At 64.1% G+C, this 57,097-nt stretch carries 52 protein-coding genes and 1 tRNA gene (1 of these 53 cut by a window edge); 31 read left to right on the top strand and 22 right to left on the bottom strand.

Going from position 1 to position 57,097, the window contains the following annotated elements:
* From AC1DIX_RS03145 to AC1DIX_RS03170, 6 genes are all read right to left on the bottom strand, one after another.
* The coding region (locus AC1DIX_RS03145; protein ID WP_477321972.1) for a DUF885 domain-containing protein at positions 1–1,866 on the bottom strand (1,866 nt) is incomplete at its 3' end.
* A gap of 74 nt (positions 1,867–1,940) precedes the next feature.
* Positions 1,941–2,780, bottom strand: coding sequence for a peptide chain release factor N(5)-glutamine methyltransferase (prmC, locus tag AC1DIX_RS03150; protein ID WP_477321974.1), 840 nt, complete (start codon positions 2,778–2,780; stop codon positions 1,941–1,943).
* 13 nt (positions 2,781–2,793) lie between these two features.
* Positions 2,794–3,264 carry a disulfide bond formation protein B gene (locus AC1DIX_RS03155; RefSeq protein WP_477321976.1) on the bottom strand — a complete coding sequence of 157 codons (471 nt, stop codon included), beginning with the start codon at positions 3,262–3,264 and terminating at the stop codon, positions 2,794–2,796.
* Positions 3,265–3,409: 145 nt separating this feature from the next.
* Positions 3,410–4,486, bottom strand: a complete 1,077-nt coding sequence (gene prfA / locus AC1DIX_RS03160; RefSeq protein WP_442123851.1) for a peptide chain release factor 1 — start codon at positions 4,484–4,486, stop codon at positions 3,410–3,412.
* A 96-nt stretch (positions 4,487–4,582) separates the two neighbouring features.
* Positions 4,583–5,869, bottom strand: coding sequence for a glutamyl-tRNA reductase (hemA, locus tag AC1DIX_RS03165; protein WP_477321979.1), 1,287 nt, complete (start codon positions 5,867–5,869; stop codon positions 4,583–4,585).
* Between the two features lie 66 nt (positions 5,870–5,935).
* A complete protein-coding gene (locus AC1DIX_RS03170; RefSeq protein WP_442123849.1) occupies positions 5,936–6,625 on the bottom strand; it encodes a response regulator transcription factor in 690 nt (229 codons plus the stop codon).
* Between the two features lie 214 nt (positions 6,626–6,839).
* Between AC1DIX_RS03170 and AC1DIX_RS03175 the strand changes: the two genes are divergently transcribed.
* Positions 6,840–7,385, top strand: a complete 546-nt coding sequence (locus AC1DIX_RS03175; RefSeq protein WP_477321981.1) for a hypothetical protein — start codon at positions 6,840–6,842, stop codon at positions 7,383–7,385.
* A gap of 28 nt (positions 7,386–7,413) precedes the next feature.
* Here AC1DIX_RS03175 and minE read toward each other — a convergent pair whose 3' ends face one another.
* Genes minE through minC form a run of 3 tightly spaced genes read right to left on the bottom strand, consistent with a single transcriptional unit; the run spans position 7,414 to position 9,299 of the window.
* Positions 7,414–7,665: a cell division topological specificity factor MinE gene (minE, locus tag AC1DIX_RS03180; RefSeq protein ID WP_230025312.1), complete on the bottom strand. Its 252-nt coding sequence runs from the start codon at positions 7,663–7,665 to the stop codon at positions 7,414–7,416.
* Between the two features lies 1 nt (position 7,666).
* Positions 7,667–8,482 carry a septum site-determining protein MinD gene (gene minD / locus AC1DIX_RS03185; protein WP_442123847.1) on the bottom strand — a complete coding sequence of 272 codons (816 nt, stop codon included), beginning with the start codon at positions 8,480–8,482 and terminating at the stop codon, positions 7,667–7,669.
* A gap of 43 nt (positions 8,483–8,525) precedes the next feature.
* A complete protein-coding gene (gene minC, locus AC1DIX_RS03190; protein ID WP_477321983.1) occupies positions 8,526–9,299 on the bottom strand; it encodes a septum site-determining protein MinC in 774 nt (257 codons plus the stop codon).
* Between the two features lie 270 nt (positions 9,300–9,569).
* On the opposite strand from minC, the gene AC1DIX_RS03195 reads away from it, so the two are divergent.
* The 9 genes from AC1DIX_RS03195 to AC1DIX_RS03235 all read left to right on the top strand — a co-directional run bounded on the left by AC1DIX_RS03195 (position 9,570) and on the right by AC1DIX_RS03235 (position 18,232).
* Positions 9,570–10,745, top strand: a complete 1,176-nt coding sequence (locus tag AC1DIX_RS03195) for an acetyl-CoA C-acetyltransferase (protein ID WP_442123845.1) — start codon at positions 9,570–9,572, stop codon at positions 10,743–10,745.
* A gap of 63 nt (positions 10,746–10,808) precedes the next feature.
* The gene (phbB, locus tag AC1DIX_RS03200) at positions 10,809–11,549 is read left to right on the top strand and encodes an acetoacetyl-CoA reductase (protein ID WP_477321986.1); all 741 of its coding nucleotides are present in this window, start codon (positions 10,809–10,811) and stop codon (positions 11,547–11,549) included.
* A gap of 71 nt (positions 11,550–11,620) precedes the next feature.
* On the top strand, positions 11,621–12,346 hold the full coding sequence (locus tag AC1DIX_RS03205; RefSeq protein WP_477253723.1) for an AAA family ATPase: 726 nt from the start codon (positions 11,621–11,623) through the stop codon (positions 12,344–12,346).
* Positions 12,347–12,423: 77 nt separating this feature from the next.
* Positions 12,424–12,816, top strand: coding sequence for a DUF2750 domain-containing protein (locus AC1DIX_RS03210; RefSeq protein ID WP_442123842.1), 393 nt, complete (start codon positions 12,424–12,426; stop codon positions 12,814–12,816).
* Positions 12,813–14,117: an amino acid deaminase gene (locus AC1DIX_RS03215; protein WP_477321988.1), complete on the top strand. Its 1,305-nt coding sequence runs from the start codon at positions 12,813–12,815 to the stop codon at positions 14,115–14,117. The genes AC1DIX_RS03210 and AC1DIX_RS03215 overlap by 4 nt, the downstream gene beginning before the upstream one ends.
* 60 nt (positions 14,118–14,177) lie before the next feature.
* Positions 14,178–15,146 carry a prolyl aminopeptidase gene (pip, locus tag AC1DIX_RS03220; protein ID WP_442123840.1) on the top strand — a complete coding sequence of 323 codons (969 nt, stop codon included), beginning with the start codon at positions 14,178–14,180 and terminating at the stop codon, positions 15,144–15,146.
* Positions 15,147–15,158: 12 nt separating this feature from the next.
* Positions 15,159–15,608 carry a DUF2721 domain-containing protein gene (locus tag AC1DIX_RS03225; RefSeq protein WP_442123839.1) on the top strand — a complete coding sequence of 150 codons (450 nt, stop codon included), beginning with the start codon at positions 15,159–15,161 and terminating at the stop codon, positions 15,606–15,608.
* A gap of 12 nt (positions 15,609–15,620) precedes the next feature.
* Positions 15,621–16,076 (top strand): hypothetical protein, encoded by a 456-nt coding sequence (locus AC1DIX_RS03230; protein ID WP_442123838.1) that lies wholly within the window; start codon positions 15,621–15,623, stop codon positions 16,074–16,076.
* A gap of 110 nt (positions 16,077–16,186) precedes the next feature.
* Entirely contained in the window at positions 16,187–18,232 is a 2,046-nt protein-coding gene (locus AC1DIX_RS03235) for a 2,4-dienoyl-CoA reductase FMN-binding domain-containing protein (protein ID WP_477321991.1), read from the top strand.
* 71 nt (positions 18,233–18,303) lie between these two features.
* On the opposite strand, the gene AC1DIX_RS03240 is transcribed toward AC1DIX_RS03235, so the two are convergent.
* Positions 18,304–18,753 carry a hypothetical protein gene (locus AC1DIX_RS03240; RefSeq protein ID WP_477321993.1) on the bottom strand — a complete coding sequence of 150 codons (450 nt, stop codon included), beginning with the start codon at positions 18,751–18,753 and terminating at the stop codon, positions 18,304–18,306.
* Between AC1DIX_RS03240 and AC1DIX_RS03245 the strand changes: the two genes are divergently transcribed.
* Genes AC1DIX_RS03245 through AC1DIX_RS03295 form a run of 11 tightly spaced genes read left to right on the top strand, consistent with a single transcriptional unit; the run spans position 18,746 to position 28,294 of the window.
* Positions 18,746–19,744 carry a GHMP family kinase ATP-binding protein gene (locus AC1DIX_RS03245; RefSeq protein ID WP_442123835.1) on the top strand — a complete coding sequence of 333 codons (999 nt, stop codon included), beginning with the start codon at positions 18,746–18,748 and terminating at the stop codon, positions 19,742–19,744. The genes AC1DIX_RS03240 and AC1DIX_RS03245 overlap by 8 nt on opposite strands.
* Positions 19,744–20,748, top strand: a complete 1,005-nt coding sequence (locus AC1DIX_RS03250) for a GDP-L-fucose synthase family protein (protein WP_477321995.1) — start codon at positions 19,744–19,746, stop codon at positions 20,746–20,748. The genes AC1DIX_RS03245 and AC1DIX_RS03250 overlap by 1 nt, the downstream gene beginning before the upstream one ends.
* A 33-nt stretch (positions 20,749–20,781) precedes the next feature.
* The gene (locus tag AC1DIX_RS03255; protein WP_442123833.1) at positions 20,782–21,384 is read left to right on the top strand and encodes a thiamine pyrophosphate-dependent enzyme; all 603 of its coding nucleotides are present in this window, start codon (positions 20,782–20,784) and stop codon (positions 21,382–21,384) included.
* Between the two features lie 9 nt (positions 21,385–21,393).
* Entirely contained in the window at positions 21,394–21,930 is a 537-nt protein-coding gene (locus tag AC1DIX_RS03260; RefSeq protein WP_442123832.1) for a hypothetical protein, read from the top strand.
* Between the two features lie 34 nt (positions 21,931–21,964).
* A complete protein-coding gene (locus AC1DIX_RS03265) occupies positions 21,965–23,134 on the top strand; it encodes a DegT/DnrJ/EryC1/StrS family aminotransferase (RefSeq protein ID WP_442123831.1) in 1,170 nt (389 codons plus the stop codon).
* 2 nt (positions 23,135–23,136) lie between these two features.
* Positions 23,137–23,877: a sugar phosphate nucleotidyltransferase gene (locus tag AC1DIX_RS03270; protein WP_477321997.1), complete on the top strand. Its 741-nt coding sequence runs from the start codon at positions 23,137–23,139 to the stop codon at positions 23,875–23,877.
* Positions 23,874–24,461 (top strand): D-sedoheptulose-7-phosphate isomerase, encoded by a 588-nt coding sequence (locus AC1DIX_RS03275; RefSeq protein ID WP_477321999.1) that lies wholly within the window; start codon positions 23,874–23,876, stop codon positions 24,459–24,461. The genes AC1DIX_RS03270 and AC1DIX_RS03275 overlap by 4 nt, the downstream gene beginning before the upstream one ends.
* Before the next feature lie 22 nt (positions 24,462–24,483).
* On the top strand, positions 24,484–25,422 hold the full coding sequence (locus AC1DIX_RS03280) for an NAD-dependent epimerase/dehydratase family protein (protein WP_442123828.1): 939 nt from the start codon (positions 24,484–24,486) through the stop codon (positions 25,420–25,422).
* The gene (gene gmhB, locus AC1DIX_RS03285; protein WP_442123827.1) at positions 25,415–26,017 is read left to right on the top strand and encodes a D-glycero-beta-D-manno-heptose 1,7-bisphosphate 7-phosphatase; all 603 of its coding nucleotides are present in this window, start codon (positions 25,415–25,417) and stop codon (positions 26,015–26,017) included. Before AC1DIX_RS03280 ends, gmhB begins: the two co-directional genes overlap by 8 nt.
* Positions 26,014–27,171: a glycosyltransferase gene (locus tag AC1DIX_RS03290; protein WP_477322001.1), complete on the top strand. Its 1,158-nt coding sequence runs from the start codon at positions 26,014–26,016 to the stop codon at positions 27,169–27,171. The genes gmhB and AC1DIX_RS03290 overlap by 4 nt, the downstream gene beginning before the upstream one ends.
* Positions 27,172–27,217: 46 nt before the next feature.
* Positions 27,218–28,294, top strand: coding sequence for a methyltransferase domain-containing protein (locus tag AC1DIX_RS03295; RefSeq protein ID WP_477322003.1), 1,077 nt, complete (start codon positions 27,218–27,220; stop codon positions 28,292–28,294).
* 72 nt (positions 28,295–28,366) lie between these two features.
* On the opposite strand, the gene AC1DIX_RS03300 is transcribed toward AC1DIX_RS03295, so the two are convergent.
* From AC1DIX_RS03300 to AC1DIX_RS03310, 3 genes are all read right to left on the bottom strand, one after another.
* Complete coding sequence (locus AC1DIX_RS03300; RefSeq protein WP_442123824.1) at positions 28,367–28,813, bottom strand: hypothetical protein; 447 nt, start codon at positions 28,811–28,813, stop codon at positions 28,367–28,369.
* A gap of 166 nt (positions 28,814–28,979) precedes the next feature.
* Complete coding sequence (locus tag AC1DIX_RS03305; RefSeq protein WP_477322005.1) at positions 28,980–30,101, bottom strand: beta-ketoacyl-ACP synthase III; 1,122 nt, start codon at positions 30,099–30,101, stop codon at positions 28,980–28,982.
* Positions 30,102–30,207: 106 nt separating this feature from the next.
* The gene (locus tag AC1DIX_RS03310) at positions 30,208–31,641 is read right to left on the bottom strand and encodes a S41 family peptidase (protein WP_477322007.1); all 1,434 of its coding nucleotides are present in this window, start codon (positions 31,639–31,641) and stop codon (positions 30,208–30,210) included.
* A gap of 144 nt (positions 31,642–31,785) precedes the next feature.
* On the opposite strand from AC1DIX_RS03310, the gene AC1DIX_RS03315 reads away from it, so the two are divergent.
* The 6 genes from AC1DIX_RS03315 to AC1DIX_RS03340 all read left to right on the top strand — a co-directional run bounded on the left by AC1DIX_RS03315 (position 31,786) and on the right by AC1DIX_RS03340 (position 42,560).
* A complete protein-coding gene (locus AC1DIX_RS03315; RefSeq protein ID WP_477322009.1) occupies positions 31,786–32,850 on the top strand; it encodes a bifunctional UDP-4-keto-pentose/UDP-xylose synthase in 1,065 nt (354 codons plus the stop codon).
* 252 nt (positions 32,851–33,102) lie between these two features.
* Entirely contained in the window at positions 33,103–33,696 is a 594-nt protein-coding gene (locus tag AC1DIX_RS03320) for a hypothetical protein (protein WP_477322011.1), read from the top strand.
* A 148-nt stretch (positions 33,697–33,844) separates the two neighbouring features.
* Entirely contained in the window at positions 33,845–36,115 is a 2,271-nt protein-coding gene (locus AC1DIX_RS03325; RefSeq protein ID WP_477322013.1) for a TonB-dependent receptor plug domain-containing protein, read from the top strand.
* Between the two features lie 96 nt (positions 36,116–36,211).
* Positions 36,212–38,260, top strand: coding sequence for a M13 family metallopeptidase (locus AC1DIX_RS03330; protein ID WP_477322015.1), 2,049 nt, complete (start codon positions 36,212–36,214; stop codon positions 38,258–38,260).
* A gap of 91 nt (positions 38,261–38,351) precedes the next feature.
* Positions 38,352–40,424 (top strand): M13 family metallopeptidase, encoded by a 2,073-nt coding sequence (locus tag AC1DIX_RS03335; protein WP_442122889.1) that lies wholly within the window; start codon positions 38,352–38,354, stop codon positions 40,422–40,424.
* A 75-nt stretch (positions 40,425–40,499) separates the two neighbouring features.
* Positions 40,500–42,560: a M13 family metallopeptidase gene (locus tag AC1DIX_RS03340; RefSeq protein WP_477322017.1), complete on the top strand. Its 2,061-nt coding sequence runs from the start codon at positions 40,500–40,502 to the stop codon at positions 42,558–42,560.
* A 91-nt stretch (positions 42,561–42,651) separates the two neighbouring features.
* On the opposite strand, the gene AC1DIX_RS03345 is transcribed toward AC1DIX_RS03340, so the two are convergent.
* Positions 42,652–43,836: a right-handed parallel beta-helix repeat-containing protein gene (locus AC1DIX_RS03345; RefSeq protein WP_442122891.1), complete on the bottom strand. Its 1,185-nt coding sequence runs from the start codon at positions 43,834–43,836 to the stop codon at positions 42,652–42,654.
* A gap of 317 nt (positions 43,837–44,153) precedes the next feature.
* Positions 44,154–45,065: a c-type cytochrome gene (locus AC1DIX_RS03350; RefSeq protein ID WP_477322019.1), complete on the bottom strand. Its 912-nt coding sequence runs from the start codon at positions 45,063–45,065 to the stop codon at positions 44,154–44,156.
* Between the two features lie 197 nt (positions 45,066–45,262).
* On the opposite strand from AC1DIX_RS03350, the gene AC1DIX_RS03355 reads away from it, so the two are divergent.
* A tRNA-Arg gene (locus AC1DIX_RS03355) sits at positions 45,263–45,338 on the top strand.
* Positions 45,339–45,361: 23 nt separating this feature from the next.
* Here AC1DIX_RS03355 and AC1DIX_RS03360 read toward each other — a convergent pair.
* From AC1DIX_RS03360 to AC1DIX_RS03375, 4 genes are all read right to left on the bottom strand, one after another.
* Positions 45,362–46,429, bottom strand: a complete 1,068-nt coding sequence (locus AC1DIX_RS03360; protein ID WP_442122893.1) for an acyltransferase family protein — start codon at positions 46,427–46,429, stop codon at positions 45,362–45,364.
* On the bottom strand, positions 46,426–47,778 hold the full coding sequence (locus AC1DIX_RS03365) for a putative O-glycosylation ligase, exosortase A system-associated (RefSeq protein WP_477322021.1): 1,353 nt from the start codon (positions 47,776–47,778) through the stop codon (positions 46,426–46,428). The genes AC1DIX_RS03360 and AC1DIX_RS03365 overlap by 4 nt, the downstream gene beginning before the upstream one ends.
* Positions 47,779–47,846: 68 nt before the next feature.
* On the bottom strand, positions 47,847–47,990 hold the full coding sequence (locus tag AC1DIX_RS03370) for a hypothetical protein (RefSeq protein ID WP_442122895.1): 144 nt from the start codon (positions 47,988–47,990) through the stop codon (positions 47,847–47,849).
* 156 nt (positions 47,991–48,146) lie between these two features.
* Positions 48,147–50,285, bottom strand: a complete 2,139-nt coding sequence (locus AC1DIX_RS03375; RefSeq protein ID WP_477322023.1) for an RIFT barrel domain-containing protein — start codon at positions 50,283–50,285, stop codon at positions 48,147–48,149.
* A gap of 420 nt (positions 50,286–50,705) precedes the next feature.
* Between AC1DIX_RS03375 and AC1DIX_RS03380 the strand changes: the two genes are divergently transcribed.
* The 3 genes from AC1DIX_RS03380 (at position 50,706) to AC1DIX_RS03390 (ending at position 54,430) form a co-directional block, all read left to right on the top strand.
* Positions 50,706–52,160: a right-handed parallel beta-helix repeat-containing protein gene (locus AC1DIX_RS03380; RefSeq protein WP_477322025.1), complete on the top strand. Its 1,455-nt coding sequence runs from the start codon at positions 50,706–50,708 to the stop codon at positions 52,158–52,160.
* Positions 52,161–52,332: 172 nt separating this feature from the next.
* The gene (locus AC1DIX_RS03385) at positions 52,333–53,517 is read left to right on the top strand and encodes a hypothetical protein (RefSeq protein ID WP_442122898.1); all 1,185 of its coding nucleotides are present in this window, start codon (positions 52,333–52,335) and stop codon (positions 53,515–53,517) included.
* Positions 53,510–54,430, top strand: a complete 921-nt coding sequence (locus tag AC1DIX_RS03390; protein WP_477322028.1) for an AAC(3) family N-acetyltransferase — start codon at positions 53,510–53,512, stop codon at positions 54,428–54,430. The genes AC1DIX_RS03385 and AC1DIX_RS03390 overlap by 8 nt, the downstream gene beginning before the upstream one ends.
* A 21-nt stretch (positions 54,431–54,451) precedes the next feature.
* Here the strand turns inward: AC1DIX_RS03390 and AC1DIX_RS03395 are convergent, their stop codons facing one another.
* The 3 genes from AC1DIX_RS03395 to AC1DIX_RS03405 all read right to left on the bottom strand — a co-directional run.
* Complete coding sequence (locus AC1DIX_RS03395) at positions 54,452–55,774, bottom strand: glycosyltransferase (protein WP_442122900.1); 1,323 nt, start codon at positions 55,772–55,774, stop codon at positions 54,452–54,454.
* A gap of 86 nt (positions 55,775–55,860) precedes the next feature.
* Complete coding sequence (locus AC1DIX_RS03400; protein WP_477322030.1) at positions 55,861–56,844, bottom strand: polysaccharide deacetylase family protein; 984 nt, start codon at positions 56,842–56,844, stop codon at positions 55,861–55,863.
* 37 nt (positions 56,845–56,881) lie between these two features.
* A protein-coding gene (locus tag AC1DIX_RS03405; protein WP_442122902.1) for a glycosyltransferase family 4 protein crosses the window boundary here: on the bottom strand, positions 56,882–57,097 show its end. The gene runs 963 nt beyond the window's last position; the window shows 216 of its 1,179 coding nt (coding positions 964–1,179); its start codon lies beyond the right edge, outside the window; it ends in the stop codon at positions 56,882–56,884.

Here is a 57,097-nt window from a genome sequence, read left to right on the forward strand (position 1 = left end):
GGGTGCGGCCGAGGGTGCTCCCGGCGCGGCCGGCGCCGGCGCGGCTTGCTGCGGCGCCGGGCGCTGGGCGGCGATCCAGCGCCTGAGCTGGCGCTCCAGCACGCCCAGCGGCAGGGCGCCGTTTTCCAGCACCGCGTCGTGGAAGGCACGCAGGTCGAAGCGCTCGCCGAGCGCGGTCTGGGCCTCCAGCCGCAGCGAGGCGATGCGCAGCTGGCCGAGCTTGTAGCCCAGCGCTTCGCCCGGATGGGCGATGTAGCGGTCGACCTCGACTTCGTTGTCCGAGGGCGGATTGGCGGTGTTGGCGTTCAGGTAGTCGAGCGCCTGCTGGCGGCTCCAGCCCATCGCGTGGATGCCGGTATCGGCCACCAGGCGGGCGGCGCGTAGCAGCTCGTCGGCCAGGTAGCCGAAGCGCGAGAAAGGATCGCGCAGCAGGCCCAGTTCCGGTCCCAGGCTTTCCGCGTACTGCGCCCAGCCTTCGCCATAGCCCCCATACCAGCCGTAGCGCCTGAAGGCCGGCAGCTCGCTGTTGTTCTGGGCGCGCGCCACCTGCAGGTGGTGGCCGGGTACGGCTTCGTGCAGGGTGAGGGTCTCGATCTCCCACATCGGCCGCGTGTTCAGGCGCGAAGTGTTCACCACCAGCGCCGCCATCCGGTCCGGGCTGCCGGCTTCGTAATAGGCCGCGCCCTGGGTCTCGGCGCCCAGCGCCTGCACCGGCTTGACCGCCAGTTCGTCGGACGGGATCGCATTGAACAGCTGCGGCATGCGGCTGTAGGCGCGCGCGATGGTGCGCCGGTAGCGGTTCAGCAGCGCATCGGTGTCGCTGAAGAACAGGCGCGGATCGTTGCGCGCGAAAGCGATGAACTGGTTCAGGTTGCCACGAAAGCCGGTGCGCGGCACCAGCGCCGCGATCTCGGTGCGGATGCGCGCCACTTCCTTCACGCCCAGCGCGTGGATCTCGGCCGGGGTCAGGTCGGTGGTGGTGGCGCTCTTGACCAGGAAGACGTACCAGGCCGCGCCGCCGGGCAGGCTGGAGGCGGAAATCGTCGCCCGCGCGGCCGGCAGGTAGACGTTGCGCACGAAGTCCTCGAGCTGCTGCAGGCTGGGCGCCAGGGCGGCGACGGCGGCCTGGCCGTCGAGCGCCAGTTTTTCGCGCGCTTCCTGGGGGATGGTGGCCGGCAGGCGGCGGAAGGGTTCGGACAGGGCGCCGTCGCCCAGGTGTTCGCGCAGCGCGCGCAGCTGGGCCGGCAGGCCGGCCATCACGACTTTCGGCGCGGTCCAGCCGGTGCGCATCCCTTCGCGCATCTGTTCGATGATGCCTTCGATGTGGCGCGGCACGGCGTTCAGGCGCGCGATGTAGTTGCGGTAGTCGTCTTCGCTCACGAACGGCATCTGCGCGGCCAGTTGCGGCAGGCGGATGTGGATGCCGTCGCGTGTCGTGATCGGCTGCGGGTCGAAGGTGACGAAGCCGGCCCGGGCCAGCCGCCTTTCCTGGTCGGCGGCGAACAGGTCGAGCGACAGCAGGTCCTGGCCGTTCAGCTGGCCGCGGTCGAGCTGGCGCGCCAGCTCCAGCATGCGCAGCTCGTGCGCCAGCACCTTGGCGTTGCCGGCCAGCGAGGTATCGCTCAGCTGGGCGTCATAGCGGTGGTCGCCGACCGAGGTGGCGAATTCCGGCTGGTTCTTCAGCCGCCATTGCCAGTCGCGCTCGAACAGGGCGCGCGCCTGTTCCTTGGGCGTCTGCTCCTTGGGATTGTCGGCCGCCAGCGCGCGCGGCGGCGCCAGCAGGACCGTGGCGGCCAGCAGGGTTGCAGCGAACAGGGGAAAGGTCAGCCGGGCCGCGAACAGCCGGGGCGCGGGCAGTCGAGGCATCGCAAGCTCCGGGAAGTGGGCCGGCCATTGTAACAAACGGGGCCGGCGGGCCGCGCCGGGCTGGGTTCGGGGGCTCAGCCGGGCCGCCGGCCGCCGGTGACGCGCTCGATGCCGGCCAGGTCGCGCCAGCTCTGCACCTCGCGGTAGCCGCCGGCGTCCAGCAGGGCGCGCACGCTCGCCGCCTGGTCGTAGCCGTGTTCCATCAGCAGCCAGCCGCCCGCAACCAGGTGGGCCGGGCTGCCCTCGATGATGGTGCGCAGGGCCGACAGGCCGTCCGCGTGGTCGGTCAGGGCGCCGGCGGGTTCGAAGCGCAGGTCGCCCTGGGACAGGTGTTCGTCGCCGGCCGCGATATACGGCGGATTCGAGGCGATCAGCTCGAAGCTTTCGCCGGCATCGAGGGCGCCGAACCAGTCGCTGTGCAGGAAGCGCACGCCGGTCCGCTTATTTACCGCATTATTTGCCGCATTGCGGCGCGCCACGGCCAGCGCCGCTTCGCTGACGTCCAGCGCGGTCACCGCGGCATCCGGACGGGCGTGGGCGACGGAGACGGCGATCGCGCCGCTGCCGGTGCCCATGTCGAGCAGGCGTCCCCGCTGCGGCAGGCGCTCGATGGCGAGTTCCACGATCAGTTCCGTGTCCGGCCGCGGGATCAGCACCGCCTCGCTGACCTCGAAGTCGAGGCCGAAGAATTCGCGCTTGCCGACGATGTAGGCGATCGGCTCGCCGGCCAGGCGGCGCCGCAGCAACTCCTGCAGGCGCGCGGCCTCGTCTTCGCCGAGGGGCTGGTCGCCGCGGGTGATCAGCTGCACGCGGCTCAAGCCGGTCGCGTGGCACAGCAGGATGCGGTTTTCCAGCGGATCGAGCGGCAGCGCGGCCTGCAGGGCGCCGATGGGGGTGCCGGGCTGGATAATCATGCTGCGATGAGCATCAGCGTGCGCGGCGCACCAGCACCCAGACCAGCGCCAGGGTCAGGATCGCGAACCAGACGGCCGACCACTGAGGCACGTTCAGGCCCAGCACCGTGTCCTGGGCCGCTTCGCACAGGCCGTCGGCGCGGAACAGCCAGGGCAGCAGGGTGGCGGTCGGAATCTTGTTCAGCACCGTCTCCATCGGGTCGATCCCGCAGGAGAAGCCGGGGTGCGCCAGCACGTACAGGTGCTTGCCCACCACGCCCAGGCCGCCCAGCGCGCACAGCAGGGCCAACGTACCCAGGGCCTTGATCTTGTTGGCGAAGGCGCCGATCAGGCTGAAGACCGCGATGCCCAGGAACAGGTAGCGCTGGATCACGCACAGCGGGCAGGGCAGCATGTCCTTCGCGTGCTGAAGATAAAGGGCGGCGCCGACCAGCGCGATACTGACGGCGGCGATCAGGAGCAGGGCGTTGCGGGACGTGGGCATAGGGTCTTCCTGTGATGACGAATCTTGCGATTTTCGCATGAACCGACTTAATCGGGCCTGAACCAAAATTCGGGGTCAAAATTCGGGGTCAGAGCACTTTTTTGAGAAATTGCCCAAAAAAGTGCTCTGACCCCGAATTAAGGCATCAATCGCCGAGGGCGGCCAGCAGTTCGGCCTGGTGTTCGGCTTGCAGGGCGCCGACGAGTTCCGTCAGGTCGCCGTCCATGATCATGTCCAGCTTGTACAGGGTCAGGTTGATGCGGTGGTCGGTCAGGCGGCCTTGCGGGAAGTTGTAGGTGCGGATGCGTTCGCTGCGGTCGCCCGAGCCGATCAGGCTTTTACGGGTTGCCGCTTCCTTGCTCTGCTGCTCGCGCAGCTGCACGTCCTTGATGCGCGCCGCCAGCACCTTCATCGCCTGTGCCTTGTTCTTGTGCTGGCTGCGGTCGTCCTGGCACTCGACCACGATCCCGGTCGGCAGGTGGGTGAGGCGCACCGCGGAGTCGGTCTTGTTGATGTGCTGGCCGCCGGCGCCCGAGGCGCGGTAGGTGTCGATGCGCAGGTCGGCCGGGTTGATCTGCACGTCCTCGACCTCGTCCGCCTCCGGCATCACGGCGACGGTGCAGGCCGAGGTGTGGATGCGGCCCTGGGTCTCGGTGGCCGGCACGCGCTGCACGCGGTGGCCGCCGGACTCGAATTTCAGCTTCGAATACACGCCGTTGCCGATGATGCGCACGATGACTTCACGGTAGCCGCCCAGGTCCGACGGCGATTCCGACACCACCTCGACCTGCCAGCGCTTGCGTTCGGCGTAGCGGGTGTACATGCGCAGCAGGTCGCCGGCGAACAGCGCCGACTCGTCGCCGCCGGTGCCGGCGCGGATCTCGAGGAAGATGTTGCGCTCGTCGTTCTCGTCCTTCGGCAGCAGCATCTTCTGCAGTTCCAGGTCCAGCTCGGCCAGGCGATTCCTGGCGGCCTCGATCTCGTCCTGGGCGAACTCTTTCATGTCCGGATCCGCCAGCATCTCCTGGGCCGCGACGATGTCGCCCTGGGCCGTCTGGTACTGGTGGTAGACGGCTACCAGCGGGCCGAGTTCGGCGTGCTCGCGGCTCATCTTGCGGAAGCTGTCCATGTTCGCGGTGGCGGCCTCAAGCGCCAGCAGTTCGTCCAGTTCGACAAGGCGGTTGGCCAGTTGGTCCAGCTTGAACAGCATGGATGGTTTCATAACGTTTTAACCAGATAGGGATGAGGGAGATGCCGGAGGGCGGCAGCATACACGAACACGGCCGGAAAAAAGCCGTGCCCGGAGGGAAGCGGGCCGCTAACGGCGGCCGCGGAACAGCTGGGGCAGCAGGGCGGCCAGGCGCGCGCGTTCGTCGCCCTGGGCACGGTGCAGGGCCTGTTGCGGGCCGTGCAGGAATTTGGCGGTGAGGCCCTTCGACAGCGCGTCCAGCACGGCGTCGATGTCCTCGCCCTTGGCCAGCAGCTTGCGGGCGCGTTCGAGTTCGGCCAGGCGCAGGCTTTCGCTGGATTCGTGCAGGTCGCGGATCACCGGCACCACGGCGCGGTCGCCGATCCAGTGCATGAAGGATTGCACGCGGGTCTCGATGATGGCTTCGGCCTGGGCCACCGCCGCCTGGCGGTGTTCGACGCCGGTGCGCACCACGTCGGCGAGGTCGTCGACGGTGTACAGGAACACGTCGTCGAGCTTGCCGACTTCGGGCTCGATGTCGCGCGGGACCGCCAGGTCGACCATGAACATCGGACGGTGGCGGCGCGCCTTGATCGCGCGTTCCACCAGGCCCTTGCCGATCAGCGGCAGGGTCGAGGCCGTCGAGGAGATCACGATGTCGAATTGCGGCAGCAGTTCGGGCAGGTCGGCCAGGCGGATCGCGCGGCCGGAAAAGCGGGATGCCAGGCTTTCGCCGCGCTCCAGGGTGCGGTTGGCGATCGTGATCGATTTCGGGTTGTGGGCCGCGAAGTGGGTGGCGCACAGCTCGATCATCTCGCCGGCGCCGATGAACAGCACGTTCTGGCTGCTGACCGAATCGAAAATGCGTTCCGACAGGCGCACCGCGGCGGCGGCCATCGACACGCTGTGGGCGCCGATCTCGGTGGTGCTGCGCACTTCCTTGGCCACCGCGAAGCTGCGCTGGAACAGCTGGTGCAGATAGGTGCCCAGGCCGCCGGCTTCGTCGGCGACGCGCACCGCGTCCTTCATCTGGCCCAGGATCTGGGCCTCTCCCAGCACCATCGAATCCAGGCCGGAAGCGACGCGGAAGGCGTGGCGCACGGCGTCATGCTGGGGCAGCATGTACAGGTGCGGACGCAGTTCGGAAAAATTCAGGCGGTGGTAGTCGGCCAGGAAATGGGCGGAGGCGTCGAGCGGCTCCGGCGCAGCGCTGGCGGCATACATCTCGGTGCGGTTGCAGGTCGAGAGCAGGGCCGCTTCGTGTTCGCCGTGGCTGCTCGGTTGCGGATCCAGACGGGCAAACCAGTTGCGCGCCGCCGACACCGCATCGCCCAGATGCTCGGGCGCCAACGCCAGTTGCTCGCGCAGCGAGACCGGTGCGGTGGTGTGATTCAGGCCGACGGCGAGCAGTTGCATGGGTGGTCAAAAAATGGGCAGCGCGCTCATTATACCCCGATGGCGTCAGGGTTTCACGGCAGTGCTTCAGGCGCCCAATTTCTCCAGCCGATAGCCGTAGCTGTACACCGGCACCAGGCGGAAACCGTTCTCCGGACGCAGGCGCAGCTTGTTGCGTACACGCGAAACGTGGGTGTCCATGGTGCGCGAAGGCACGGCGGTTTCGCGCACCCAGATCGACTCGTGGATGTAGGCGCGCGACAGCGGACGGCCGAGGTTGCGGAAGAACAGCAGCGCCAGGTTGAATTCCTTGTGCGTGACGTCGATCTGTTCGCCGCCCATGGTCAGGCGGCCCGGACGGGTTTCGAAGGTATAGGGGCCGAACTGCAGCTGTTCGGCGCCGTTCTGCGACGGATACGCACGGCGCAGCAGGGCCTGCACCCGCGCCACCAGCTCGCCGCGGCGCAGCGGCTTGACCAGGTAGTCGTCGGCGCCGGCGGTGACGCCGGACACGATGTCGTCTTCGGAAGCGCTGCCGGCCAGGAACATGGTCGGGGTGTTCGGCGCCATTTTTTCCTTGGCGCGGCGCAGCAGTTCCGCGCCCGGTACGTCGTTCACCTGCCAGTCGAGGATCAGCAGGTCGGTGCTGTCCTTGCGCAGCTGCCCCAGCAACTCCTTGCCGCTATCGAAGGGCTGGCATTGATGTCCAGCACCTGTGAGGACCTGGCAGATCAGTTCCGCCTGGGAAGTATCGTTATCCAGTACTGCAATTCTCATGATGAAGCGGTCTCGGCGGGGGTGGGACTATGTGCAATATTACTGTAGGAACACTCCTACAACTTATTTCCGAATATAACAGACTTTTTAAAACTAAATCTACACATGCTTCAGATAAATTTACATTTTCGTTGGGGAATAACGTCACGGCCGTAACAGTGGGCCAAGGCGCAGGCGGCTACACTGTGCTTACGAAAGCAAACCGGGGAACGCGATGTTCAAAAAGATCTTCACGAAAAATTCACAAAGCAGCAGCGCGGTAAGCTTGCTGCCGCTGAGCGGCGACGACCTTGGGCGCGTGCGCGAGCGCTGCCGGGCCCTGGTGCGCAAGCGCGCGGCGATCTCCGCCGGCATCTCGGCGGTGCCGATCCCGGGCGTGGACATGGTGTCGGACCTGGCCAGCTTCGCGTCCATGGTCGAGGACATCAACAAGGACTTCGGCCTGACGCCGCAGCAGATCGAGGCGCTGCAGCCGCACATGCGGGTCGCGGCCTACCAGGCGATGGCGGCGCTGGGCGGCACGCTGGTGGGCAAGATCGTCACCAGGGAGCTGGTGCTGAAGCTGTTACGGAAGTCGGGTGCCAAGCTGGCGGCCAAGTCGGCCGCCAGGATCGTGYCGCTGGCGGGGCAGCTGGCCTCCGCGGCGATCGGCTTCGCGCTGTTCCGGCAGATGGGTTACCAGCACGTGGAAGCCTGCGCCAGGGTGGCGCAGGAGGTGGGGAAAGCCGTATTGGACCAGGAGCAGCCGGCCCAGGGCTGAACCCCGCGGCCGCCCCTTGCCGGGATGCTCAGGCGTCCGGCAGGACGACGTTGACGTCGAGGACTTCGAGGTTGCCCTGGCGGTCCAGCGAGATCTTGATGTCGTCCGCGTTGACCTTGGTGTACTTCGAGATCACTTCGATCAGTTCGCGGTGCAGGGCCGGCAGGAAGTCCGGGCCGCCGCGGCCGCCGCGCTCGCGGGCGATGATGATCTGCAGCCTTTCCTTGGCCGCGCCGGCACTTTTCTGCTTCTGGGGAAACAGGAATGAAAGCAGAGGCATATCACTTTGCTCCAAACAGACGCTGCAGGAAGCCCGGCTTGTCGTAGTTGGTGAAGCGCAGCGGGATTTCCTCGCCGAGGAAGCGTCCGACCACGTCCTGGTAGGCCTGGGCCACGTCGGTTTCCTTGAAATGGATGGCCGGGTTGCCCTGGTTCGAGGCATGCAGCACCGCTTCCGATTCCGGAATGATGCCGATCATCGGGATGCGCAGGATCTCCTGTACGTCCTCGTAGGACAGCATTTCATCGTTTTCCACGCGGCGCGGCGAATAGCGGGTGATCAAGAGGTGTTCCTTGACCGGTTCGCCGCCGCTCTGGGCGCGGCGCGACTTGGCCTGCAGGATGCCGAGGATGCGGTCGGAGTCGCGCACCGACGACACTTCCGGATTGGTGACGATGACCGCTTCGTCGGCGAAGGTCAGGGCCATCAGCGCGCCGTGCTCGATGCCGGCCGGCGAGTCGCAGACGATGAATTCGAAGTCCATCTTGACCAGGTCGTTCAGCACGCGCTCGACGCCGTCTTCGGTCAGGGCGTCCTTGTCGCGGGTCTGGGACGCCGGCAGGATGAACAGGTTTTCGCAGTGCTTGTCCTTGATCAGCGCCTGGGTCAGCGTCGCTTCCTTGTTCACGACGTTGATCAGGTCGTACACCACGCGGCGTTCGCAGCCCATGATCAGGTCGAGGTTACGCAGGCCGACGTCGAAGTCGATGACGGCGGTCTTGTGGCCGCGCAGCGCCAGGCCGGTCGCAAAGCTCGCGCTCGAAGTGGTCTTGCCCACGCCGCCCTTACCGGACGTTACAACGATAATTCTTGCCATGAAAAATATCAGTCCTATTCAGTATCTGGTCAGTGCTGGAAGCTCAGGCGCGAGTCGCCGAGCCCAGCGATGATATATCGATCCGGTCGCCAACCAAACGGATTTGTGCCGGCTGGCGCGACAGTTCGCTTGGAAAACCTTCGTCGAAAGTGCGGTAAACGCCGGCGATCGACACCAGTTCCGGCTGCATCGACAGGCCGAAGATGCGCGCATCGGCATTGCCCGAGGCGCCGGCCAGGGCGCGGCCGTGCAGCGGCGCATACACGTGGATGCTGCCGTCGGCGATGATTTCGGCGCCGTTGTTCACGACCGCGGTGACGATCAGGTCGGTACCGCGCGCATAGATGCGCTGGCCGGCGCGCACCGGGGTGTCGACGACCATGGCCTGGACCGGCGCCGCCGGGGCCGGCGCTGGGGCCGGCGCGGCGGGCGCCGGCGCGGCCGGGCTTTCCTCGGGTGCGGCGGGGGCGCGCGCCTCGCTTGCCTTGAGACCGCTGGAACCGTCGTCCAGGAACAGGCCGTGGCTGCGGATCGCTTCGTGCAGCGCGGCCGGCGCGCCGCGTACCGCGACCGCGTTCAGGCGGTAATGCTTCAGCAGCGCCACCAGCGCCGGCCAGTCGACCTGGGCGGCATCGTCGGCGATGCCGGCGACGTCGATGACGGCAAATTCATCTTCGAAAAAGTCCGACACCCCACCGGTCATCTGCTTGAGTGCGGCATCGATCGCGATCGGATCGGCCGAATGCAGAATGGTCGAAATGGCCACGACTGTGGAAATCTTTATTTCGATAGGCAGGGAACTCGGGCTCTTGGACATAAATCGTTCTGGTTGGCACTAGCCCGAGCATTCTACTGTGAAATTTCCTTGAAAGGTAAAGGGTTTAGGATGGATCGTTATTAGCAGCAATAGGTATTTCCATAGATAAAAAACTGAACAATAAAAGATGCTCTGCAATACCACAATTCAGTGAGACGTCATCTCTTCGTCATAAATAAACTGATAAGATTGATTTTGCTTAAACTCGCTATTAGGTAGAAATCTAAAATTGTTGGCTTTCAGCTAAACGTCCACTCAAGGGAGCAAGTTATGGAAGACGTCGTCATCGTGGCCGCAGGCCGCACCGCCATCGGTAAATTCGGCGGTACTCTCTCGAAGATCCCTGCCACCGAACTGGGCGCGCAGGTGATCAAGCAGTTGATGGCCAGGACCGGGATCGATCCGGCCTCGGTCAGCGAAGTCATCATGGGTCAGGTTCTGACCGCCGGCGTCGGCCAGAACCCGGCGCGCCAGGCCACCATCAAGGCCGGCCTGCCGGACAGCGTCCCGGCCTCGACCCTGAACGTGGTCTGCGGCAGCGGCTTGCGCGCGGTCCACCTGGCGGCCCAGGCCATCAAGTGCGGCGACGCCGAGATCGTCATCGCCGGCGGCCAGGAAAACATGAGCGCCTCGCCGCACGTGCTGAACGGTTCGCGCGAAGGCTTCCGCATGGGCGACGTCAAGATGACCGACACCATGATCGTCGACGGCCTGTGGGACGCCTACAACCAGTACCACATGGGCGTGACCGCCGAGAACGTCGCCCGTAAATTCGAGATCTCGCGCGCCGAGCAGGACGAATTCGCGCTGCAGTCGCAGAACAAGGCCGAAGCCGCCATGAAGGCCGGCAAGTTCAAGGACGAGATCATCCCGGTCGAGATCGCTTCCAAGAAGGGCAGCACGGTCTTCGATACCGACGAGTATCCGAAGCATGGCGCCACCCTGGAAGGCCTGGCCAGCCTGCGCCCGGCCTTCAACAAGGAAGGTTCCGTCACCGCCGGCAATGCCTCCGGCCTGAACGACGGCGCCGCCGCCGTGATCCTGATGTCGGCCTCCAAGGCGAAAGAGCTGGGCCTGACCCCGATCGCCCGCATCAAGGCCTACTCGCTGTCGGGCCTGGACCCGACCATCATGGGCATGGGCCCGGTGCCTGCCGCGCGCGCCTGCCTGGAAAAGGCCGGCTGGACCCACGAAGACGTCGACCTGATGGAGATCAACGAAGCCTTCGCCGCCCAGGCCGTCGCCGTCAACAAGCAGATGGGCTGGGATACCTCGAAGATCAACGTCAACGGCGGCGCGATCGCGCTGGGCCACCCGATCGGCGCCTCGGGCGCCCGCGTGCTGGTGACCCTGTTGCACGAAATGGTACGCCGCGATGCCAAGAAAGGGCTGGCCAGCCTGTGCATCGGTGGCGGCATGGGCGTGGCGCTGGCGGTCGAGCGCTGAGCAGGGCGGCAAAGCAGGGAATAACAAGCGGTTCCGACAGGTTCGTAAAACTAGGAGAAAACAATGGCTAGAGTGGCATTAGTGACCGGCGGCATGGGTGGCTTGGGCGAAGCAATCTGCATCAAACTGGCCGCACTCGGTTATACGGTCGTGACCACGTACTCCCCCGGCAGCAAGAAAGCCGAAGGCTGGCTTGCAGCCATGCGCGAACAGGGCCACAACTTCAAGGCCTATGAATGCGACGTGGCCGACTACGATTCGGCCCAGGCCTGCGTGAACAAGGTGGGCCAGGAAATCGGTCCGGTCGATGTGCTGGTCAACAATGCCGGCATTACCCGCGACATGACCTTCAAGAAGATGGACAAGGTCAACTGGGATGCGGTGATCAAGACCAACCTGGATTCCGTGTTCAACATGACCAAGCCGGTGGCCGACGGCATGGTCGAGCGCGGCTGGGGCCGGATCATTAACATCTCGTCCGTCAATGGCTCAAAAGGCGCGTTCGGGCAGACCAACTACTCGGCGGCCAAGGCCGGCATCCATGGCTTCACCAAGGCCCTGGCGCTGGAAGTGGCGAGAAAAGGCGTGACCGTGAACACCATCTCGCCGGGCTATATCGGCACCAAGATGGTGATGGACATCCCGTCCGAGGTGCTGGAATCGAAGATCCTGCCGCAGATCCCGATGGGCCGCCTGGGCAAGCCGGAAGAAGTGGCCGGCCTGGTCGCCTTCCTGGCCTCGGACGATGCCGCCTTCGTGACCGGCGCCAACATCGCCATCAACGGCGGCCAGCACATGCAGTAAGCTGCGCCTCGTCGCGTGTAAAACACCGCCTGCGGGCGGTGTTTTGTTATCCACGTTACCGGAAGGCCAACATGTCTATTGCCGCCAAGCCCTATCTGCGTTCGGTGAGCATCGATCCCGCCGTCGAGATCGATCCCGAGCGCTATCCCTTCTCGATTCCCGCCGTGCGCGAACTCGGCGTACTGGAGCCGCATCCCGACGTCACCTTCTTCGTCGGCGAGAACGGCGCCGGCAAGTCGACCGTGCTGGAAGCGATCGCGGTGGGACTGGGCTTGCCGGCCGAGGGCGGCACGCGCAACGTGCACCGCGAGCAGCAGGCGGTGTCGCCGCTGCACCGCCACCTGCGCATCGCCAAGGGCTTCCGGCAGCCGCGTTTTTCCTATTTCCTGCGCGCCGAAAGCCTGTTCAATGTGTTTACTTACCTGGACAGCCTCGGTCCTTCCCCGAACGGCGAGCCGTCGCTGCACCTGAATTCCCACGGCGAAGCCTTCATGCGCGTGCTGCAGGGTTTCAGCGGCGACGGCCTCTACCTGCTGGACGAACCGGAAGCCGCGCTGTCGCCGAACCGCCAGCTGGCCGCGCTGGCCGTCATCGACAAGCTGGTGAAGCAGGGCGCCCAGTTCCTCATCGCCACCCATTCACCCATCCTGCTGGCCTATCCGCGCGCCAGGATCCTGCTGTTCGACGAGTGCGGCATCAGCCACGTCGACTACGAAGACACCGAGCACTACGCGGTCACGCGCGATTTCCTGAACCACTATCCGCGCCGCCTGCAGCAGCTGCTGGAAGAGGACTGAGAAACTGCGGGACCGGGCGCCATGCCGGCGCCCGCTATCGTATCCTCGACCCATCGACCACACGAGAGGCGGCAAGCATGGCAATCGATACCAGGCAGGTGCAGGAAACGGTGATGCTGTCCGGTCCGCAGCGTTACGAATACTTCATCAGGCGCGTAGCGCAGACCGGCACCGTATGGAGCCTGTACCGCAACGGCTGGGCGCTGGCGAAGAAGGAAGACGGCAACCTGGTGTTTCCGCTGTGGCCGGACCGCGAATTTGCGACAATATGCGCCGATTACGAATGGACCGGCTACGAACCGCAGTCCTTCTCGCTGGACGAACTGGTCGACGAGCTGCTGCCCCAGCTCGAGCAGGACGGCATCGCCACCGGCGTCTTCTATACGCCGGGCGCGCGCGACGTCATGCCGAGCGCCGGCCTGCTGCTGCGCGACCTGGACGATGAATTGAAAGCTCAGAGGAATCCATGAATGCCTTGCCCCACGGCGGCCTTGCGCTGTCCAGTCTTGAAGAACAGATCCTGCAACCCGGCGTGAAAGGCTTGCCGATCACGGCGCCGCTGCGCCAGGGCGCGATTCGAACGCAGGGGTGGAATGTGCTGCACGGCGACACCAGCTTCCCGGTCGCGGTGCTGAAGACCTCGGCGCTTCGGCACAACCTGGACTGGATGCGCGCCTTCTGCGAGCGCTACAAGGTGCAGCTGGCGCCGCACGGCAAGACCACCATGAGCCCGCAGCTGTTCGGCGCCCAGCTGGCCAACGGCGCCTGGGGCATCACGCTCGCCAATGCCGTGCAGGTGCAGGTGGCTTACCGTTTCGGCGTGCGGCGCGTGCTGGTGGCGAACCAGCTGGTGGCGCGCAGCGACGTGCGCGCCGTACTCCAGCTCATGCATGGCGATCCGGACTTCGAATGCTTCGTGCTGGCCGATTCGCTGGCCGGGGTGGCGCGGCTGGCCGAAGAAGTCGATGCCCATCCGCTGGCGCGGCCGCTGCCGGTGCTGGTCGAACTCGGCCTGTCCGGCAAACGTGCCGGCTGCCGCACGCTGGACGAGGCGATGACGGTGGCGCGCGCCATCGAACATGCGCCGGGCCTGCTGCTGGCCGGCTTCGAAGGCTATGAAGGCTTGCTGGACGAGCCGGAAGCAGTTGAGGCCTTCGTCGGCAAGCTCTGTGCGCTGGTGCTGGAAGCCGACGACGAAGGCCTGTTCGGCGCCCCGGAAATCCTGGTCACGGCCGGCGGATCCGGCTTCTTCGACCTGGTCGCGCGCGGCTTCCAGGGCTTGCACGGCCTGTCGCGGCCCCTGCGGCCGGTGCTGCGCAGCGGCTGTTACCTGACCAGCGACCACGGCATGTACCAGGTCCAGCTGCAAAAGCTCGACCGGCGCGAAGGCGTGGCGCCCGGCGAGGGGCTGCGGCCGGCGCTGGAGATCTGGAGCGTGGTGCAGTCGCGTCCCGAGCCCGGCCTGGCCATCCTCACCATGGGCAAGCGCGACGCCTCGCACGACGCCGGCCTGCCGGTGCCCTTGTGGACCCATCGGCCTGGACCGGGCACGCCGCGCGGGCTGCCGGCCGGCTGCGAGATCGTCAAGATGAACGACCAGCACGCCTACCTGCGCCTGCCGGAGAACGACCCGATCAGGGAGGCGCTGACGGTGGGCGACCTGGTCGGCTGCGGGATCTCGCATCCGTGCACGACCTTCGACCGCTGGCCGCTGCTGCTGGCCGTGGACGACGATTACGCGGTGCGCGGGGCCCTGAACACCTTCTTCTGACCGTTGATACGGCCGGGCGGTGCGCTACAATCGGTTGTCGCTTCATAAATCCAGATGCCCATGCCCGCCATTCCGCCGTCGCTGTTCCCGCCCATCCTGCCCAACCGCCACGGCATGCTGGCCGTCGACGACCTCCATACGATCTACTGGGAGGAGGTGGGCAACCCGAACGGGATCCCGGTGATCTTCCTGCACGGCGGTCCCGGCGCCGGCCTGTCGCCGCAGCACCGGCGCTTCTTCGACCCGTCCGCCTACCGCGTGATCCTGTTCGACCAGCGCGGCGCCGGCAAGTCGACCCCGCTGGGCGAATGGCGCAACAACACGACCCAGCTGCTGATCGAGGACATCGAACGCCTGCGCGAACTGTTCGGCATCGAGCGCTGGCTGGTGTTCGGCGGCTCCTGGGGCTCGACCCTGGCGCTGGCCTACGGACAGGCGCACCCCGAGCGCTGCCTCGGCTTCGTGCTGCGCGGTATCTTCCTGTGCACGCCGGCCGAGATCGAGTTCTTCCTGTACGGCGTGCAGTGGTTCTATCCCGAGCTGTACGACGAATTCGTCGCCCCGATCCCGGTCGAGGAACGCGGCGACCTGCTGAAGGCCTATACCCGCCGCCTGCTGTGCGACGATCCCCAGCAGTACTGGCCGGCCGCGCGCGCCTGGAGCCGTTTCGAGGGCCGCCGCGTGTTCCTGCTGCCGCAGGAAGAAGAGACCTCGTCCGACACCCTCGACCTCGGCGTCGGCCGCCTCGAATCGCACTACATGGCGAACGGCGCCTTCCTGGAGGACGACCAGCTGATCCGCGACCTTGGCCGGATCGCCCACCTGCCGGCCGTGATCGTGCAGGGCCGCTACGACGTGATCTGCCCGCCGCTGTCGGCCTACCGCCTGCACCAGGCATGGCCCGGCTCGCGCCTACGCATGATCGCGGACGCCGGCCACGGCGCGCTGGAGCACGGCATCGCGCGCGCCCTGGTCGCCGCCACCGAGCAGTTCAAGCGCCACGGCCGCTTCGAACGCGATGGATCCTGAGGCCTGCGACGAATGAATATCCAGACCCAAGACATCGGCCACGTCATCCAGCTTGCCATCGCGCCCGTGTTCCTGCTCACCGGCGTGGCCACCAAGCTGACCGTGCTGATGAACCGCCTGGCGCGCATCATCGACCGCGCCCGCGTGCTCAAGGAGGAGCTGCGCAAGGCGCCCAGTGCCGAGTGCCATGAAGAGCTCGATGTGCTGTATGCGCGCTGGAAACTGATCAACTACGCGCTGACCGCCAGCACCGCCTGCGGATTGCTGATCTGCGTGATCATCTCTTTCCTGTTCCTGGACGATACGGCCAACCTGCCGCTCGACCGCTACATCGCCGGCATGTTCGTGCTGGCGATGGTGGCCCTGATCGCCAGTTTCATTTTCCTGCTGCGCGAGGTGTTCCTGTCCTTCCGCTACATGCGCATGCACCTGCACGACACCGCGCCGCAGCCTCCACGATAGAAAGCTTCATTCATGCACGACTACCAACGTCCCCCCACCCTGCATCGCTACGGCATGCGCACCGAGCTGGAGCAGGCGCTCAGCGCCGGCCAGTTCCGCCTGCTGCCGGCGAACGGTTTCCTGACCCTGTCCTTTTCCCAGGTCTGGGACAAGCAGTTGTTCGATATACTCGGCCCGGCCGACGCCTGCCTGGTGATCCACAACACCGAGGAATTCGGCGAGCGCCTGCACCGCGCGGTCCAGCGCACGCTGCCCAACTGGGCCGGCATCGACGGCCCGGTCGAATACGGCGTGCGCTCGCGCCTGGGCCTGGCCTTCAGCAAGTCCCCGGCCGAGGCCATCGAGAAGGAATGGCAGTTCGCCTGGCGCTCGATGTCGCCGCAGGCCAGCCTGAATCCGGTGACGGTGCGGATCGGCAGCATCGAGCAGTTCGCGGAGTTGCGTTCGCCGGAGAGTTATCCCGTCTGAGCTGCTTGTTTAGAAGCACTTTAGAAACACGGGTCTAGGAAAAGCCGGTGTAATGAGCACCGTCATTCCCGCGAAGGCGGGGACGACGGTTAACTTAATCGACCGGCCGAATGAACTCACCCATCCCCATCACCACCTACCCCCATCTCCTCGCCCCCCTCGATCTCGGCTTCACCACGCTGAAGAACCGCGTCATCATGGGCTCGATGCACACCGGGCTCGAAGACCGCTTCTACCACTACGGCAAGCTGGCGGCCTTCTACCGCGAGCGGGCGCGTGGCGGGGTCGGGCTGATCGTCACCGGCGGCATCTCGCCGAACCGCCAGGGCTGGCTGCTGCCTTTCGGCGGCACCCTCAACTTCCTGGGCGACGTGCCGAACCACCGCCGCGTCACCCGCGCCGTGCACGAGGAGGGCGGCAAGATCCTGCTGCAGATCCTGCACGCGGGCCGCTACGGCTACCAGCCGCTGGTGGTGTCGGCCTCGCCGCAGAAGTCGCCGATCTCGCCGTTCCGCCCGCGCGCGCTGACGGAAAGCGGGATCGAATCGACGATCAGGGCGTATGTCCGCTGCGCCAAGCTGGCCAGGCAGGCCGGCTACGACGGCGTCGAAGTGATGGGCAGCGAGGGTTATCTGCTGAACCAGTTCCTGTGCGCGCGCACCAACCGCCGCCAGGACCGCTGGGGCGGGCCGATCGGGAACCGCATGCGATTACCGGTCGAGGTGGTGCGCCGCATCCGCGAAGCCGTCGGCCGCGATTTCATCATCATGTACCGGCACTCGGTGCTCGACCTGGTCGAGGGCGGCAATACCTGGGAGGAGATCGTGGCGGTGGCCAAGGCCCTCGAGCAGGCCGGCGCGACCATCCTGAATACCGGCTACGGCTGGCACGAGGCGCGCATTCCCACCATCGTCACCTCGGTGCCGCGCGCGGCCTTCGCCGAGGTGGCGGGGCGCCTGCGCAAGGAGGTCGGCATTCCGGTGGTGGCATCGAACCGCATCAACATGCCGCTCGATGCCGAGAACGTGCTGGCGCGCGGCGACGCCGACCTGGTGTCGATGGCGCGTCCCTTCCTGGCCGATCCGGATTGGGTCAACAAGGCGGAGTCCGGGCGCAGCGACGAGATCAATACCTGCATCGCCTGCAACCAGGCCTGCCTCGACCACACCTTCTCGAACAAGCGCGCCACCTGCCTGGTGAATCCGCGCGCCTGCCATGAGACCGAACTGGTGTACCGCCCGGCCGCCCGCAAGCGCCGCATCGCCGTGGTCGGCGCCGGACCGGCCGGGCTGTCGGCGGCCACCGTCGCCGCCGGGTGCGGCCACGACGTGACCCTGTTCGATGCGAGCGACAGCATCGGCGGCCAGTTCAAGGTCGCGATGCGGATTCCCGGCAAGGAGGAGTTTTCGGAGACCATCCGCTACTTCGGCCGCCAGCTGGAACTGACCGGCGTGCGGCTGCGCCTCGGCCAGCGTGTCACCCGCGACGAACTGGTCGCCGCCGGCTACGACGAGGTGATCGTGGCGACCGGCGTCAGCGTGCGCATGCCGCGCATCGAGGGCATCGATCATCCGAAGGTGCTGTCCTACCTGGACGTGCTGCGCGGCGGCGCGGCGGTCGGCAAGCGGGTGGCGATCATCGGCGCCGGCGGCATCGGCTTCGACACCGCGGAGTTCCTGCTGCACGACCCGCGCGAAGCGCTGCCGCTGCCGGTGGCGAAATGGATGGGCGAGTGGGGCATCGATCCCAAGGTCGGCGCACCGGGCGGCCTGGCCGAAGCCGGCAAGCCGACGCCGCTGCGCAGCATCTGGCTCCTGCAGCGCAAGACCACGCGGCCGGGCGCGGGCCTCGGCAAGACCTCGGGCTGGGTGCACCGCGCCACCCTGGTGCGCAACGGCGTGACGATGATGGCGGGCGTGCAGTACGAGCGCATCGACGACGCCGGCCTGCACATCACGGTGGGCGGCGAACGCAAGCTTCTGGAGGTCGACAACGTGGTCATCTGCGCCGGCCAGGAGAGCCTGGCGGAGCTCATGCCTTCGGATGAGCCGAAGGCTGGACCGCGCTTCCACAAGATCGGCGGCGCCGCGCTGGCGGCCGAGCTGGATGCGAAGCGGGCAATCCGGGAAGGGGCGGAACTGGCGGCGAGTTTGTGATCGCGGCGACAAGGGTTTTCTTGTCCGCCCTCCAATTATTGCAAAATAAACAGCTTTTACGACTTAAAAGGCTAGCAATATTTGTACCAGATTTTCGACACTCTAAGACGGTAGTTTATTGTGGGAAATTGTTTTGGTACAGAAAAACGAGGATTGCATGTAGACTGCCGTTTGTCATTGCCTGCAAGCATCTGCTGGCATAGCAAATCGTCTGCTTGCCTTGCCCGTTCGATGCACGCTCGAACCGTCTTGCTGATCGCATTGCAGGCGCCATTCAGGAGAGTGTCAACGTGCCAGAAGCCCAGAATATCGATGTAGTGCTCGTCAACCCCGGCAGCCGCGCCGCCCTCTACCAGAAGCTGGGCGATGAACTGTTGGCCGTCGAACCGCCTGGAACGCAAGTTCGGTAGAGATGTGGTCCAGCATCTCCAGGAAATAGCCCGGATCAAGCTGCAGCGCAAGATCCTGGGCGATTGACGACGCCAACCAGGTTTATTCCAGCCGATAAACAAGATGATCATTACCCGTACTCCTTTCCGCATGTCCTTCTTCGGCGGCGGCACAGACTATCCGGCCTGGTATGCCGAGCATGGCGGCGCCGTCTTGGCGACCAGCATCAACAAGTACTGCTACATCACCTGCCGCCACCTGCCGCCCTTCTTCGAACACAAGCACCGCATCGTCCATTCGCTGATCGAGAACGTCCAGTCGATCGACCAGATCAAGCACCCGGCGGTGCGCGCCATCCTGGGTTGGGCCGGCTGCGAGCGCGGGCTGGAAATCCACCACGACGGCGACCTGCCGGCGCGTTCGGGCCTGGGATCGAGTTCTTCGTTCACGGTCGGGCTGCTGCACGCGCTGGCCGCGCTCGAAGGACGCTACGCTTCCAAGGAATACCTGGCCAGCACCGCGATCCACGTCGAACAGAACGTGATCGGCGAGAACGTCGGATCCCAGGACCAGGTGTCGGCGGCCTATGGTGGCTTCAACCTGGTTGAATTCCATCGCAACGGCAGTTTTACCGCCTCGCCCCTGATCCTGCGCCAGGAACGGCTGGCGGAGTTCGAAAGCCACCTGATGCTGTGCTTTACCGGCTTTTCGCGCATCGCCTCGGAAGTGGCGAAATCGCAGATCGCCAACCTGCGCGAACGCCAGGCGCAATTGCACAGCATGCGCGAGATGGTGAACGAAGCCATCGCTATCCTGCAGAGCGCCAACACGCCGATCGAGGAGCTTGGCAAGCTGCTGCACGAAAGCTGGCTGTGCAAGCGCTCGCTGTCCGACAAGGTGTCGACCAGCGACATCGATTACCTGTACGAGGAGGCGATCAAGGCCGGCGCCATCGGCGGCAAGATCATGGGCGCCGGCGGCGGCGGTTTCCTGATGCTGTTCGTCAAGCCGGAACTGCAGGACAATGTGCGCGAACGCCTGAAACACCTGATTCACGTGCCGTTCAAGTTCGAAGACGGCGGCAGCCGTGTCGTCATGTACCAACCCAACGGATTGTCCTGATGAGCCTTATCACACCGACCGCGCTGCCTGCCGACATGCCGCCACGGGATGCGCCGATTTTCGTCGCCGGCCACGCCGGCCTGATCGGCTCCGCCATCGTGCGCGCCCTGCAGGCTGCCGGTTATCGCAATCTCATCCTGCGCACGCGCGCCGAACTGGAGTTGCGCGACAAGCAGCAGGTGGACGCGTTTTTCGACGAACAGCGCCCGCACTACGTGCTGCTGGCGGCAGGGAAGGTGGGCGGGATCCTGGAAAACACCAATTTCCCGGCCGACTTCATCGATGCCAACCTGGCGATCTCGCTGAATGTGCTGGGCGCCGCGCATCGCACCGGCGTCAAGCGCCTGGTCATGTTCGGCTCGTCCTGCATGTATCCGAAAGAGACCGCGCAACCGATGCCGGAGACGGCGCTGCTGTCCGGCCATCCCGAGCCAACCAGCCTGCCCTACGCGATCGCCAAGCTGGCGGGCGTGCACTTGTGCCTGGCCTATAACCGGCAATATGGCCAGCAGCGCTTCATTCCGCTGATTCCGAATAGCGCCTACGGCCCCAACGACAATTTCGATCCGAAATCCGGACACGTGCTGTCGGCCTTGCTGGCGCGTTTTCATCAGGCGAAGGCCGACGGCGCGCCCGCGGTGACCTTGTGGGGCAGCGGCACTCCGCGCCGCGAGTTCATCCATTCGAGCGACATCGCGGCGGCCTGCCTGCTGATGCTGCGCGACGAACTGCCGCCCCTGGAATTGCCCTTGAACCTGGGCTCCGGCAGCGATATCTCGATCCGCGAGCTGGCCGAGAGCATCGCCCGGGTGGTCGGCTATGCGGGCGAACTCGCCTGGGACAGTAGCAAACCCGACGGCGCCATGCGCAAACTGCTCGACAGCAGCCGGATGCAGCATCTCGGCTGGCGCGCCGGCGTTTCTCTGGACGATGGGCTGCGCGATACCTATGCCTGGTACGTGCGGCAACAGGGCGCGGACCGTAATGACTCCGCCCTTCAATAGGACCGGCGCCCCGCGCCATTTTGATTTGGTGAAATGATGACGAAAGACGAACTGATTGCCTTCGAAGAAGAGATCGCCGCGACCTTCAACAGCGGCAAGATCCGCGCGCCTGTGCATCTGTACTACGGCAACGAAGAACAGATCATCGAAGTATTCAAGAAGATCCGGCCGCAGGACTGGGTCTTCTGCTCGTGGCGCTCGCATTACCAGTGCCTGCTGAAGGGCGTGCCCCCGGAACAGGTGCGCGACGAGATCCTGGCCGGCCGTTCGATCTCGCTGTGCTTCCCGGAACAGCGCATCTACTCGTCGGCCATCGTCGGCGGCGTGCTGCCGATCGCGGTGGGCGCCGCGATGGCCATCCAGCGTAGCGGCGAAGACGCCAGGGTCTACTGCTTCATGGGCGAAATGACCTCGGAAACCGGCATCGCCCACGAATCGATCAAGTACAGCCGCAATCACGCGCTGCCGATCCACTTCGTGGTGGAAGACAACGAGAAATCGGTCTGCACCGATACCCGCGAAGCCTGGAACCAGCCGCGCCTGAGCTACGAAGGGGTGAATGACGACTACATCACCTACTACCGCTACCAAACCAAATATCCGCATGCCGGCGCCGGCGTGCGCGTCCAGTTCTGAGGGCAGACCATGAAATATTTTGACGAACTCAAACGCTCGATGGACTTCCTGGCCCAGGATCCGCGCACCGTTTTCATGGGACAAGCCGTGGCCGTGCCCGGCACGGCCATGAGCAATACACTCAAGGATGTACCGCGCGAACGCCTGATCGAATTGCCGGTAGCGGAAGAAATGCAGATGGGCATGACCACCGGCATGGCGCTGACCGGCGCCGTCCCGGTCAGCATCTTCCCGCGCTGGAACTTCCTGCTGTGCGCCATGAGCCAGCTGGTCAGCCACCTGGACAAGGTCGATGTCATGTCGAACGGCAGCTACAAGGCCAAGGCGATCGTCCGCACCGGCATCGGTTCGCAGCGCCCCATGCATCCCCAGCACCAGCATATCGGCGACTTTACCGACGCCTTGCGCCTGATGTGCAGCACCATCGAAGTGATCCGCCTGGATGAGCCGGAAGACATCTTCCCGGCCTATGAACGCGCCTTGCTCCGCGACGACGGACGCAGCACGATCATTGTCGAATACGGCGATTACTACAACGAAAAATAACCGACGCAACGAACAATAAGCGAACGAGCTCCCGATGAAATATCCCTTAATGAGGAACAATATCCTGCGTGAAGACCTGGACGCAGTGATCGAACACCTGCGCCAGGACGACCCGATCCTGACCAACGGCCCGAATGTGCGCGCCTTCGAGAAGGAATGGTCGGAATGGCTGGGCGTGAAATACAGCGTCTTCGTGAACTCGGGAGCCTCGGCCAACCTGTTGAGCATGGCCGTGCTCAAGCTGCGCCATCCGGAGGGCGGCGAAGTCATCGTGCCGCCGCTGGCATGGGTATCGGACGTGGCCTCGGTGCTGCAAAACGGTTTTACCCCGGTGTTCGCCGACATCGATCCAAGCACGCTGTCGATGGACCCGCAGGAAATCATCAACAAGCTCACCGACCGCACGCGCGCCGTCTTCCTGACGCATGTGCAAGGCTTCGACGGCTTGACCGACGAACTGCTGGCCGAGTTGGAACGCCGCAATATCCCGCTGATCGAAGACGTCTGCGAATCGCACGGCGCCACGCACAACGGCAAACGCCTGGGCAGCTTCGGCTGGATGTCCAACTTCTCGTTCTATTACGCCCACCACATGAGCACCATCGAGGGCGGCATGGTCTGCACCGACGACCCGGAGGTGTACCAGCAGGTGCGCATGCTGCGTTCGCACGGCATGGTGCGCGAGTCGACCGACGATGCGCTGAAGCAGGACTATCGGGAAACCTATCCCCAGCTCAACCCGGATTTCATCTTCGCCTATCCGGCCTACAACGTGCGCAATACCGAAATCGGCGCCATCATGGGCCGCAGCCAGCTGAAGCGCCTGGACGCCAACGTCGAGCGCCGTACCGCCAACCTGATGCGCTTCCTCGGCAAGATCGACAGCCGGCGCTACCGGGTCGACTTCAAGACCGAAGGCTCCAGCAACTACGCGTTCAACCTGATCCTCAAGGAGGCCGACGACGCCTTCACCGAACGCCTGATGCAGGCCATGCGCGGCGCCGGCATCGAGTTTCGCCGCGGCAGCGCGGGCGGCGGCAACCAGGTTCGCCAGCCCTATCTGAAGGGCATCGTTCCGGCCGACCATCACCTCGCGTTCCCGCATACCGAACACGTGCATTTCTACGGCTTCTATATCGGCAACTTCCCGGACCTCTCCGATGCCGAGGTCGATGACATCTGCGCCATCCTGAACGCTGTCTGACGATGGAAATCCAGTCTGCCGTCATTCTGGCCGGAGGCCTCGGCACCCGCCTGCGCAGCGCAGTTCCGAACCTGCCCAAGCCGATGGCGCCGGTCGATGGCCGCCCCTTCCTCGAGTACCTGCTCGATTTCTGGATCGCGCAGGGCATCGGGCATTTCATCCTGGCGGTCGGCTACCGGCATGAGCTCATCAGCTCGCACCTGGGCCGGAGCTACCGCGGGGCGCGGCTGGACTATGTCGTCGAGCAGACCCCGCTGGGCACCGGCGGCGGCGTGCTGCTGGCCTTGCAACAGCTGCCGGCCGACCAGCGCTTCCTGCTGCTCAACGGCGATACCTATTTTTCCGTGGACGGCGAACGCCTGGAAGCCTTCGCCCGCAGCCATGACAGCGACTGGTGCTTCTCGCTGTTCCGCACCGGCGAAACCAGCCGTTATCTCGGCATGGGCGTGGCGGCGGACGGCCGCATCACCGAACTGAAGTCGAGCCAGGACGGCGACGAATGCCTGGCCAACGGCGGGGTGTACTGCATCCATCCGCGCGCCTTTGCCGGCTTGACGCTGGCAGGCGGCCAGCCCCTTGCCGCCGGCGCCAGCGCGTCGCTGGAAAACGACATCTTCCCGGCCGCTTTCCATGCCGGCCAGCGGATGACCGGCGTCGAGTTCGACGGCAGCTTCATCGATATCGGCATTCCCGCCGACTATCACCGGGCCGGCGCCGTCCTCAATGCAAAGGACAAGCCATGACATCCATCATCGATCGCCTGCAACGCAACCTGGACGCCTCGATCCGCGCGATGCAGGAACTGAAACAGCGGGACRGCGCGCTCGCCACCTTCGAGGCCGCGGCCGCGGCGACCGTCGCCGCCTATCGCAAGGGACGCCGCATCTATATCGCGGGCAACGGCGGGTCGGCCGCCGATGCCCAGCATCTTGCGGCCGAATTCGTCAGCAAGCTGGCGCGCGACAGGGCGCCGCTGGCGGCCGAGGCGCTGACCACCGACAGTTCGATCCTCACCGCCATCGGCAACGACTACGGCTATGAACAGGTGTTTGCCCGCCAGCTGGCCGGCAAGGCGATGGCGGGCGATATCTTCCTCGGCATCACCACGTCCGGCCAATCTCCCAACATCCTGCGCGCGCTGGAACAGTGCAAGCGCATGGACGTGCCCAGCATCGTATTCCTGGGACGCGATGGCGGTCCGGCCCTGCAGTTGGCCGACTACGCCATCGTCGTGCCCGGGCAGGCGACCAGCACCATCCAGGAATTGCATATCGTATTAGCCCACACTCTATGCGAGTGCGTGGAAGCGGCCATCTTCGGCGATTAACTCTTCTCAAGGACGACCCCTCATGTCTTACAACATCCTCGTTACCGGCGGCGCAGGCTATCTCGGTTCCATTCTCGTGCCGGCCCTGCTGGCCGATGGTCACAAGGTGACCGTGCTGGACAACCTGATGTACGGCCAGGCCAGCCTGTCGCATGTCTGCTATCACGACAATTTCACCATCGTGCGTGGCGACATCCGGCTGGAGAAGACGATCGTGCCGCTGCTGCAGAAGGCCGACATCGTCATCCCGCTGGCGGCCTACGTGGGCGCGCCGCTGTGCAACAAGGACCCGGTCGGTGCGACCACCGTGAACCACGATGCCATCCTGATGATGCTCAAGCACCTGAGCCCCAACCAGATGCTGCTCATGCCCACCACCAACAGCGCCTACGGCTCGGGCGACGAGAACAACTTCTGCACCGAAGATTCGCCCCTGCGTCCCATCTCGCAATACGCCATCGAGAAAGTCGAGATCGAAAAGGCGATCATGGAGCATCCGAACGCCGTCAGCTTCCGCCTGGCGACCGTATTCGGCATGTCGCCCCGCATGCGCATCGACCTGCTGGTCAACGATTTCACCTACCGCGCCGTGCATGACCGCTTCGTCGTGCTGTTCGAGCCCCATTTCAAGCGCAATTACGTGCACGTGCGCGATGTCACCCGCGCTTTCCAGCATGGCATCGCCAACTTCGACAGCATGAAGGGACAGATCTACAACGTCGGCCTGTCGGATGCCAATGTGTCGAAGATGGAGCTGTGCCAAGTGATTTCGCGCCATGTCCCGGATTTTATCTTCCCCGAGGCGGCGATCGGCAAGGACCCCGACCAGCGCAACTACATCGTCTCCAACGCCAAGATCGAGGCCACCGGTTTCAAGACCGCTTTCTCGTTGGACCGCGGCATCGCCGAGCTGGTCAAGGGCTTTACCATGTTGAAGAACACCAAATACGGCAATGTCTGAACGCGCCAGGCCCTGCGTATTCATCGACCGTGACGGCACCCTGAACGTCGAAAAGAACTACCTGCACCGTTACGAAGACTGGGAATGGATTCCCGGTTCGGTCGACATGCTCGGGGCGCTCCGCGAGGCCGGGTTCCTGGCCATCGTGGTCACCAACCAGGCGGGCGTGGGGCGCGGCTATTACGAAGAGGCCGCGATCGCGCGCCTGCACGCCCTGGTGGACCGAGACCTGCTCGCCGCCGGCAGCGGCATCGATGCCTACTATTACTGTCCGCACCATCCGGAACACGGGGAAGTGCGGGACTGCGATTGCCGCAAGCCCGCGCCGGGCATGCTGCTCGAGGCGCAGCGCGAGTGGAATATCGCGCTGGAAGACTCCTGGATGGTCGGTGACAAGCTCAGCGATATCAATGCGGGCCTGGCAGCCGGCACCCGTTGCATCCTGGTGCGTACGGGCTACGGGCACGAGGAAGAAGACCGCTGCCCGCCGGGTGTTTTCGTGGTCGACGATTTTGCGGAAGCAGCCGCCCTGATCCTGCGCGACGCCGGCGCCGCGCATCGGCAGTCTCAAAACGTTGGCAAAAATATACTATGAACGGCTTGAATATGGCTTCTCCACGTATCCTGTTTATTTTCATCGAGTTCGCGGACTGGCGTCTGGCCCGCAGCACGTCCTATCCGACGCTGGTGGGGCTCCAGCATACCTTGCGCCAGAGCGGCGCCGATGTATTCAGCGTGCCCTGTCTGTTCCGTATGGACAACAATTCTCGGGGAAACTGGCTTTCTCGCCTGCAGGAAATGGTGGGCGAGCGCAAGTACGATCAGGTATGGATCGAAGCGGTCCATTCCGATTACGACGAACAGTTTCTTTCATGGGTTGCAAGCCTGGCGCCGGTGCGCTTGGGCATGGTGATGGAATCCTTGCAGTACGAGCCGTATGTCTACGACCTGCAACCCAACCTGAGGGAGCGCAAGGAAAGAGTGCTTCGACGGCTGGCGTACATGACGCATACGCTGATGGTCGATGAAGTCGATGTCAGCGATGTCAACCAGGATGGCAATATCAAAGCCATGTGGTGGCCGCAGACAGCGCCACGTGCCAGCATCCAGGACGCCCCGCCGGCTCCCAACCCTTACGCTGTGTTCTATGGCGTACCGTACGGAAAACGTGGAGGCTGGCTCAGGCATCCCGCCCTTGCAGGCTTGCTGGTGCAGCCGGGTCCCTCGCTGGAATATCAAACCCCTTATCCGGCATTGTTCGATCGCCTGCAGCAAATGACCGCCCAGGCCCTGGAAGACGGCCTGCCCGCCTCGCCTCACATGCTGCAGCGTTACATGGATGTGCTGCTCAGCCTGCGGCAAAACATTTTTGGCTTATGGCTCCGCAGCCTCCAGCAAGGTACGGCTGTCGTCAATCTGCCATCCATGTTTCAGGGATTTCCTAGCCGCATCTATGAGGGCATGGCTGCGGGAAGACCTATCATCTCCTGCAGCGTACCGGGCCGTCCAAGGACAAATACGCTGTTTGCCGACGAACAGGACATCCTGCTTTATGACCCCGACTCTCCCGAACATCTGGCACACCAGATCCGACGCGTTCAAACCGACAAGGCGCTCGCAGCTCGCCTGGTGAGGAATGCCGGAGAGAAGATGCGTGCCCTGCATACGACGGAGTTCAGGGTGGCCCAGATCCTGCGGTGGATGGAAGACGGCGTCGAACCTGATTTCAGCCGTTTGACGTCAGCATGAATATCGGAAGACCTTTCCTTTCCAAGTTTTTCCTATAGGGACAATCGTGACTGCAACAAACTTCTTCATCAAACCTGGCTACCGAACTCGCAGCCAACCCGCGTATTTCGCCGACATCCATGATGATGGCGTCATCTGGCAGCCGGAAGTCTATCCGCTGGCGGCTACCCTGGCTTACCAGTACGAATGCCGCTATATCATCGATATCGGTTGCGGCAGGGCGCGCAAGCTTGTCGCACTCCATCCGCAATTCGAGATCATCGGACTGGACTTCGGTAGTAACCTCGAATATTGCCGCACCCAATATCCGTTCGGGAAATGGATTGAAGTCGACCTGGAAAACTACGCAGGCACGGACATTCCGCCCGAGATCCTGTCTAACGCGGTGGTCGTCAACTCCGACGTGATCGAATGCCTGGTCGATCCGACCAAACTGATGCAGCTGATTCGCACCTATCTGGTTCATGCCAAGGTCGCATTGATCTCGACCCCGGAGCGCGACCTGGAGCGCGGTTATCAGGATATGGGCCCACCGGCCAATCCAACCCACGTCCGCGAATGGAATCGGATCGAACTGACCGCATTGCTCAGCAGCGAGGGCTTGCGCCCGGCTTACTGCGGATTGACCATGAGCAACGATAAAGACAAACTGCGCAAGACATCGCTGGCAGTGATTCCCGGATCTTCTTTGAATCCATCTGAAGTGCRTGACCTGGGCGCCTTTTGCGAACAATGGTTGGCCGCTTCTCCCGAAATGCGTGATGCCGCCAACCACAAGTATCTGCACGATCTGGCACAAATGGAGGCAGAGGTCGCGCTGGTAAATACGGCCGTGCAAAGTATCACCGCGGCCCCCAGCCTGCTGGAGATCGGCACACGCCATATCGACAATGGCCGGTATGATGAAGCATTTGAGATACTCACCGGCGCTTTACGGAACAAAACCGAAAGCACCCCCATCCCCGCCATTCTGTTCCAGCTTGGCCGGCTGGCGGACGCCCGCAAGCTGAACGACGACGCCAAGGAGTTGTTCTATCAGGCGGCCGTGCGGGATGTCGAGGTGGTCAAGAACGTCATCGATTTTTACATCGATCAGGTGGCGCGGGCACGCTCCGGACAGTGATAAAACAGCGCTTCTAAAAAAAATGCCGTTCAGTCGGCACTGAACGGTATTTTTTCTGCTTACGGGATCGAACTATTGCCCGGAACCGGAACTGCCTTTCTTGCTTTTCTTGCTGGCGTAATCCGAAGGTTTCTTTTCGCTCTGCATAGAACCCGATGCGCTCGCCTGCTTCTGTTCCATGCCGCCGTAGCCCGACTGGCGCGAGGCGTTCAGGCGGTCTTCCTCGCCGCGCGCCTGCATGCGCTGGGCGCTCTGGCGTGCGCTCCAGCCCGCCTGCTGGGCACTACCGCCACCGCGCTGGCTGCCGACATTCTGGTCGCCGACGCCATTGCCTTGCAGCGAACCGCGCGAGCGCAGGGCCGCGCCTTGCTGTTCGATATTCGCCGACTGCACGTTGGCACTGCCCGGCGCGACCCAGCCCGGCGCCCGCGGCTGCTGGCTGCCATTCGCGACAGGGACGGTTTTTTCCTTGGCGATACCGCGGGCGCGGACGCTGTCCGGTCCTTTTTGCTTAGTCATATTGATCCTCCTCAGGTGCTGCGCATGCTGATGCGCTGTCAGGAAGATCATGCGCGCCGGGAAGGCCGTATTCCAGAGGAATCGGGAGGGCGGCTTTGTAGGACTGGAACTACCAAGATTCTTTTTGATATCAAGAATCTTGGTTACTGTCGAGTTTGAGGGGCGATTATTTTTTGCGCACCACCACGCAGCCGATCGAGTAACCGGCGCCGAAGGAGCAGATCACGCCATTGCTGCCGGACGGCAGGTCGTCCTGGTAGCTGTGGAAGGCGATGATGGAACCGGCCGACGAGGTGTTGGCGTAGCGGTCCAGGATCACCGGCGCTTCTTCCGGGCTGGCGTCGCGCTCGAGCAGCATGCGCACGATCAGCTGGTTCATGTTCAGGTTGGCCTGGTGCAGCCAGAAGCGGGAGATGTCTTCGATCTTCAGGCCGGCACCCTCCACCGTGTTGCGGATCGTCTCGGCGGCCATCGGGCAGACTTCCTTGAACACCTTGCGGCCCTGCTGGCGGAACAGCTTGTCCGGCTGGCCGATGCCGGCTTCGTCGAAGCGGTTCATGAAGCCGTAGTTGTTGCGGATATTGTTCGAGAACTTGGTCTTCAGCTTGGAATCGAGGATCTCGAACTGGTGCTCGCTGGTGGCGGTATCAAGCGCTTCGATAACCATCGCGGTGCAGGCGTCGCCGAAGATGAAGTGGCTGTCGCGGTCGCGGAAGTTCAGGTGGGCGCTGGTGATTTCCGGGTTCAGCACCAGCACGGCGCGCGCCTGGCCGGTCTGCACGGCGCCGGCCGCGGTCTGGATCGCGAAGGTGGCCGAGGAACAGGCCACGTTCATGTCGAAGCCGAAGCCGTCGATGCCGAGGGCGTCCTGGACCTCGACCGCCATTGCCGGATATGCACGCTGCATATTGCTGGCAGCGACCAGCACCATGTCGATGTCGGCCGGGGTACGGTTGGCGCGCGCCAGGGCCTGGCGGGCGGCGGCGACGCAGATTTCGGCCTGCAGCGACAATTCCTCGTCGGCGCGTTCCTTGATGCGCGGGGTCATGTGCTTCGGATCGAGGATGCCGGCCTTTTCCATCACGTAGCGCGACTTGATGCCGGAGGCTTTCTCGATGAAGGCGCTGCTGGAGGCTTCGAGGGCGGTGACTTCGCCGGCCGCGATTTTTTCCGCGTTCTCGGCGTTGAACAATTCGACGTAGGCGTTGAAGGCCGTCACCAGCTCGTCGTTGGAGATCGAATTCGGTGGCGTGAACAGGCCGGTGCCGCTGATGACGACAGGTTTCATGATTGGCTTTCCAAGGTGGTAACGGGGAGAAACTTCCCGCGAATCTGCCGATTCTACACAATCGTACAGACCGTGGGAACGCCGCCGGCAATGCGTCAAAAGTGCGTCAGTGCGCCTGCTGCGCCAAGGGCCCTGGCGTGTCGCCGCTGCCCGCGCGCTTCGACAGCTGTACCGGCAGGCCCTGCAGGTGGCGCAGGGCCTGGGCCAGCTGGAAGTCGGTGGCGCTGCCGAATTCGAGGGGCTTGCGGTGGCGTTCGGCGGCCAGGATCCGCATCTGTTCCTCGATGTCGTCCTTGCGCGTGGCTTCTTCGCGGTCGCGGTCGTTCGACAGATGGCGCTTGAGGTCGGCTTCGCGCATGCGCAGGGCGTTCAGGCCATCGCCGTCGGCGTTTTCGTCGACCGGGAAGTCGGGCAGCACGCCGCGCGCCTGGATCGAGCGTCCGCTCGGCGTGTAGTAGCGCGCCGTGGTCAGCTTCACCGCGGTCTCGCCCGGCAGCGGGCGGATCGTCTGCACCGAGCCCTTGCCGAAGGTCGGGCTGCCGACGATCGCGGCGCGCTTGTGATCCTGCAGGGCGCCGGCCACGATTTCCGAGGCCGAGGCCGAGCCGGTATTCACCAGCACCACCATCGGGATGGTCTTGAACAGCTCCGGCACCTGCTTCAGCGGGTCCTCGCCGCGGGCCAGCATATAGTATTCGGGGCGGCCGTAGAAACGGGCCTTCGATTCCTCGAGCTGGCCGTTGGTCGAGACGATTTCGGCCCCGGCCGGCAGGAAGGCGGCGGCGGTGCCGATCGCGCCCTGCAGCAGGCCGCCCGGGTCGTTGCGCAGGTCCAGCACCAGGCCTTTCAGCTTCGGTTCCTCGCGCGCCAGCGCGGCCAGCCTGGCGGCCAGGTCGTTCACGGTCGGTTCCTGGAACTGCGACACCCGCACCCAGGCATAACCGGGCGCCACGATCCTGCCCTTGACGCTCTTCTGCACGATCTCGTCGCGCACGACCGCGATCTCCAGCGGCGCGGCTTCGCCTTCGCGCACGATGGTCAGCACGACCCGGGTGTGCGGCTCGCCGCGCATGCGCTTGATCGCATCGTCGAGTTCCATGTTCTTCACGAGCGCGCCGTCGATGCGCGAGATGACGTCGCCGGCCTTGATGCCGGCGCGCCAGGCCGGCGAATCCTCGATCGGGGACACGATCTTGATGTTGCCGTCGTCGGCCTGGCCGATCTCGATGCCCAGGCCGACGAAGCGGCCCTCGGTGCCTTCGCGCAGTTCGCGGTAGGCCTTGCGGTCGAGGTAGGCGGAATGCGGGTCGAGCGCGGCTACCATGCCGGCCGTGGCCTGGGTCAGCAGCTTGCGGTCCTCGACCGGTTCGACGTAAGCGGACTTGATCAGGTTGTAGGTATTGGCGAGCTGGCGCAGGCTGTCGATGGGCATGCCGTTCTCCACCGGCTTCTGGGCCAGGGCGGAAAATTGCATGGTGACGGCGACGCCGAGAATGACACCCAGGGTGAGGAGGGCGGAGTGCTTGATTTTCGAGCCCATGTGCTGTCGGTCCTTCGCAAACGTTATGCCTGAGCGTAGGGAAGTATAACCGTCCGGCGTCCCGAACAGGCGCCCGGCGCCGGTTTGTGTGAATACTCGCGATGGTATAATCGCCCGTTCACGTGCATATGTTGCTTATTTAAAATGAAGAAAGTTCTCATTCTCGGCGTCAACGGTTTCATCGGCCACCACCTGTCCAAGCGCATCCTCGAGACGACCGACTGGGAAGTCTACGGCATGGACATGAGCACGGATCGCATCACCGAGCTCCTGGATCATCCGCGCATGCACTTCTTCGAAGGCGACATCACGATCAACAAGGAGTGGGTCGAGTACCACGTCAAGAARTGCGACGTGATCCTGCCGCTGGTCGCMATYGCSACSCCSTCGACCTATGTSCAGSMGCCGCTGCGCGTGTTCGAACTCGACTTCGAAGCCAACCTGCCGATCGTGCGCTCGGCCGCCAAGTAYGGCAAGCACCTGGTGTTCCCGTCGACCTCGGAAGTSTACGGCATGTGCCACGACGAGGAATTCGATCCGGAGAATTCGGAGCTGGTCTACGGCCCGATCAACAAGCCGCGCTGGATCTACGCCTGTTCCAAACAGCTGATGGACCGCGTGATCTGGGGCTACGGCATGGAAGGCCTGAACTTTACCCTGTTCCGCCCCTTCAACTGGATCGGCGCCGGCCTCGATTCGATCCACACCCCGAAGGAAGGCTCTTCGCGCGTGCTGACCCAGTTCCTGGGCCACATCGTGCGCGGCGAACCGATCCAGCTGGTGGACGGCGGCGCCCAGAAGCGCTCCTTCACCTATGTCGACGACGGCATCGACGCGCTGATGCGCATCATCGAGAACAAGGACGGCAAGGCGACCGGCAAGATCTACAACGTCGGCAATCCGTCGAATAATTATTCGATCCGCGAACTGGCCCACATGATGCTGGAACTGGCCGCCGAATACCCGGAATACCGCGACACCGCCAAGGAAGTGAAACTGGTCGAGACCAGCTCGGGCGCCTACTACGGCACCGGCTACCAGGACGTGCAGAACCGCGTGCCGAAGATCGAGAACACGGTCTCGGAACTGGGCTGGACCCCGCAGGTCAATATGCGCGACGCGCTGGCCAAGATCTTCGACTCCTACAAGGACAATCTGGGCGATGCGCAGGATCTGATTCCGGAGCGCAGGCAGCTGCAGCGTAATTAATTCGATTCATCGTCAGCTTCAAAACGCCGTTCCTGCGAAAGCACGAACGGCGTTTTTGTATGTACGACTTCAGGGAACTTGTAAATCCTTGTATGCCTAAGCTTCCACCCGGTAAGTAATTGTAAGAGTCCAGGCGAGTGGGAGGGGCCGAGCCTATAGTTCTTATCAGTTTTTCTCTCTCTCTCCACTCTTGAAGTGGTCTTTACCCACGGTTTCCCCCGTGGGTTTTTTTATGCCCAGGAGCCTCATCAAATGACGATGCGTACGACCATCCGGATGCCCGCGCGACTTGCCCGCGCCTGCCTGTTTGCGCTTGCCCTCGGATCGGCGGGAGCCAGCCTTGCGGTTCCGCTGATGGACTTGCGCGCCGAAGACCTGGTGCCGATGACCTCCGAGTTCAAGAAGTCGCTGAACCTGAACGCCAACCAGCAGACCCTGTGGCAGCAGGTCGAGAGCCGTTCGCGCGCCGTGCTGCGCGAGCGCCAGCACCGCCGCGAGGCGCTGCAGGAACAGGCCAAGACCCTGCTCGCCAAACCGGACGTCGAACTGCGTCAACTGAACGCCCTGGTGGAAGCGGAGAGCGCGATCGCCGTCCAGGAAGACAGGCAGCTGCGTGAACTGTGGCTGAGCCTGAACGACGCCCTCGACGACGCCCAGCGGCGCCAGGTCGCGACCCTGGTGAACGAACAACTGATGCGGGTGGTGCCGGAAGGCCGCCCGGGTGGAGAACGCGGCGGCGAGCGCGGAGGAGAGCGCGGAGGAGAGCGTGGCGGCCGCGGGATGGGCGGTCATGGCCGCGGAGGCATGGGTGGGCCGGGCGGCGGCAGCATTAACATCGGCGGCTAGGAGCCCGTTGCTTTTTCGAGGGATTTGTGTGTTTGCTATGTATCGTAAAGTAACAACGGCTGCCTGATCGTAATTTTGGCTATGCTTAAAGGCTAGAATTGGTTTAACCGGATGGCAACAGTCCGGGCAACCGATAATAACGTTAAGCATGAGCAAACTGATCCCGATGGCCTGCCTGGCCTTGCTGGGCACGGCGGGACACGCATGGGCCCTCCCCCAAAGCAGTGACCAGGCAACGGCCTCCGCCGCCGAACCGACTCCCACCCAGACCGACAAGGCCGTGACCGGCAAGCAGGGCGCCCGCAGCGGCGCCGTGCCGGCCGTACCGAAGATCCAACAAGTTACCGTCAGCGGCGCGCGCGCCGACGACCTTGATGCGCGCCGCATCTCGACCGCCGCCAAGATGGTGTTCGGACGCGAAGAACTCGAGCGCAACGGCGACACCAGCGTCAGCGAAGTATTGAAACGCCTGCCCGGCGTGACCATCGGCGGCGCGCCGGGACGCGGCGGCGGCGGGGTGCGCATGCGCGGCATGGGCAATGGCTATACCCAGATGCTGGTCAACGGCGAGCGTCCGCCGCCGGGCTTTTCGCTGGAGTCGCTGTCGCCGGACCAGGTCGAACGCATCGAAGTGATCCGCGGCCCGGTGGCCGAGCACAGCACCCAGGCGATCGCCGGCACCATCAATATCATCCTGCGCGAAGGCTACCAGCAGAAGGACGTGCAGCTGCGCATGGCCGACAATATCGAGCAGGGCCGGCATGGTGCCAACGTCTCGCTGGCGATGCCGGGCAAGTCCGGCGCGCTCACCTGGATGATGAGCGGTTCGCTGATGCAGAACCGTCCGCACAACGAGAGCGACACGCTCAACCTCAGCACCCGCAAGGACGGCACGGTCGAGCGCCGCCAGCAGATCCATGACGAGGGCGGCGGCGTCTTCGACGGCGTCTTCCTGTCGCCGCGCTTCTCGTACAAGTTCGCCAACAGCGACACGCTGACCTTCCAGCCCTTCTTCGTCGCCAACCGCAGCCGCAATGGCGCCGACAGCCTGCTGGACCAGCCGCTGGGCAGCGTCGCGCCCGAGTACGCCCGCCAGCGCTCGGATTCGCAGTCGCATTCGGCCTTCCTGCGCGGCTTCGGCAACTGGCTGCACCGTGGCGAGGCCGGCGCCCGCCTGGAGGTGAAGTTCGGCTTCACCGGCGGCCGCAACGACAGCGATACCGTCCGCAACACTTACGATGCCGGCGGCAGCGCGCTGCGCCGCTACCTCGACAGCGACGCTAGCCGCGACAGCGGCGTCAACACTGGCGGCAAGTTCAGCCGTCCTATGCGCCAGGGCCACCTGTTCGCCGCCGGCTGGGACCTGGAAGCCAGCAAGCGCCGCCAGCAACACGTGGCGGCCGGCGACTCCGCTGCCCTGTTCGACGACGGCGGCGCCTCGCTGTCGGCCGACTCGCGCCGCGTGGCCATGTTCGTGCAGGACGAGTGGGACGTCACGCCGCAGTTCTCGACCTATCTGGGCCTGCGCTGGGAGGGTATCCGCGTTACCAGCGAAGGTGGACAGAACGGCGCCGGCGCGGACGTGAAAAACACCTCGAAGGTCTGGAGCCCGGTGCTGCATGGCGTCTGGCGCATCCCCGGCCATGAGAAGGACCAGCTGCGCGGCAGCGTCACCCGCAGTTACAAGGCGCCGGCGCTGAACGACCTGATCGCGGTGCCGACTATCTCGACCTACAACGACGCCACCCGTCCGGACCGCACCGGCAATCCGAACCTGAAGCCGGAGCTGGCCACCGGCCTGGATCTCGCCTACGAGCACTACCTGGGCAAGAGCGGCCTGCTGTCGGCCAGCGGCTTTGTGCGCAACATCGACGACCTGATGCGCCGCCAGACGGTGCTGGCCACGAATGGGCGCTGGATCTCCACCCCGATCAACATCGGCAAGGCGCGGACCAGCGGTATCGAACTGGAAGCCAAGTTCCCGCTGACGGAACTGTGGCCGGCCGCGCCGCTGGTCGACATACGCTCGAACTACAGCCGCTTCTGGTCGCGCGTGGACGGCATTCCGGGGCCGAACAACCGTCTCGACCAGCAGCCGAAGCAGACCGCCAACCTGGGCCTGGACTATCGCGCGAAGGGCTTGCCGCTGACCCTGGGCGGCAGCCTGAACTGGACTCCGGAGACGCTGGTGCAGACCACGGTCAACGAGACGGCGACCACCGGCACCAAGCGCCAGTTCGACGTTTACGGCCTGTGGAAGCTGCCGGCCAACGCGCAGTTGCGCCTGTCGGCCAACAACCTCGACCCGCGCCTTTACGAGACCGCGCGCAGCCTCGACACCGGTTCGTTGGTACAGAGCGCGGCGACGCAGGCCCGTACATACACCCAATTCGGCATTCGCTATGAAATGAAACTGTAGTAAATGCCAGACAAGCGCCCGGTTTTGGCAAGCCGGGCTGTGATACATTTGCCGATGGCCACAAGCCGTTCTTTTCCCTGCAACCAAGGACCCCTCGTGAAACGTTACCTTCTGAGTACCCTGACCCTGTCGATGCTGGCCGCCTTCGCCAGCGCCGCCGACAATGTTCATTCCGCTGCCGCGGGCACGACCTCCGGCATCGAGACCCAGTACATCGACCAGGGCGTGCGCGTCCAGGACGATTTCTTCGGCCACCTGAACGGCAAGTGGCTGCAGACCACCGAGATTCCGTCGGACCGCACGAGCTGGGGCACCTTCATCAAGCTGCGCGACGACACCCAGGGCCAGGTGCGCGGCATCATCGAAGCGGACCAGAAGAAGACGGGCAAGAAGGTCGGCAGCGACGACCAGAAGATCGGCGACCTGTACACCAGCTTCATGGACGAGAAGAAGCTCGAAGCCCTCGGTACCAAGCCGCTGGCCGGCGAGCTGCAGCGCATCCGCGCGCTGAAGGACAAGAAGGGCATCCCGGCCCTGGTGGCCCACCTGTCGCAGATCGGCGTCGCCAATCCCTACGGCATCGGCGTGGCCCAGGATGCCAAGGAGTCGACCAAGTACGCGACCTACATCCGCCAGGGCGGCCTGGGTCTGCCCGACCGCGACTACTATCTGAAGATGGATGACAAGCGCATGGCCGGCATCAAGGCCAAATACGAGCAGCACGTCGCCAACATCCTGAGCCTGGCCGGCGACAAGGATGCCGCCGCCAAGGCCAAGGCCATCGTCGCCTTCGAGACCGAACTGGCGAAGGTGCAGTGGACCCGTGTCGAGCTGCGCGATCCGAACAAGAGCTACAACAAGATGAGCGTGGACGAGCTGTCCAAGCTGGCACCTGGCTACGACTGGAAGGCCGCGCTGGGCGCCGCCGGCATCGGCAACAAGGTCGACTACGTGATCGTCGGCCAGCCGAGCTACATCACCGGCTTCAACGAGGTGCTGAACAAGACCGACCTCGCCACCCTGCAAGCCTACTTCCAGTGGCAGGTGCTGCGCGAGTTCTCGCCCTTCCTGTCGAAGGCCTTCGTCGACGAGCGCTTCGACTTCTACGGCAAGACCCTGTCGGGCGTGAAGGAGCAGGAACCGCGCTGGAAGCGTGGCGTCGGCACCGTCGAAGGCGCGCTGGGCGAAGCCGTGGGCCGCGAATACGTCGCCCAGTACTTCCCGCCGGAGCGCAAGGCCCGCATGGAAGAGCTGGTGAAGAACGTGCTGGCCGCCTACAAGGAATCGATCGATAAGCTTGACTGGATGGGCCCGGAAACCAAGAAGGAAGCCCAGGCCAAGCTGGCCAAGTTCAACCCGAAGATCGGCTACCCGAACAAGTGGCGCGACTACTCGAAGCTGACCATCAAGAAGGATGACCTGGTCGGCAACGTGATGCGCACCGCGACCTTCGCCTACAACCGCAACATCAACAAGCTGGGCAAGCCGATCGACCGCGAAGAATGGGGCATGACGCCGCAGACCATCAACGCCTACTACAACTCGCGCCTGAACGAGATCGTGTTCCCGGCCGCGATCCTGCAGCCGCCGTTCTTCAACATGGCGGCCGACGACGCCGTGAACTACGGCGCGATCGGCGCCGTGATCGGCCACGAGATCGGCCACGGCTTCGACGACAAGGGTTCGCAGTCGGACGGCGACGGCAACCTGCGCAACTGGTGGACCGCCGAAGACCAGGCCCGCTTCAAGGCCAAGACCGACATGCTGGTCAAGCAGTACAACGTCTTCGAGCCGGTGCCGGGCTACCACGTGAACGGCGAACTGACCCTGGGCGAGAACATCGGCGACAACTCCGGTCTCGCCATCGCCTACAAGGCCTACAAGATCTCGCTGCACGGCCAGCCGGCCCCGACCATCGACGGCCTGACCGGCGACCAGCGTTTCTTCATGGGCTTCGGCCAGGTGTGGCGCTCGAAGATGCGCGACGAGGCGCAGATCAACCAGGTCAAGACCGACCCGCACTCGCCGGGCCAGTTCCGCGCCAACGGCACCCTGCGCAACCAGGCCGCTTTCTATGAAGCCTTCGGCGTCAAGGAAGGCGACAAGATGTACCTGAAGCCGGAAGACCGCGTCACGATCTGGTAATACCAAGCACCACGCATTTAAGCTGATGTATGGGCCGGCGGCGATCCCGCCGTCCCCCAGTAACCCATAACAATCCAAGGGAGATGCAAGAATGAAGAAGCAGTATCTGTTGAGCGCCCTGACCCTGGCCCTGATCGCCAGCGTCAGCCATGCTGAAGGCAGTGGCGCCGCCGCCGCCGCGAAAGTGACCGCCACCAAGGGCCAGACCCTGAGCGCCGGCATCGCCACCCAATACATCGAATCGTCCGTGCGTCCGCAGGACGATTTCTTCGAATACCTGAACGGCAAGTGGCTGAAGACCGTCGAGATCCCGTCCGACAAGTCGAGCTGGGGCTCGTTCATGGAGCTGCGCGAGAACACCCTGCCGCAGCTGCGCGGCATCATCGAAAACGTCGCCTCCAAGAACGCCGCCAAGGGCACCGACGAACAGCGCATCGGCGACTACTACGCCAGCTTCATGGACGAGGCCAGGCTCGAACAGCTGGGCGCGACCCCGCTGAAGGGTGAGCTGGACAAGATCGCCGCGCTGAAGGACAAGTCCGAGCTGCCGGCCCTGCTGGCCCACCTGGGCAAGATCGGCGTGGGCGTGCCCTTCGACTTCGGCATCCACCAGGACAACAAGGATTCGACCAAGTACGTCGCCGACATCGGCCAGGGCGGCCTGGGCATGCCGGACCGCGACTACTACCTGAAGGCCGACGACAAGAAGCTGGCCGACACCAAGGCCAAATACCAGCAGCACGTCGAGAAGATGCTGGCCATGGCCGGCGACAAGAACGCCGCCGCCAACGCGAAAGCCATCGTCGACTTCGAGACCGAGATCGCCAAGGTACAGTGGACCAAGGTCGAGCTGCGCGACCCGATCAAGGCCTACAACAAGGTCAACCTGGCCGACCTGAACACGGTGGCCCCGGGCTTCGACTGGAAGACCTGGCTGGACGCCACCGGCCTGTCCGGCAAGGCGACTTACGTGATCGTCGGCCAGCCGACCTACCTGAAGGCCTTCATGGACGTGGCCAACAGGACGCCGGTCGACACCTGGAAGGCCTACCTGTCGCTGCACCTGATCGAATCCTACGGCAGCTTCCTGTCGAAGAACTTCGTCGACGAGCGCTTCGACTTCTACGGCAAGACTCTGTCGGGCGTGAAGGAAATGGAACCGCGCTGGAAGCGTGGCGTGGGCGCGGTCGAGCGTGCGCAGGGCGAGTCGCTGGGCAAGCTGTACGTGGCCCAGTACTTCTCGGCCGAGAAGAAAGCACGCATGGAAGCGCTGGTGAAGAACCTGCTGGCCGCCTATAAAGAGTCGATCAACAAGCTCGACTGGATGAGCCCGGCCACCAAGAAGGAAGCGCAAGCCAAGCTGGCCAAGTTCAACCCGAAGATCGGCTACCCGAACAAGTGGAAGGACTACTCGGCGCTGCAGGTCTCGCGTGACGACCTGGTCGGCAACGTGATGCGTTCGCGCGTGTGGGCCGCCGACTACGAGATCAACAAGCTGGGCAAGCCGATCGACCGCGACGAGTGGGGCATGACGCCGCAGACCATCAACGCGTACTACAACCCGGAGATGAACGAGATCGTGTTCCCGGCCGCGATCCTGCAGCCGCCGTTCTTCGACGCCAACGCGGATGACGCGGTCAACTACGGCGGCATCGGCGCCGTGATCGGCCACGAGATCAGCCACGGCTTCGACGACCAGGGCGCCCAGTACGACGGCGACGGCAACCTGCGCGACTGGTGGACCGCCTCGGACCACAAGAACTTCAAGGCCAAGACCACGGCGCTGGTCAAGCAGTACAACGCCTTCGAGCCGCTGCCGGGCTACCACGTCAACGGCGAGCTGACCCTGGGCGAGAACATCGCCGACAACTCGGGCCTGGCGATCGCCTACAAGGCCTACCACATCTCGCTGAAGGGCAAGAAGGCCCCGGTGATCGACGGCATGACCGGCGACCAGCGCCTGTACGCAGGCTGGGCCCAGGTGTGGCGCTCGAAGATGCGCGAGCAGCAGCAGATCGTCCAGGTGAAGACCGACCCGCACTCGCCGGGCCAGTACCGCGCCAACGGCACGCTGCGCAACCAGCCGGGCTTCTACGAAGCCTACAAGGTCAAGCAGGGCGACAAGATGTACCTGGCGCCGCAGGATCGCGTGATCATCTGGTAATCGTTTCGTCCACGTGACGACGTCAAGGGCCGCGGCATGCCGCGGCCTTTTTTTCAATCGAAAGGGACTCCTGTCATGAAACGTCTCGCCCTGAGCGCCCTGAGCCTGGCGCTGATCGCCGGCTTCGCGCACGCCGCCGAAGGTGCATCCACCAAGTCGGCGCCGGCTTCCCGCCCGGCCCTGGCCAGCGGCATCGCCACCCAGTACATCGATCCGTCGGTGCGTCCGCAGAACGATTTCTACCAGTACCTGAACGGCAAGTGGCTGCAGACCGTGCAGATCCCGGCCGACCAGGCCAGTTGGGGTTCCTTCGACCAGCTTTATGAGAATTCGCTGGCCGAGCTGCGCGGCATCATCGAGAAAGTCTCGGCGGATGGCGCGCCCCGGAATGCCGATGCCAAACGTATCGGCGACTTCTACGCCAGCTTCATGGACGAGGCGCGCCTGGAGCAGCTGGGCTTCACGCCGCTGAAGGGTGAGCTCGACCGCATCGCCGCGCTGAAGGACAAGTCGGAGCTGCCGGCCCTGCTGGCCCACCTCGGCAAGATCGGCGTCAACGTGCCTTTCGACTTCGGCATCCACCAGGACAACAAGGACTCGACCAAGTACGTCGCCGACATCGGCCAGGGCGGCCTGGCGATGCCGGACCGCGACTATTACCTGAAGGACGACGACGAGAAGCTGGCCGACGCCAAGGCGAAGTACGAGCAGCACGTCGAGCGCACCCTGGCGCTGATCGGCAACCCGCGCGCCGTGTTCGACGCCAAGTCCATCGTCGGCTTCGAGACCGAGATCGCGAAGCTGCAGTGGACCAAGGTCGAGCTGCGCGACCCGATCAAGGCCTATAACAAGGTCGGCCTGGCGGACCTGGACAAGCTCGCCCCCGGCTATGACTGGAAGACCTGGCTCGATGCCGCCGGCCTGTCCGGCAAGACGACCTATGTGATCGTCGGCCAGCCGAGCTATCTGAAATCCTTCGTCGAGCTGTCGAACAAGACCTCGCTGGATACCTGGAAGGCCTATCTGTCGATGCACGTGGCCGATGCCTATGCCGGCTATCTGTCGAAGGCCTTCGTCGACGAGCGCTTCGGCTTCTACGGCAAGACCCTGTCCGGCGTCGAAGAGATCGAGCCGCGCTGGAAGCGCGGGGTCGGTGCCATCGAACGCTCGCAGGGCGAGGCGCTGGGCAAGCTCTATGTGGCCCAGTACTTCCCGCCGGAGCGCAAGGCGCGCATGGAAGCGCTGGTGAAGAACCTGCTGGCCGCCTATAAACAGTCGATCGACAGGCTCGACTGGATGAGCCCGAAAACCAGGAAGGAAGCCCAGGCCAAGCTGGCCAAGTTCACGCCGAAGATCGGCTACCCGAACAAGTGGAAGGATTACTCGGCCCTGGTGGTGAAGCGCGACGACCTGGTCGGCAACGTGATGCGCGCCCGCGTGTGGGCCGCCGACTACGAGATCAACAAGCTGGGCAAGCCGATCGACCGCGACGAATGGGGCATGACCCCGCAGACGGTGAACGCCTATTACAACCCGGAGATGAACGAGATCGTGTTCCCGGCCGCGATCCTGCAAGCGCCCTTCTTCGACGCGAATGCGGACGATGCCGTCAACTACGGCGGCATCGGCGCCGTGATCGGGCACGAGATCAGCCACGGCTTCGACGACCAGGGCGCGCAATACGATGGCGACGGCAACCTGCGCGACTGGTGGACCAAGGCCGACCACAAGAACTTCAAGGCCAAGACCGCGATGCTGGTCAAGCAGTACGACGCCTTCGAACCGCTGAAGGGCTACCGCGTGAACGGCGAACTGACCCTCGGCGAGAACATCGCCGACAACTCGGGCCTGGCGATCGCCGCCAAGGCCTACCGGATCTCGCTGAAGGGTAAGAAGGCGCCGGTGATCGACGGCTTGACCGGAGAACAGCGCCTGTACATGGGCTGGGCCCAGGTGTGGCGCTCGAAGATGCGCGACCAGCAGACGATCACGCAGATCAAGGCCGATCCGCACTCGCCGGACCAGTTCCGCGCCAACGGTTCGCTGCGCAACCAGCCGGGCTTTTACGAGGCCTTCAAGGTGAAGCAGGGCGACAGGATGTACCTAGCGCCGAAGGACCGTGTGATCATCTGGTGATGCGCATCCGGTGATGTGCATCCGGTAATGAAAAAAGGGCCGCAGCGATGCGGCCCTTTTCCTTGGCGGCGCTTGAGCGCCGCGGCAGGGATTACTGTGCCTCGTAGGCGCCGATGTCGATCGTGCCCAGCGCCGGACGCGCCACGCCGGAAGCGACGTGCTTGTACTGCGCCACCGGCTTGAGCGACACGCCCGAACTCGAGGTACCCGGCACCGAACCGGCATTGGTCACCAGCGCATTCGCCAGCGGACGCAGGTCGTAGGCGGCGCGGTTCACGAAGCCCGGCGCCGCTGCGCGGTAGTTGGTCTTCTGGACGGCGCTGGTCTGGGTGGACAGGGTGCCGGTGCCCGCGAAGATATTGTTCTGCAGCAGGGCAGGCGTGGTCACGCCGGAGCCGATGAAGAAGAAGGTGCCGTGCGAGCTGTCGTCGTTCAGGAAGGTGTTGTTGACGACGTACAGGTCCTTGCCCGGGTTGGTCGCGCCTTCTTCGCCGTAGGCCAGCAGGACCGAATTGCTGTTGCTTGCCGGCTGCTCGATCACGTTACCGATCACGTAGGACGTGCCGGCGTTCGGAATGTCGATCTCGTAGCTCGGCTTGCCGGACGCGGTGCTGCCGGTCTGGCCCGCCGGGGTGCTCGAGAAGCGGTTGTACACGATCGTGTTGACCTTGGCGCGCGACTTCAGGTTGTGGCCGACGTTGGCGTCGTGCGAGTAGTTGTAGCGGAAGGTCAGGCTGGCGCTGCTGCCGATGTACAGGTTGTGGCTCTGGCCGTCGCCGTAGCCGTTGTGGCCGAACTCGGTGTATTCGATGACGATGTTGCTGGCGGTGTTGGCGTTGCTCAGGATGCCGTCTTCGTTATCGTGGATGAAGGAGTTGCGCAGCGTGAAGTTGGTGCCTTCCAGGCGCAGTGCGGCGCCGTTGCGGTCGGGCACTTTAGCGCCGTACATTTCAACGTTGTCGACGACGATGTTGCTGCCCTCGACCACCCAGATACCCTTGCTCATGGCGTACTTGCCGCCGGCATTGATCTTCGGACGGCCGTTCACGCCGCGGATGGTCAGGTTGCTCGTATAGATGGCGCAGACGTCGCCGGTATAGGTCGTGTTGCCGGTGATTTCGACCACATCGCCGCTCTTGGCGACGGCAAAGGCCTTGCAGGGAGTTGCGTAAGTCTTGCCCGGACCAACCGACAAGGTTGCGGCCGAGGCGGGAACTGCGAAGGCCAGACCAAGCAGGGCGGCCGGAATGGACAAAGTGAATCGAGCGCGTTGCATGTGTTTCCCCGTAGTTTTCAGAATCGTGTGCGTTGCCGAAATAATACTTTTCGGAAACAACGAAACCTCAGCATATCGGGAAAATTGTCACGCGTTAAGTGCCTAAGCGTAACAGAATCGGGGTACAAATGTAGTTTTCTAGCGGCATTCTCCTATGGCAGAGTCCGCTTTTGGCCCTTGGAAATTGTTACAAATAATGTGTGCGTAAACGATACACTTGGTTAAAAAGACGAACGATTTTCGGTCGTCTGTTAATGACCAGAGGATCGGGACGTGCTAGTGGGAGCCGCGAATGCGGCTCCCGGAAGAGAGTCGGATTACTTCGCGGCAGCGACCATGTAATCGACTGCGCTCTTGACGTCGGCGTCCGGCGCGCTCGATCCGCCTTTCGGCGGCATCATGCCGTTCTTTCCCTGGAAGCCCTTGATGGCGTGCTCGTGGAGCACATTGGCGCCCTGGGCGATGCGCGGTGCCCAAGCGGCCTTGTCGCCGAATTTCGGCGCGCCGGCGATGCCCGCACCGTGGCAGGCGACGCAGGCCGCGCTGTACAGGGTCTTGCCGGCGCCGCTGGCGCTGGCCGTCGCTTCGGCTGCCGGGGCGGCCGGGGCCGCGGCAACAGCTGCAGACACCGGTGCGGGAGCAGCAGCGGGAGCGGCTGCGCCGGCTTCGGCCGGTGCGGCAGCCGGCGCCGCGTTTGCCGCAGTGGCCGCCGCCGGGGCGGCAGGCGCCTCCGGCTCCTTGAACTTGGCGCCCGACTGGTTCGCCATATAGACCATGGCGCGCGCGACTTCGACATCGTCGAGGTCAGGATTGCCGCCCTTGGGCGGCATCGCGCGGATACCCTGGATGGCGTGCTGGAGGAGGGTGTCGTAACCCTGCTTGATGCGTGCGGCCCAGGCGCCGGCATCGCCGGCCTTCGGTGCGCCGGCTGCGCCGGTGCCGTGGCAGGCGGCGCAGGTCGAGGTATAGACGGCCTGGCCGTTCTGCAGGACCTTCGGTGCGTTGGCGTCCTTCAGGGTGAAGCCTTCGGCGGCGACCGGCTGGATGCGGGCGGCGACGGCTTCTGCGTTCTGGGCGGAGCCTGCTCCGGACAGGTGGGTGTTGGTGACGAAGGTTACCAGCAGGATGATGCCGATGACGATGACAAGAAAGAACCCGGCGACGGCCACAATGAGTTGTTTAGGGGTTCGGATAAAAGACTGATGTTCACTCTGATGTGCGTCGCTCATGATTTCCTTACTAACTTATATAGATAAAAAAACCTGCCAGCCTCTAAAGGTTCCTTGCATAACAGAAAGAACCTCAAGTGAGCGATTATAGAACAATCTAAGTTATAGGAAACGCAATTTATGCAGTCTGCTTCTGCTTATCCATAGACGGGACGCGTGGAACGCTGTATCCTTCGCATCACTTCCGATTTTCCAGGGCGGCTGTAGCTCAGTGGATAGAGTATTGGCCTCCGAAGCCAAGGGTCGTGGGTTCGATCCCCGCCAGCCGCGCCACAGAATTCCTCTCTTCTTTTCCCTCACGCGGCCTTGTTCGCCGGACGGCGACGGCGGAAATATTTCTGCACCGGATCGTCGACCACGTGGTGCAGCAGCGCCGACAGCAGCAGGACCAGCGCGAACGACAGCCACACGTACAGAGGCTTGATCTCATTCGCGTTCGACATGAAGCCCGCCTTCAGCAGGTCGTAGACCAGGTAGTGCACCATATAGGTCGAATACGAGATCTCGCCGAGATACACCAGCACCGGATTCGACAGCGCAGCGGTGATCGGCGACGTCGTCACGCTCAGGTAGGCGATCAGGAAGGCGAACGCCATCGGGATGGTGGCGTAATCCGGCAGCGGCGCACTGGCATACAGCACGCACAGGCCGGCGAAGCCGAGCAGCGCGGCGTTGCGGTATTTTTCCAGGAATTCGCGGTGATTGATGTACAGGGAACCGATGAACACGCCCATCAGGAATTCCAGCAGCGTACGGACCAGGGCCATGCGCGGAACGCCCGCGCCCAGCGACTCGATGCCGTTGAATGCATACACCAGGTGCAGCAGCAGGGCAACCAGCACCAGCACCGCCAGGTGGGCGGCAACACCGCCGCGCAGCTTGCGCAGGCTGTAGGCCATCAGCGGGAAGAACAGGTAGACGAACCATTCCGAGCTGATCGACCAGGACGGCACGTTCCAGGTGAGGTCGCTGCCGACCCACATATGGATCAGGAACATGCTCTGGAAGAAGGTGCTCCAGGTATAGGATTCCGGCGCGGCGTGGCTGCTCGAGAAGAAATAAAAGGCCGCGAACAGCATCAGATAGCCGCCCAGCATCACGGCATGCAGGGGATAGATGCGCGACAGACGGTTCCAGTAGAAGCGGCCCACGCTATGCGGGAAGTTCTTTGCGAGCGAGGCGTGATAGCTCAGGAAGATCACGAAACCGCTCAGCAGGAAGAACAGGTCGACCGCCAGGTAGCCATGGGCGATCAGGTGCGCGAGCGGCAGCGGAATCGAGTTGCCCAGCAGGGCCAGCGAATGGAAGAACACGACCCACCATGCGCAGATCCCCCGTAGCCCGGCGAGTTGGTTGAGCTTCACGTCGTCACACCTTCTTTTGCTTTTGCCGCCTGTGCCTGCGCCTTGGCCTTGATCTGGTTTTCGCGTTCCACGCGGGCCGAATACTGGTCGATGGCGACCGTGAGCCCGAGCATGTAGAAAATGAAGGGCTGGTAGGCGATGCCGACGAAGGCGCCGCCGGCCAGGAAAATCAGGATGGCGCTGATCAGCGCATCGGCCAGCGAGACCAGCCAGGCCATGCCCGGATGCTTCGCCCATTTTTTCTTCAGCTTGCGCAGCTTGACCAGCGCGATCAGGATCATCGAGAAATACATGGCGAAGCCAGGGAAGCCCTGTTCCCCCAGCACTTCGAAATACACGCTATGGAAGGCCTTGCCCACCAGCCGCCCCTCGGGGTAGTACTGGATGGTGCCGTCCTCTGTCACATTGGCGATCCTGTTGTGCAGGAAGGAGTCGAAGCCGCCGCCCAGGGGGTTCTCGACGGTGTACTTGACCGTCCATTCCCACACCTTGAGCCTGCCGAGCGCGGACGAATCCTTGTTATAGGTCTCGATGGTCGACATGCGGGCGCCCCAGCGCGTATGCGACAGGTCGATATTCAAATAGATGACGCCTGCCAAAGCCGCGCCGGCGAGCCACCACAGCTTCTTTTTCGACTGCAGCGCGGACAGTCCGCACAGGACGGCCACGGCAATGACGCCGGTACGGGCACCCGTACCGACCACGGTGGCGAGGGCGGTGACGATGATGCCGATGAACAGCCCGTAGGTCTTCCAGTTCCTGGGAAAGACGATCGTATGGCGCATCAGGAACACGATCAATGGCACCAGCATGATGCAGACCACCGCCRGGGTGCTGCCCTCCGCCAAGCCGGTGTTGCCGCCGCCCATGATGGCGAGCACGCCGTAGCCGCCGCTGCCGAGCAGGGTCTTTACGCCGGCCGAGAAGAAGATCGTCGCGGCCGAGAAGACGAAGACCAGGATGAAGGATTCGATCTGCACCCGCGAGCGGAAGACGAAGGGAATGAATATTGCGAACAGCAATACCTTGTAGACCCAGTCCCATTTGGCCCAGGGCCGGTCCGGAATGGTCGACATCATCGTCGTGAGTGTCACCCATACGGTGAACACGGCGAACAGGAGCAGGATCGACCCGAACTTGGGCGGGAATTTCTTGTCCTTGAGCGCATACTGCGCAACCATCGCCAGCGCCGCGATCATGGACAGCGGCCAGCCGGTGATGATGGACCAGGCAAGCTGCTGGGGCTTGACCACGTCGACCCAGACGAAGCCTAGAGCCGCGGCAAAGGCGGCGGAGAACCCTGTGAAGATCAGGGTGAAAAAGACGGCCGACAAAAAGAGAGATTGCATAGTGCTTTCATTGCCTGCGCGAAGCCATCTCGCCAAGCGCCGGGCAGGCGGAATTCGGAAGCTGCTGCTTATTTGCGCTTCTTCTTCGGTTGTTCCTGGGGCGGCTCGCTGTCGGCCGAAAACCATGGCAACAGCTTGTCGAGTTTGATTGCGCGAAAGACCGTATAGAGAATCAGCGATCCGAACAATAGCAAGGCTAGGTTATCGATCATATCCGTGATTGCCTGGATGAGAATGGTCGATAGAATAACACGTGAGTATGGGCAACACGGTTGGAAACCGTGTGTGTTGTGCTACAGGTCTTAAATAAAAAACACCCTGCAAGCCAGGCTTGCAGGGTGTCGGGCAGAACCGGTTACCGGGTCGGATTAGCGCGGAACGATCGCGTATTCCGGCTCAGCGGCATAGTCCGGCTGGTAAGGACGCTTGGCGTACAGGTCCCATGCCTTCTTGCCGTTCGCGTTCGCGCCGGCGGCATAGGCCAGTGCCGGACGCATGATCGACTGCGGGCTCTGGGCGGTCAGGTAGCTCACCATTTCGCCGGTACGCAGCTTCAGGTTGGCGGCCATTTCCGGGCTGGCGCAAGCCAGGCTCGTGAACGTCGACGGGAAGGTGTTCTTATAGACCTGGCCGATCGAGGTGTAGAGCGGCGACGTGGCGCTGTCGCGTACCTTCAGGGTGTAGGCCGACGACTGGATCCAGCAGTAGCCGTCGCCAACCATGCGGTCCACCACGAACTTCGACTTCCAGGTCAGCAGCGGCTGGGCGCGGGTGAAGCCCAGTTCCACCATGTGGCCGATGGCCGAGGTGAAGAAGTCATCCTGCCACGGTCCCAGACCGGTGTTGGTGTCGTACACGATCGCATAACCGTTTTCGATCACGCCCAGCTTGTTGGCCAAGGCGTTGTTGGTGTATTTCGCGTCGAAATAGTCGATGTTGCTGTTGACGATGGCCGTGAAGTTCGCCTTCTGCGGATCGTTGTCCGGCGTGATGTAGGCGGCTTCCGCCAGGGTACGCAGCGACCATGCCTGGCCACGCACCTGGTCCGAACCCACCAGGCCCTTGCCGTACGAGCGATAGGCGGGGTTGCTGGCGAAGCTGCTGAAGTTGGCCCAGAACTGCAGCTCTTCCAGGTGATAGTAGTCACCGGTCACCAGATACGGCAGATAGGAGAACGCTGCCTGGTGCGAGGTGTCGGCGACCATCGGGCTCGTGCACGAGGTAGTGCAGACCGGGAAGATTTCACGCTGGCCGGTTGCCGGGTTGAGCGAGTCGTACTTCGCGTTGAAGGTCGTCGAATACGGATACTCCGCCAGGGTCACCGGACGGCCGGTGGTCTTGTTGCGGTAGTGCGACGGCCAGGCGCCTGCCTGATCCGACATGCCGAGCGAGATGTTCTTCATGCGCTGGTCCATGCTCAGCAGGTACAGCGCGTTCCAGGCCGGCATCAGGCCGATATCGCTGCGGGCGCCGGTGGTCGGCATATAGGGCTGGCCCACGCCCGGATTCATCGGACCGGTCTTGCTGTTGGTCCACTGGCTAGTCCACGAAGCGATCGTTGCTTCCTTGATCACCAGCGACTGGTCATAGTTCGGCACTGCCTTGGTGGCAAGCAGGTAGGCGAGGTTGTGGCGCACGTCCAGCTTCGGCTCGGTGCCCCACCAGAACACCTTGCGCCAGCGCGCGTGGTGGTAATGGGTTAGCGCGGCCTGGGTGTAGACGGCCTGGCCGCCGACCAGCACCTGGGCGTCGTAGGTCACGTTTTGCGGCGACGCGTCGTAGGCCCAGTCGTTCTCGACGGTGACGTCGACACGTGCGGCCTTGCTGCCGGTGTAAGAGCGGATGGCGAACTGGGCCATCAGGTGCGGATGTTCGTTGCCGGCCGAATCCTTCAGCGGCGCGGACACGATCCATTCATTGACCAGCGGGCCGGCCAGCCAGCTCGTGACCTTGCCGGACTTCAGCAGGGTATCGGCCGATGCCGTGTATTTCACGCCGGCGATGGTCAGGTTCACGCTGGCGGTAAAGCCGTTGTTCAGCAGGGTTGCGGGGCTTGCCGGGGCGGCGGCGGCGGCGGCGGTGGCGCGGTACAGGGTCACGGTGTCGGACTGCTTCGCCGCCGTGCTCGGCAGTTGTACGGTCAGGACGGCATGGCGCACCGAGCCGTCTGCGTGACGTGCCTTGACGTCCATCTGCAGGGGAACCGTGGCGCCGCTGGCGGTTTTGGCGACCACAGTCTGGCCGCTCGGCACGTCGCCTTGAGCAAATACCTGGCCGAAGGTGGCCGCAGCGTTGGTCTGCGAAGCGGTCGCCACGCTGGTCAGCTGGACGGTGGTGATGCCGCCGGTGGTGGTCGAGCCGGTGCCGGTGCCGCTGCCGGTCGAGGTCGTGGGCGGCGTGACGGTGGTCGTGATCGGACCGTTGAGTACGTTGGTAACCAGCGAGCCGGCGGTCGTGGCCGGGTTGGCGGTGGAGGCCGAAGCGGAAGCGTTCGACGCGCTATCCACGCTGCTGCCAGCGCCGCATGCGGACAAGGCAGCGCAAATAACCAGAAGAAGAGGACGAGAAGTGTAAGAGTTACGCATATCTGAACTTATCCAAAAAAAGTCGCCGCACAGAAATAGTGCTGCTCGGAATAAGTTCAGATTACTGTAGGAAATTAATTTACTGTGGGAAAAATATCAAACGTACAATCAAAAAGTYCTAAAATAATTCCTCGATACAACACTTAACTGTATTGTCTAACGATTTTGTTGTCAATAAATATTCAGGTATAGTCGCCGAATCAATATTTTTATTTTAAGAAATGTGGTGAGAATGACGCAAATCACTAGATTGTTGACACGCAAAACCGTGTAGTAGTATCTCTAAGGCAATTTTCAACGTTCTTGGGTGAAATGTCGATGCAAAAAGCCAGAAAAAAGCGTGTGGCGCAACACCGGAGCCGCCGCTGGGCGTGGGCAGCGGGATCGGCATTGCTGCTGGCGGCGGCCGCCGCCAGCACGGGACTGTATACGCTGTCCAGCATGGGCATCACGCCGCGTTCGCTGGGACCTTATCTCGAGCGCCGCAGTGCCGGCCATAATGCCGTCATCGAAGGCGTCGGCCGCACGGCCCGGGAATGGCTGGTGCGGGCCGACCGTGGCGAACAGCTGCCGGGAGGCGCTGCCTGGTCCGGCACGGTTGGCATGCAGCGCGGCGGCACGACAACCGGTTCCGGCAAACCCGCGCCGGGCGCCGACGAAGTACTGGTATCGGACAGCACCGGCCTGCTGCGCGCCGTCGCCGCGGCAGCGCCGGGGCAGGTGATCACCCTGCTGCCCGGCCGCTATCAGGCCAGCCGGACGATCGAGGCCTTCCATCCCGGCCGCGCCGATGCGCCCATCGTGGTGCGTGCTGTCGAGCCCGGCAGCGTCCAGTTGGAGATCGGCGCCGGCGAAGGTTTTCGGGTATCGGCGCCGTACTGGCGCTTCGAAAACCTTTCGCTGCGAGGCAGCTGCCCCAAAGCCTATTATTGTGAGCATGCTTTCCACGTCGTCGGTGATGCCCACCACTTCGCGGCCGTCAACAACCTCATCGTCGACTTCGATGCCCACTTCAAGATCAATGCGGAAAAGGGCCGCTACCCGGACCATGGCCTGATCGAATCGAATACGCTGCGCAACGACAGCGTGCGCCTCACCACCAGGCCGGTCACGCCGATCGACCTGGTGACGGCCAGCGACTGGGTCGTCCGCCGCAACCTGATCAGCGACTTCATCAAGGGCGACGGCGACCGCATCAGCTACGGCGCATTCGCCAAGGGCGGCGGCGCCAACAACCTGTTCGAGCAGAACATCGTGATTTGCGAAGACAGGCTGCGCGGCGCCCCCGGCCAGCGGATCGGCCTGTCGCTGGGCGGCGGCGGCACGGGAAAGGAATACTGCAGGGACGGCAAGTGCATCACCGAGCAGACCGGCAGTACGCTGCGCGCCAACCTGGTCGCCTCGTGCTCCGACGACGGCATCTATCTGAATGCGGCCGCGCGCAGCCGGCTGCAGCACAATACGCTGGTCGATACCGGCGGCATCACCGTGCGTTTCCCCGAGAGCAGCGCCGACCTCGCAGGCAATCTGGTGGACGGCATGATCCGCAGTCGCGACGACGGCATCGTGCGTCTCGACGACAATCTGTATACCTCGGCGGCGCGCCTCTACCTCGGCAGCCATCCCTACCGCGCGCTGTTCCGCGACCCGCTCGCCCTCGATTTCCAATGGCGCGAACCGGCTGCACGCCGTTCGAACGCCGGCGATATCGGGCCTGACCTGTGCGGCGGACCCCGTCCCGCACAAGCGCGCTATGGCGCCTTCGAGGACTTCGGCGCCTGCCTGAGCCGGCCGTAAATACCTCGCACATATCGAAAATGGCAACAAAGCTGCCTGGAGTAAAATAATTCTTAAACAATAATAGCCATGCCTGCGGCGCTCGCCTGATGGGCATATCGCGAAATTGACATTGAGTGGTATCAATGCCATCATTATTTACAATTTAATAATTTTTTACTCAGGGCTGCCCGTGTTCCAACTGCTACGAAAAATCAAGCACCAGCTTTCCCAGCCGCCGCTGTCCGACATGGCCAAGGCCGAGCTGGAGGTCGACAAGCGCGGCCTGCCGGCCCGCGATCCCGGCCCCGAAGCCGTCATCGCCGCCTGCACCGAATGGCTGTGCACGGCGCAGGACAACTCGGCCTCGAAGGACGGCGGCGTGGCGCGCGACTTCAGCCTGCAGAAGGGCTGGGCCACCTCCTATCCGGAGACCACCGGCTACATCATTCCGACCATGATCACGATGGCGAACCGCAACGGCGACGCCGGCCTGCACGCGCGCGCGCGCCGGATGCTGGACTGGTGCGTGGACATCCAGTTCCCGGAAGGCGGCTTCATGGGCGGCAAGATCGACGCCACCCCGCGCGTGCCGGTGACCTTCAATACCGGCCAGATCCTGATCGGCCTGGCCGCCGGCGCCGCCGAATACAAGGACGAGCGCTACCTGGACTCGATGCGCCGCGCCGCCGCCTGGCTGCGCGACAGCCTCGACGAAGACGGCTGCTGGCGCAAGTTCCCGACCCCGTTCGCCAAGCCGGGCGAGAAGGCCTACGAGACCCATGTGTCGTGGGGCCTGTTCGAAGCCGAGCGCGTGGCGCCAGGCAATGGCTACGGCGAGGCCGGCCTGCGCCAGGTCGACTGGGCGATCGGCAAGCAGCAGCCGAACGGCTGGTTCGCCTCCAACTGCCTGACCGACGCCGACAACCCGCTGACCCACACCATCGGCTACGTGCTGCGCGGCGTGCTGGAAGGCCACCTGCTGTCCGGCCGCGCCGACCTGCTGCAGGCGGCCGAGCGTACCGGCAAGAGCCTGGTCGAAGCGATCGGCGCCGACGGCTACCTGGCCGGCCGCCTGGACCGCAACTTCCGCGGTGCCGTGAACTACGTTTGCCTGACCGGCTCGGTGCAGATCGCGCACTGCCTGTTCCTGCTGCACCGCCTGACCGGCGAGCGCCGCTACCTGGAGGCCGGCCGCAAGCTGACCGCCTTCGTGCGCCGCACCGTGCGCTTCGAAGGCCATGAAGGCATGGTCGGCGGCATCAAGGGTTCCTTCCCGGTGAACGGCGACTACGGCCAGTGGGAATACCTGAACTGGGCCGCCAAGTTCTGCATCGACGCCAACCTGCTGGAAATCGAGCTCGCCGGCAATGCTTAAACCCCTCAAGCGCACCGTCAAGGCGGCCCTGGAAGCGCTGCGCCGCCGCCGCAGCGAGCGCCAGCTCCGCCAATCCGGCAGCCACGTGACGCGCGCCGACCTGGCCCGCGACCTGGCGCGCCTCGGCATCCGGCCGGGCGACACCGTGTTCCTGCATTCGTCCCTGAAAAGCCTCGGCTATGTGGAAGGCGGCGCCTCGAGCGTGGTCAAGGCGCTGCAGGACGCGGTCGGCGCGGAAGGCACGCTGCTGGTGCCGACCTATTATCTGCCGGCCGGCACCGTCAAGGCGACCTGCGAGATGGAAGGCTATGTGTTCGATCCGCGCAGCCACGGCACCAATATGGGCCGGCTGCCGGAAACCTTCCTGCGCGAGGCGGCCACCCACCGCAGCGTGCACCCGACTCATTCGGTGTCGGCCTGGGGCAGGCACGCGCAGTACCTGACCGAAGCCCATCACCGCGCGCCCTCGATCTTCGGCGAAGGCTCGCCGTGGCAGCGCTTCGTCGGCCTCGACGGCGCCAAGGTGCTGGGGCTGGGCATTTCGATGGGGCCGGTGACCTTCTACCACGTGGTGGAAGACGCCATGGGCGAACGCTTCCCAGAACCGATCTGGGAGGAGCGCACCTACCAGTTGCCGTGCCTGGACAAGGAGGGCAAGCGCTGGGACGTGCCGGTGCGTCCGTTCGCGCCGGCGGTGGCGGCGCGCCGCATCGACTATGCCGCGCGCGAAGACCTGCGCGCGTATTTCCGCGAGGAGTTCGAGCGCGCCGGCCTGCGCGTGAACGGCACGGTGGGCGAGGGCGATTCCTGGTTCATCCCGGCCCGCGCCTTCTTCGACCATCTGGAAAAGATGGCGGGGCAGGGCATCACCATTTATTCAACTGCCGAACAGCTGGCCGCCCGGCCTCGGTAACGCTGAACAAAACCGCGCGCGTCAGTCCTGGCGCGCGTGTTCCTTCACCACTTCATCCAGCAAGGTCGCGAACTGGCTGCTGCGCGAACGGCGCGAATAGAATTCGCTGGCGTTTTCCGGCGGCAGCGGCGCCTCGCCGCTGCGCACCAGGCCGACGAAGCGCATCACGCCGGCCTTGATGTCGTCCTTGTCGTCCAGCCGCACGATGGTGTCCAGCCCGGCGCCGCGCATGGTGGCGGCGGTGTCGCCGGCCGGATCGGTCAGCGCCAGGATCGGACGGCGCGCGCGCATGTATTCGTACAGCTTGGCCGGGATCTGCGAATTGCAGTGCGCCGCCTGCATCACCAGCAGGCCGTCGGCGTCCAGCATCTCGGCCAGCGCCGCGCGATACGGAATCGGCGGTTCCAGCACCACCAGGCCGTGCAGGCCGTGCTGGTCGATCAGGTCGCCCAGCAGGTCCTCATGGATCGAGGCACGCAGCACCACGCGCAGGGTGTCGGGGCCGATCAGGCCCTCGCGGCGCAGTTCGCCCAGTGCCGCTAGCATCGCGCTCGGATCGCGTTCGGTCGGATAGATGATGCCGCTGTGGAGCAGCACCAGCGGACCGTCGCCCTTCGGCTTCGGTACGTAGCTGGCGGTGGCGCGCACGAAGTCGTCTTCGTCGTAGCCGTTCTCGATCAGGCCGAAGCGCGAAGGCGGCACCTCCGGATAGCGCGCGCGGTACATCGCCAGCGCCCCCGGCGTGGTGAACACCATGCGCGTGCAGTTGTGCACCGTGAGCTTTTCCACCCAGCGGTAGGCGCGCCACACCAGGCGGTTGGGGGGCGTGTGCTCCTCGGTCATCGGATCGCGCATGTCGGCGATCCACGGCAGGCCGGTGAAGCGCTTCAGCGTGTAGCCGATCAGGTGCGCGGTCGGGATCGGATAGGTCGACCAGATCAGGCGCGGGCGGTGTTCGCGGATCAGTTTGAGGCCGGCCGGCACGGCGCCGAACAACCAGGTGATCCAGCGGTCCGGCAGCGCCATGCCGCGCAGGTAGCGGCCGCGGATCGCCAGGTGACGTCCGGAATCGAGCGCGAAGGCGCGCCGCACGACCAGGTCGCCCGGCACGTCGTTCATCTGGTCGTCGCTCGAGGCCACATACGCACGCGGGTGAGCGGACAGCACCAGCGGCTTCCATCCGAGCTGGGGCAGGTGCTGGGCGAACTTCAGCGTGCGCTGGATGCCGCTGCTGCCGCGCTGCGGCGGGAAGTGGAAAGCCACCAGCAGCACGCCCGGCCTGGCGGCAAGCGGCGCCGCCGGTGCTTCATCGAAGGCCGCGCTCTGCGGCACATCGGTCTGCATGGGCGGCTCGTGGATTTCCGTCAAAGTGGAATTGCTCCTGTTTTGCATCTGGGGCTTTCTTGTACGGCAGTGAAGACAAATGAAACCTAGCTGGCCAGCCAGCGCAGCAGGCGCAACATATAAAAGAAGGTACTCGTGTCCCACGGCCGTGAACGCGGCAGAGTGAACACATTATCCGCTTCCGTGACCGGACCCGGCGCCGTCGAGAACGCGGCCGCGAAACCGGCATCGCGCACCATCGCCACGTGCCGTTCGTCGAAGTCGAGGCTGGGCTTGCCGTTCGGGTAGGCGAAATGGCGCACCGGCCGGCCCAGGATGGCTTCCAGGGCCGCCTTGCTGCCGGCGATCTCGGCCATCGCGTCGGCGTCCGGCAGGCTGGTCAGGATCGGGTGCGACACCGTGTGCGCGCCGATCTCGACGTTCGATGCCTGCAGCGTGCGCACCATCTCCGCGCTCAGCATCAGCGGACGGCCGGCGGGACGGGCGAGCGCTTCCAGTTCCTCGACCAGCGCCATGCGCTCGGCGGGCGGCAGGTACTTGGCGCGCGTGGTCAGCTGGCGCACCGCGCTGCAGCGCGCCTCCATGCTGTCGAGCGGATGCCGGCCGGCGCCGATGGCGCGCAGGTCCAGCTCCTGGCCGACAGCGGCGCGGACGGCGTCGACGATGCGGTCGTTCCACATGTTCTCGTCGCTGTCCACGTAGCCGCTGCTGACGAACACGGTGGCCGGCAGGTTGAACTCGCGCAGCACCGGCAGCGCCAGGTCGTGCACCGAGCGGTAGCCGTCGTCGAAGGTGATGCAGACCGCGCGCGCCGGCAGGCGGCCCTGCTGCAGCGCGGCCAGCGCCTCATCCAGCGGCAGCACCTTGAAGCAGTCCGCCAGCATCTTCATGTGCTTGCGGAAGGTCCGGACGTCGGGCTCGTTCTCGAGCAGCGGGTCGGAGACTTCCAGGATCCGGTGGTAGTTCACGATGCACAGGCGCGCCTTGCGTGCTGGCCACAGGGCGTAACTGTCGCCGATGGCGCGCATCAGCACCGGGATCGGCGCAGCGGAACGCTGGTAGGTGCTCATGCCCGGCTCCCTGGCCGGAAGATCGCTAAAGAAAGTCTCACGCGGCGTAATCTACAATGATTTTCTGGAAGAGGTCGATCTGGCCGCGGGTGGTGAAGTCCCAGCTGAATCCCTCGGCATAGCGGCGGGTGGCCGCCCGGTCCGGATTGCGTGCGCGCAGCTGCTGCACCGCTTCCAGCACGCCCTCGCTGCTGTAGTGCGGCATCAGCATGCCRGCGGCCGGCGCCGCCACCACTTCCGGCGATCCGCCGAC

This window comes from Massilia sp. 05N420 (assembly GCF_056397205.1).

Excerpts from the sequence above, each read along its gene's own strand:
- prmC (WP_477321974.1), bottom strand. The coding sequence starts at position 2,780 with ATGATTATCCAGCCCGGCACCCCCATCGGCGCCCTGCAGGCCGCGCTG.
- AC1DIX_RS03155 (WP_477321976.1), bottom strand. The coding sequence starts at position 3,264 with ATGCCCACGTCCCGCAACGCCCTGCTCCTGATCGCCGCCGTCAGTATC.
- prfA (WP_442123851.1), bottom strand. The coding sequence starts at position 4,486 with ATGAAACCATCCATGCTGTTCAAGCTGGACCAACTGGCCAACCGCCTT.
- hemA (WP_477321979.1), bottom strand. The coding sequence starts at position 5,869 with ATGCAACTGCTCGCCGTCGGCCTGAATCACACCACCGCACCGGTCTCG.
- AC1DIX_RS03170 (WP_442123849.1), bottom strand. The coding sequence starts at position 6,625 with ATGAGAATTGCAGTACTGGATAACGATACTTCCCAGGCGGAACTGATC.
- minE (WP_230025312.1), bottom strand. The coding sequence starts at position 7,665 with ATGCCTCTGCTTTCATTCCTGTTTCCCCAGAAGCAGAAAAGTGCCGGC.
- minD (WP_442123847.1), bottom strand. The coding sequence starts at position 8,482 with ATGGCAAGAATTATCGTTGTAACGTCCGGTAAGGGCGGCGTGGGCAAG.
- minC (WP_477321983.1), bottom strand. The coding sequence starts at position 9,299 with ATGTCCAAGAGCCCGAGTTCCCTGCCTATCGAAATAAAGATTTCCACA.
- AC1DIX_RS03195 (WP_442123845.1), top strand. The coding sequence starts at position 9,570 with ATGGAAGACGTCGTCATCGTGGCCGCAGGCCGCACCGCCATCGGTAAA.
- phbB (WP_477321986.1), top strand. The coding sequence starts at position 10,809 with ATGGCTAGAGTGGCATTAGTGACCGGCGGCATGGGTGGCTTGGGCGAA.
- AC1DIX_RS03205 (WP_477253723.1), top strand. The coding sequence starts at position 11,621 with ATGTCTATTGCCGCCAAGCCCTATCTGCGTTCGGTGAGCATCGATCCC.
- AC1DIX_RS03210 (WP_442123842.1), top strand. The coding sequence starts at position 12,424 with ATGGCAATCGATACCAGGCAGGTGCAGGAAACGGTGATGCTGTCCGGT.
- AC1DIX_RS03215 (WP_477321988.1), top strand. The coding sequence starts at position 12,813 with ATGAATGCCTTGCCCCACGGCGGCCTTGCGCTGTCCAGTCTTGAAGAA.
- pip (WP_442123840.1), top strand. The coding sequence starts at position 14,178 with ATGCCCGCCATTCCGCCGTCGCTGTTCCCGCCCATCCTGCCCAACCGC.
- AC1DIX_RS03225 (WP_442123839.1), top strand. The coding sequence starts at position 15,159 with ATGAATATCCAGACCCAAGACATCGGCCACGTCATCCAGCTTGCCATC.
- AC1DIX_RS03230 (WP_442123838.1), top strand. The coding sequence starts at position 15,621 with ATGCACGACTACCAACGTCCCCCCACCCTGCATCGCTACGGCATGCGC.
- AC1DIX_RS03235 (WP_477321991.1), top strand. The coding sequence starts at position 16,187 with ATGAACTCACCCATCCCCATCACCACCTACCCCCATCTCCTCGCCCCC.
- AC1DIX_RS03245 (WP_442123835.1), top strand. The coding sequence starts at position 18,746 with ATGATCATTACCCGTACTCCTTTCCGCATGTCCTTCTTCGGCGGCGGC.
- AC1DIX_RS03240 (WP_477321993.1), bottom strand. The coding sequence starts at position 18,753 with ATGATCATCTTGTTTATCGGCTGGAATAAACCTGGTTGGCGTCGTCAA.
- AC1DIX_RS03250 (WP_477321995.1), top strand. The coding sequence starts at position 19,744 with ATGAGCCTTATCACACCGACCGCGCTGCCTGCCGACATGCCGCCACGG.
- AC1DIX_RS03255 (WP_442123833.1), top strand. The coding sequence starts at position 20,782 with ATGATGACGAAAGACGAACTGATTGCCTTCGAAGAAGAGATCGCCGCG.
- AC1DIX_RS03260 (WP_442123832.1), top strand. The coding sequence starts at position 21,394 with ATGAAATATTTTGACGAACTCAAACGCTCGATGGACTTCCTGGCCCAG.
- AC1DIX_RS03265 (WP_442123831.1), top strand. The coding sequence starts at position 21,965 with ATGAAATATCCCTTAATGAGGAACAATATCCTGCGTGAAGACCTGGAC.
- AC1DIX_RS03270 (WP_477321997.1), top strand. The coding sequence starts at position 23,137 with ATGGAAATCCAGTCTGCCGTCATTCTGGCCGGAGGCCTCGGCACCCGC.
- AC1DIX_RS03280 (WP_442123828.1), top strand. The coding sequence starts at position 24,484 with ATGTCTTACAACATCCTCGTTACCGGCGGCGCAGGCTATCTCGGTTCC.
- gmhB (WP_442123827.1), top strand. The coding sequence starts at position 25,415 with ATGTCTGAACGCGCCAGGCCCTGCGTATTCATCGACCGTGACGGCACC.
- AC1DIX_RS03290 (WP_477322001.1), top strand. The coding sequence starts at position 26,014 with ATGAACGGCTTGAATATGGCTTCTCCACGTATCCTGTTTATTTTCATC.
- AC1DIX_RS03300 (WP_442123824.1), bottom strand. The coding sequence starts at position 28,813 with ATGACTAAGCAAAAAGGACCGGACAGCGTCCGCGCCCGCGGTATCGCC.
- AC1DIX_RS03305 (WP_477322005.1), bottom strand. The coding sequence starts at position 30,101 with ATGAAACCTGTCGTCATCAGCGGCACCGGCCTGTTCACGCCACCGAAT.
- AC1DIX_RS03310 (WP_477322007.1), bottom strand. The coding sequence starts at position 31,641 with ATGGGCTCGAAAATCAAGCACTCCGCCCTCCTCACCCTGGGTGTCATT.
- AC1DIX_RS03320 (WP_477322011.1), top strand. The coding sequence starts at position 33,103 with ATGACGATGCGTACGACCATCCGGATGCCCGCGCGACTTGCCCGCGCC.
- AC1DIX_RS03325 (WP_477322013.1), top strand. The coding sequence starts at position 33,845 with ATGAGCAAACTGATCCCGATGGCCTGCCTGGCCTTGCTGGGCACGGCG.
- AC1DIX_RS03335 (WP_442122889.1), top strand. The coding sequence starts at position 38,352 with ATGAAGAAGCAGTATCTGTTGAGCGCCCTGACCCTGGCCCTGATCGCC.
- AC1DIX_RS03340 (WP_477322017.1), top strand. The coding sequence starts at position 40,500 with ATGAAACGTCTCGCCCTGAGCGCCCTGAGCCTGGCGCTGATCGCCGGC.
- AC1DIX_RS03345 (WP_442122891.1), bottom strand. The coding sequence starts at position 43,836 with ATGCAACGCGCTCGATTCACTTTGTCCATTCCGGCCGCCCTGCTTGGT.
- AC1DIX_RS03350 (WP_477322019.1), bottom strand. The coding sequence starts at position 45,065 with ATGAGCGACGCACATCAGAGTGAACATCAGTCTTTTATCCGAACCCCT.
- AC1DIX_RS03370 (WP_442122895.1), bottom strand. The coding sequence starts at position 47,990 with ATGATCGATAACCTAGCCTTGCTATTGTTCGGATCGCTGATTCTCTAT.
- AC1DIX_RS03390 (WP_477322028.1), top strand. The coding sequence starts at position 53,510 with ATGCTTAAACCCCTCAAGCGCACCGTCAAGGCGGCCCTGGAAGCGCTG.
- AC1DIX_RS03395 (WP_442122900.1), bottom strand. The coding sequence starts at position 55,774 with ATGCAGACCGATGTGCCGCAGAGCGCGGCCTTCGATGAAGCACCGGCG.
- AC1DIX_RS03400 (WP_477322030.1), bottom strand. The coding sequence starts at position 56,844 with ATGAGCACCTACCAGCGTTCCGCTGCGCCGATCCCGGTGCTGATGCGC.